Genomic DNA, 54999 nt, shown 5'->3' with positions numbered 1-54999 from the left:
CGGCGGTGTAGAGGGCGAGCAGGCGGGCTTCGCGGATATCGCTTCGCCAGAGCTGCATTGCCCTGGCGTGATCCTTCTTCGCCAGTCCGGCGACCGCCTTGATATCGGGATTGGAGATTCCGAGGGCGCGATCGGTGACGATGCTAAAGCGCGCCATGCCGGCAACATTCTCCTCCGAGCGCAGCGTTTGGAGATGCGCGATCAATTCGGCCGCATCGGAGGAGGGGCCGATCATTTTTCGAGACGGGCGAGCAGCGAGGATGTGTCCCAGCGATTGCCGCCCATTGCCTGCACGTCGCCATAGAACTGGTCGACGACGGCGGTGACCGGCAGCTTGGCGCCGTTGCGGCGGGCTTCGGTGAGCACGATGCCGAGATCCTTGCGCATCCAGTCGACCGCGAAGCCGAAATCATACTTGCCTGCGTTCATGGTCTTGTGGCGGTTTTCCATCTGCCAGGAGCCGGCTGCCCCCTTGGAGATCACCTCGACCACCTTTTCGATATCGAGGCCAGCACGCTTGCCGAAATGCAGCGCTTCGGCAAGTCCCTGGACGAGGCCGGCAATGCAGATCTGGTTGACCATCTTGGTCAACTGGCCCGAGCCTGCCGGTCCCATCAAACCAACCATGCGGGCATAGGCGTCGATGACAGGTCTGGCGCGTTCGAAGACGGCCTCGTCGCCGCCGCACATGACGGTCAGGACACCGTTTTCAGCGCCGGCCTGGCCGCCGGAGACAGGAGCGTCGATGAAATCGACACCTTTTTCCTTTGCCGCGGCATAAAGTTCGCGGGCGACTTCAGCGCTGGCGGTGGTGTTGTCGATCAGCACCGAACCTGGCTTCATGCCGTGCAGGGCGCCGTTCTCGCCCAATGTCACCGACCGGAGATCTTCGTCATTGCCGACGCAGACGAAGACGAAATCGGCACCTGCGGCGGCCTCGGCCGGGGTGGAGGCGGATTTGCCGGAGAATTTCTCGGCCCAGGCGGCGGCTTTTTCGGCGGTACGGTTGTAGACGGTAACATCGTGGCCGCCCTTCGTCTTCAGATGGCCCGCCATGGGGAAACCCATGACGCCGAGACCGATGAACGCGACTTTAGCCATATGTCCTATCCTTTTCCTCAAGTGCAAGTTCGAGGATTAACCGAAACGGCGGGAGCAGAAAAGCCCGTGAAGACGGACTTCCTTCGGATTGACGCATATGAGGCTGGCCACCATTCGGAGCAGCCCTAGATCGGGGAGAGGGCACAATGTTTCCGGAGGGTGACATGAGCGAAAATCCGACGATCAAGCCGCGGCGCAAAGGCCGCAGCGGAATGCAGGCTATGCTCATTCCATCGCTGCAGATGGTCGCAGAGCAGATTCGATCAGCACCGGAAGGTGTCCTTACCGATGTCGGCGTTCTCCGCCGTCGACTCGCTGACCAATATCGGGCGGATGCCTGTTGCCCGGTAACCGTGCAGCGGCATTTGCGCGCGATCGCCGAACTGTCCTTCGGCGCATTGGAGAAGGGTGAGCCGGTTTCGACGGTCACGCCCTATTGGCGCATCGTCGATCCCGCAAGCCTGCTTGCGAACCGTCTTGCCGGCGGCCCCACCTTGATCCGGGAGCGTCTGGCCGCCGAAGGTTGGGAAGGAAGCGGAATAGTAGAAATAGTAGCCGGCATAGCGGACGCGCGAAAAAAATCCGCTTAAGGGCGATTTCCGGGCCGCAAAATTTCAGCAAAGGCCGAATCTCGCAAATAAAATTGTCGATATAAATTATAGATTTCATCATCATGGCATTCATCACTGACAGGTCGACCAGCCGAAAACAGGCTTGGCACCATGAAAAAGGGGAAAGTCATGATTTCACGTCGACAAACGCTCGGGCTTTTCGCAGCGACCGCGGCTACGGCAATCCTGCCGGCTGTCAGGCCGGCACGCGCTGCTGCCAGCGAGTTCCGTATCGGTTGGCAGAAGAACGGCGTGCTGGCGCTCGCCAAACGTCGCAGCGCACTTGAGAAGCGGCTTGCCGGTCGCGGCATTACCGTCAGTTGGTCGGAATTCACCTCCGGCCCGCCGCTTCTCGAAGCATTGGGCGCCGGCGCTCTCGATTTCGGCGCGACCGGCGATGTGCCGCCGCTCTTTGCCCAGGCGGCCGGCGGGCAGCTCTATTATGTCGGTCTCTACAAGGGTAGCCCGGCAGCCTCGGCCATCCTCGTGCGCAAGGATTCGCCCATCAAGACGCTTGAAGACCTCAAGGGTAAAAAGGTCGCTTTCAAGCGCGGCTCCAGCGCGCATAATGTAACCGTCAAGGTTCTGCGCAAGGCAGGCCTGAAGCCCGAAGATGTCGAGCAGCTCGATCTTTCGCCGCCGGATGCTGCCGCCGCGTTCAAGAATGGCAGCATCGACGCCTGGTCGATCTGGGATCCTTATCTGGCGATTGCCGAAGCTGATCCGGAGACACGTATCCTGACGACCGCCGAAGGCATCGTCGACTCCTACAGTTTCTTCCTCGCCAACCGTGATTTCACCGATGCCAACGGGCAAGTGGTCGTCGAAGTGATCGAAGAGCTTGCCAAGGTCGGAAAGTCGGCACAGAGCAATCTCGACGAAACGGTGAAGGAACTTTCCGAAATCACCGGCGTGCCGGCTGAGGTGACGCGCGTGACATTGACGCGCAAGGGCGCCGATCTCGGCAGCGTCTCGACGATCACCGATGCCGCCGCCGCCTATCAGCAGGCGCTCGCAGACGAGTTCTATGGACTCGGTATCCTGCCGAAGAAGCTTACGACCGGCGACATCGTCTGGCGTCCCAAGGCGAGCTGATTTTTCGACCAGGGCTAAGATTTCCGCGAGGCGGCATGGAGAGGGTCTTCATGCCGCCAAACCGGAAAAATATTCTCCAAAACGGATTGTAATAGCAAATTGATATTGTCGATCTAATTAGTGGTCTATGTCAGTATCCTGACGATCGACGCGGACACTGAAAGGCGTCGGCCAGCCACCATCCGATCGACAGGGATATTTCAGATGCTCACGCATAGATGGACAGCCGGCCTTACTACAGCCTCCGCCGCCACCGCGATCCTCCCAAGCATTCGCGCGGCGGCGGCGCCGAGTGGGCAGACAGTCTGCTTGTTGCCGCTTGCCAGCGGCCATCTCCACCGCGCGAGTTGATTTTCGAATTTCGCAGCTAAAGGACCGTCTTCCATGACCACCACCTCCCATACAAATACATCCAAACCTATCAATTTCCTCTGGTTCATCCCGACATCGGGCGACGGCACCTATCTCGGCTCCTCCGAGCTCAACCGTGCGCCAGAGATTGGTTATCTCACGCAAATCGCCCAAGCTGTCGACCGGCTCGGCTATTCCGGCGTACTGCTGCCGACCGGGGTTGCCTGCGAGGAATCCTTCGTGACCGCCGCCGCCCTTGCCGCAAAGACCGAGAAGCTGCAGTTCCTGGTGGCGATCCGCCCCGGCACGGCATCGCCTGCCTATTACGCGCGTCTTGCGACGACGCTCGACCGCATCTCCAACGGCCGGCTGCTGCTCAACATCGTCGTCGGCGGCAGCCCGGCGGAGCTTGCCGGCGATGGCATCCATATCGAGCATGACGAGCGCTACGCCCATGCCGAGGAGTTCTTCACCGTCTTTGAGGAACTGCTGGAAAAGGGAACGGCAAGCTTCGACGGCAAATATATCAAGGCGACCAATGCGCGCCTTGGCTTCCCCTCGGTGCAGAACCCGCGTCCGCCGCTCTATTTCGGCGGCTCGTCGGATGCCGGTATCGATTTCTCCGTCGGCCGCGTCGACAAGTACCTGACCTGGGGCGAGCCGCCGGCACAGGTTGCCGAGAAGATCACCAAGGTGCGCAAGGCCGCCGGCGAACGCGGCCGCGAGGTGAGCTTCGGCATTCGTCTGCACTTCATTGTGCGCGAAACCGATGATGAGGCGTGGGAGGCGGCCGAGCGGCTGATCCGTCATCTCGACGACGATACGATCCGCGAGGCGCAGGAGCGCTTTGTCCACGAGTCCGACTCGGTCGGCCAGAAGCGCATGGCCGCCCTTCATGGCGGACGCCGCGACAAGCTCGAAGTCTCTCCGAACCTCTGGGCCGGCGTCGGCCTGGTGCGCGCCGGTGCGGGCACGGCGCTGGTTGGCTCGCAGAAGACGGTGGCCGCGCGCCTTCGCGAATATCAGGAGATCGGCATCGATACGGTGATCGGCTCCGGCTATCCGCATCTCGAAGAGGCCTATCGCGTCGCCGAGCTGCTTTTCCCCGAGCTTGGCATCACTCGCGAGCAGCAGCGCCTGGGCTTCAACAACGAGTTCGGCCGCAAGCAGATCTTCGCAGGGGGCAGCCATGGCGGCAATCTGAAAGTCGTCTCCGGCTCCTGAGTTCGAACGAAGACGCAGAGCGTGACACCGCCGCAAGCCGCTTACGGCTTGCGGCATCCTGCTTTCGATAAGCGCGAGGACAATGCATGTCGACTTTCGATACTCCGTTCGTACGGTCGGTCGCTTCCGAAAAGGTTGGAAAGGCGGGTTTGCGCCTGCCGCTGCCCGGCCTGGACAAGCTGACGCCCTATCTGGTGCCGGTGGCGATTGTGGCGTTCTGGCAGCTTGCCTCCTCGGCCGGCTGGATTTCATCGCGCATCATGCCGTCGCCGGCCGATGTCGGCCTGGCCTTCTGGTCGACGACGGTTTCCGGCCAGTTGCCGAATGACGTGCTGGTGAGCGCCGGCCGCGCCTTTGCCGGCCTTCTCGTCGGCGGCTCGATCGGTTTCCTGCTCGGCATCGCCAACGGTGTATCGCGCATTTCGGAACAACTGACCGATACGACGCTGCAGATGCTGCGCACCATTCCGCATCTGGCGATGATCCCGCTCGTCATCCTGTGGTTCGGGATCGGCGAGGAATCGAAGCTGTTTCTCACCTCGCTCGGCGTGCTCTTCCCCGTTTATCTCAACACCTATCACGGGGTGCGCAATGTCGATCGCGATCTGATCGAGATGGGCAAGGTCTATGGCATGGGCAACTGGACGCTGTTCCGCAAGGTGATCTTTCCAGGCGCGCTGCCGTCGATCTTCGTCGGCCTCAGATATGCACTCGGCATCATGTGGCTGACGCTGATCGTATCGGAATCGATCGCCGCATCCTCGGGCATCGGCCATATGGCCAACAATGCCCGCGAATTCATGATGACCGACGTCGTCGTACTCGCCCTCGTCATCTATGCCGTGCTCGGCAAACTTGCCGATGTCATCGCCCGAGTGCTGGAGAGGCGGCTGCTCGCCTGGAACCCGGTCTATCAGAAATAGGAGAGACGCCATGACATCGATCGCGCATGAGCGTTTTCACGCCGTCGCCGAAGAGCCGGCCTATACACCCGCGCCGGAGCGCAATGCGCCTGCGGGGGCAGCGGCGATCAGCCTGACGGGGCTTGAAAAGAGTTTCGGGGCCAACCGCGTACTGCGCGGCATCAATCTGCATATTCCGGCCGGCCAGTTCGTTGCCGTGATCGGAAAGAGCGGCTGCGGCAAGAGCACGCTGCTGCGCATCCTGATGGGCCTTGACGCGCCCAGTGCCGGCGAGCTGCATTTCGAGGATGCCGACGGCGCACAGGCCAGCCCCAATGCGCGCATCGTCTTTCAGGAGCCAAGGCTGCTCCCCTGGCTCAGTGTCGCCGACAATGTCGTCGTCGGGCTCGGCGACGGCATCGATAGACGGGCGGCGCTGAAGGCGGCCGACGCCGTGCTTGCCGAAGTCCAGCTTGGCGAGAAGGCCGGAGAATGGCCGGCGCGCCTTTCCGGCGGTCAGCGGCAGCGCGTGGCACTGGCGCGGGCGCTGGTGAGCCGGCCGGGCGTGCTGGCGCTTGATGAACCGCTCGGCGCTCTCGATGCGCTGACGCGGATCAGCATGCAGGAACTCATCAACCGCGTCTGGCGCGAACTCGGTTTCACCGCCGTGCTCGTCACCCATGATGTCAGCGAGGCGGTGCATCTCGCCGACCGGGTCATCGTGCTCGACGAGGGGCGGATCGCGCTCGATCTTCCCATTCCTTATCCACATCCGCGCCGGCACGGCCATCCCGGCCTCGCCGAGCTGGAAGGCCGGCTGCTTGCCGCGATCCTCGGCACCGACGGCGGGCATTGATCCCAGCGCCGTTTGCGAAGCTGCATGATCAATGGCGAAAATGCATAGGCGCCTGGGTATGAGACATTCACCCGTCTCTGCCGAGGCGCGCTGCCACGTGCGCCAAAATCAGCAACAACAGTTTCCCTAAGTCGTCTCACGTCCAGCTTGACTCACCTATACCTCTATGGCTATACATGAATCCATAGCCAGTGGGGTATGGATTGTAGATGTCAAACGCTCAAGACTTCCTCTTCAGAACGCTCGCCGATCCGACACGGCGGGCTCTTTTCGAACGGCTGTGCCGCGAAGGAGAGAAGACGGTCGGGGCTTTGACGGCACGCGCTGGGGTCTCGCAACCGGTCGTCTCGAAACATCTCGGAATCCTGAAGCAGGCCGGCTTGGTGCGTGACCGTCACGAAGGTCGCCAGACGCATTATAGCGCGCAGCTCGGTGCGCTGGCGCCGCTGGTCGACTGGACAAGTGAGATGGCTGGTTTTTGGCAAAATCGGTTCGACCAGCTGGAAGATCTACTGAAAAGGATGGACCAATGACCGAAACATCGACTGAAACCCGTTCCGTCGTCGTCGAGCGAGAGATCCCTTTTCCGCCGGAAAAGATCTGGCGCGCGCTCACCCAGCCGCATCTGATCGCGGACTGGCTGATGAAGAATGACTTCGTGCCGGTCGTGGATCACCGTTTTAAGCTCAGCGCGGATTGGGGATCCGTCGATTGCCAGGTCCTGGAAGTCGAGCCGAACAAAACCCTGTCTTACACGTGGGCTGCCTATGATCTGGCAAGCGTCGTCACCTGGACTCTCACGCCTACGGGCGCGGGCACGCACCTGCGTATGGAGCAATCGGGCTTCCGGCCGGATCAGCGGCAGGCTTACGGGGGCGCCAGGAGCGGCTGGCAACAATTCTTCGCAAAGCTGGAGCAGGTGCTGGCGCGGATCGAGTGAGACAGACGCCAACGGATACGCCATCCGCTTCGGCACGTTTTCGCAGGAGGTTCCCGTGAATTGGAATAACTGGTGTCGGCAGATCCACCGTTGGCTGTCCATTGCCTTTACGCTGGCCGTCATAATTAATATCATCGCCATGGTGCAGGAGAGATCCTCCGTCGGGGTGGGGCTTTTGGCGCTTCTTCCGCTCGCCTTGCTATTACCCACCGGTCTGTACTTGTTCGCCCTGCCTCATGCCACCAGATGGCGCAGCGCGAGGCGCAGCAGCGGATGGGGGTGAACAGAATGGCCGGCAAGACATCCAAGACCGCAGCGAAGGTCACGAGGAAGACAGCCGCCAAGTCTGAGAGCGCGGGGCCGCCCCTTCTTTCGGGGGGCAACCCTCAGATTGCCAAGGGTTACGGTGACGCTCCCGTGCAAGCCTACATCGCCGCCATGCCGGGCTGGAAAAGCGATGTCGGGCATCGCCTCGATGCGCTCATCACGCGCACGGTGCCTGGGGTGTACAAGGCCGTGAAATGGAACTCGCCCCTCTATGGCATCGAAGGGCAGGGCTGGTTCCTCGGTGTCCATTGCTTCGCGAACTACATCAAACTCGCTTTCTTCCGCGGCATGTCGCTCAGTCCCATCCCGCCCGGCGAGTCCAAACAAAAGGAAGTGCGTTACTTTCACATCCATGAGGCAGACCAACTCGACGAGGCTCAGCTCGCCGCCTGGGTGGAGCAAGCCAGCAAATTGCCCGGTGAACGAATGTGAGCGGACGCCAGGTCATCAGCACTTAAGGGATGGAGGAGCGATATCGATGAAGAAAGCCACGGCAACCATGAAGAAAAGCGGCTCGAGCGAAGAGAAGGACGGAGACTCTCCTTCTCGTTTGATCGATGCGAGAATCGAGGAGTTGAGCGATTGGCGAGGCCAGACGCTCGCTCGGGTCCGAACTCTGATCAGGCAGGCCGAGCCCGAGGTGGTCGAGGAATGGAAGTGGAGAGGGGTTCCCGTGTGGGAGCGCGCCGGTATCATCTGCACCGGCGAGACCTACAAAAGCGTGGTGAAGCTGACCTTCGCCAAAGGCGCCTCGCTAGAGGACCCTTCAGGCCTTTTCAACTCCAGCCTTGACGGCAATACCAGGCGCGCCATCGATTTCCACGAAGGCGATGAGATTGACGAGCAGGCGTTGAAGACGCTCGTTCGCGCCGCCGCAGCACTCAACACGTCAACGCGAGCTGCGGCTCGCCCCGCCAGCTCCCGACAAAAACCAAGCAGCGCTTGATGCTTGGCAACATCGCCTGAAACGCGTCGCATCGAACTTGATTTGGCGACATGTGTCAGTGAATCGGGCTTTCCTCGCGCTCGAGGAAGAGCTCCAGATTGTCGAGGCCGATTTCGGTACCCTGGAGGCGGGCGCCGTTGTCGGCGTAGCCGTCGAGGAAGACCACCTGTTCGGTGAAAACCATTTTGGTGCCGCCGGGTTCGGCTTCGAAGGCGACGGTTGTGAGCGAGGCGGAGATGCGGGTTTCGCCGAGCTTCATCTCATAGACATAGATGATGCGGGCATTGGGCACGATATCGATGTAGTGGGCATCATAGGCGTGCAGAAGGCCGTCGGTATCGGCGACGTAGTTCCTTTCCGTGCCGCCGGGGCGGAAATCGAGACCATAGTCCAGCGCCTGCCACTCGCCGTGGCAGGCGAACCATTGGCGTTTGGCCTCCGGCGCCGACCAGGCGCGGAAGACGCGAGCGACTGGCGCCTTCAGGTGACGCTCGATGACGAGAGTGGTGTGTTCGGCGGATGGCGTCGTCATTCGGGAAGGCTCTCCGTTTCATTGGCAAGAAATTGATCCAGCCTGTCGAAGGTGCTCGTCCAGCGGATCTTTCGCTGTTCTACCCAGCGCTCGACGGCGGCAAGCGCATCCTGTTGCAGCCGGTAGGTTCGTACCCGGCCGGATTTTTCGGAGAGCACGAGGCCGCTCTCCTCCAACACTTGCAGATGTTTCATCACCGTCGGCAAGGCAACGGCGAGCGGCGCGGCCAGTTCGGTGACGGAGGCCGGGCCGCGGCCGAGGCGATCGATCATGCCGCGGCGGCTGCGATCGGAAAGCGCATGAAACATGCGGTCGAGATCCGCTTGGCTTTCGATCATCCCGCCGCATCCCGGAAGCGGGCGGGCAGCCTCTTTTTGTAGGGATAGAACTTGAAGTAGGGGCGGGCCTCGTCCAGCGCCCTTGCAAAGGACGGGCGCGCCAGCAGCCGATCGTAATAGGCGCGAAGGTTCGGCTGTTCCGGAGTGAAGGGGATCAGCGTCTCGGCATAGAAGAGCGCGGGGGCGGCGGCGCAATCGGCCATGGTGAAGCTGTCACCGGATATCCAGGGTTTGTCGGCGAGCTGCTTTTCGATCATCGAGTAAGCGGTGGCAAGCGTCGCCTTGGCGGCCGTGACCTCGATTTCGTCCGCGGTGCCCTCAGGACGCCGGTGATTGCTAACCAGCGTCTGCATCGGCGCCTGGACATAATGATCGAAGAAGCGATCCCAAAGGCGGACTTGCAGCGCCCGGTCGATCTCCAGCGGCAGCAGCCGAAGAGGCCCCGGATAATATTGCTCAAGATATTCGATGATGATCGATGTCTCGGGAATGGTGCTGTCGCGCGCCTCGTCCCGCAGCAGTGGCATCTTGCCGATCGGCCAGAAGCGGAAGAGATCGGCGCGCGAGCTTTCGTCGGAAAGATCGACGATGCGATTTTCGAAAGGGGTACCGTTTTCATAAAGCGCGATCAGCACTTTGTGGCAGAAGGAGGCGAGCGGATGCCCATAAAGCACGAGCGACATGCGGCGACCTTTCCTATCGTTGCGGTAAACTTTACCGATCGACTAACTATCAGGTCATGGCGCATCATGCAACAGATACTTCGCCAACTGCGAAACTATTCCGTCAGGCGAATATCAGGTGTATTAGCTTCAGCCGATATATCGGGCGATCACCAGATGGCCTGGTGTCGGCTGGCCGTCTTCCATGCGCACATTGATATCCGATATCTCGACGAGTTCGAAACCGGTGGCCGTCAGGCGTTCTCTCACATAGGCGTCGGCATGGGCGAAGCGCTGGTGCGGGCCGACCATATAGGCACGGCCGGCGAGTATTTCCTCGGGCAGGGTTTCCGAGGAGAAGATGAACAGGCCGCCCGGTGTCAGGTTCTCGGCGGCGCCGAAGAATAGCGGTTCGAGCGCGCCGAGATAGGGCAGCACGTCGGTGGCGGAGATGATGTCGAAGGCTTCCTCGTCGTTGTCGTCGAGAAAATCCTCGACCTCGGCGACGAAGAGCGTTTCGTAGAGGTCCTTCTCATGGGCGATCTCGACCATCTTCTCCGATATGTCGATGCCGGTCATATCGGCGCAGAGGTCGCGCAGCGCGCCGCCGGTGAGGCCTGTGCCACAGCCGAGATCGAGCAGCCGCTTGAACGGTCCGAGCTTCAGCGCCTGCAGGCGCTGGCGCACCAGCATCGGCACGTGATAGCCGAGCTGCTCGACGAGCACGTCCTCGAAAACCTCGGCATGCTGGTCGAACAAGGTCTCGACATAGGCGTCGGGCGCCTTGACCGGCGTTTCGCCGCGGCCCATCGCGGCAATGCGCACGGCCGCACCGCCGTGATCGTCGGGATCGATTGCCAGGACTTCCTCATAGGCTGCAACGGCCGCGTCGACATCACCGGCCTTTTCCAGCGCCAGCGCGCGGTTATAGGCCTCGCCAAGGGCTTCTTCGTCGATCTTCTTTGCCATCGCAGTCCATCGTCCTTTTGTTTCAGGCATGCGTCTAAGGCGGCTTTCGATGTTTTGCAATGGTGCGCTTGCGGGCGCAGAATGGCCGAAAAGAAGACGAAGGGAGGAACGAGCCATGAAAATGGAGGAAGACAGGACGTCATTGGTACGGGAAGGAGAGGACGCACGGCCTTTGCTGCCAAGTACTCCAAGCGAGGTTACCAACACGCTCATTCATTATTACCGCGGTGAACTCGGACGGATGACAAGTTGGCGCGACCGCATCGACCGGACCTCCAACTGGGCGATCACCGTGGTCGCAGCACTGCTTTCGGTCTCGCTGTCGACGCCGACTTCGCATCACGGAGTGCTGCTGTTCGGGATGATGCTGGTGACGCTGCTGCTGATGATCGAGGCGCGGCGCTACCGCTTCTTCGATATCTACCGCGCCCGCATTCGCCAGATCGAGCGCTGCTATTTCGCCGAGATTCTGGCGCCGGAGGCCGGGGCCGGCGGCGAATGGGCGATGGTGGTCGCCCGCAGCCTGCGCAAACCACGCTTCCTGCTCAGCTATCAGGAGGCGATGCACCGCCGTCTCAAGCGCAATTACGGCTGGATGTATTTCATCCTGCTCCTTGCTTGGTGCCTGAAGATCTCGACGCCGAAATTGCAGACGGAGGGCATGCCGGCGCTGCAGGCGCAGTCATGGGCCTATGTCATCGACAATGCCGTGCTCGGGCCGGTTCCCGGCCTTGCGGTCATTGCCATTGTCGTCGCCTTCTATCTCGGCATGCTCGGTTTCGCGCTTCGCCCGGATCGCGACGAAGGCGAATTCGGCCATGGCGAGGCGCATGTCTGACGCGGTCAGTACATGCCGCCCGAACCGCTCACACTTTTCGGCATCCTGCTGCAGAGCCGATCAGTGCAGGATGAACTCGCCCTTCAGCGCCCGCCACTCGGTTGCCGAGATCAGCTTGCGGTGGATGTAGCGCACCGAATGCAGCGGCCCGTCGAGCTTCTCTTCCCAGAATTTCAGGAAGCCGCGCATTTCGGGAAAATCGGGGGCGAGGTCGTAGTCCTGCCAGACATAGGTCTGCAGGATCGCCGGGTGGTCCGGCAGGTGGTAGAGGATCTGGGCGGTCGTCAGACCGTAGCCCTGCAATTGTTTTTCCATGTCCTTGTGCATCGCATTCCACTTCTTCTTGTTCCCACTCGCGCGCTTATTAGCGCTACGTGATATGGAAACATGCGAGTGGTTAATGAAATCTTTACAGATACTTTATAAAAGGACAATTTATTTTTTATATCAATGACTTGGCAGCATCGTGCCGAGAGTGCTGCCAAGTCGGCTTTGTCTCATGCATGCCGTTATCCCAAAGCTGCGACACGCGTTTCGTCGTCACGCATCAGCGCTTGAGATGCCGGGTCAGGCGGCGTTCGATCCAGGCCCAGAGATGGCGTAAGGCCTCGACGATGACGAGATAAAAGATCGCCGCCCAGAGATAGGTCTGGTAGTCGAAGGTGCGGGAGAAGGCGTAGCGGGTCTCGCCCATCAGGTCGAGCACAGTGATGATGGCGACGACCGCCGAGCCCTTGATCAGAAGGATGATCTCGTTGCCATAAGGACGAAGCGCGACGATGAGAGCCTGTGGCAGGATGATTTTGCGGAAAGCGATAAACTTGTGGATGCCGAGTGCGGCGGCCGCCTCGTGCTGGCCATGCGACACGCTTTCGATCGCGCCGCGCAGGATTTCCGCCTGGTAGGCCGCGGTATTGATGGTCATGGCAAAGAGGCCGCAATACCAGGCATCGCGGAAGAACCACCAGATGCCGACGGCCTCAAGCTGCGGCCGGAATATGCCGAGGCCGTAATAGACCAGGAACAGTTGGGCAAGCAGCGGCGTGCCGCGGAAGAAATAGATGTAGCCGTAGGCCAGCGCATTCAGTACCCGGTTCTTCGACATGCGCGCCACGGCAAGCGGCAGCGACAGGATGGCGCCGCAGATGACGGAAATGAAAACGAGGCTCAGCGTTATCCAGAGACCATGGAGGTAGCGCGGCCCGTAACGGGTGAATTTTTCCGGATCCCAGCCATTGACGACGGAAAAGACAAGAAGCGCTGCGAGCAGAGCCCAGACGGCGACGAAGATATAGCCGGCCATGCGCGCCGGCGTCATCGGCTTCATCACCTCGCGGGGCGCGGGCTGCGGTGGGATCAGCGTTTCGGCATAGCTCATCGACTGATCTCCGAACGCTTGGCCCAACGCTCGACATAGACGAGCAGGAAGGAGGAGAGGATGGCGAGCACCAGATAGAGGCAACAGGCCAGGCCATAGAAGAAGAAGGGTTCCTTGGTCACGCGCACGGCGACACTCGTCTGGCGAAGGATATCGGCAAGGCTGATGATCGAGACGTAGGAGGTGTCTTTCAGCAGCACCATCCAGAGGTTCGTCAGGCCCGGCAGCGCGATGCGCACGAGTTGCGGCAGGATGACCAGGCGCAGCGTGCGGCCGCGATGCAGGCCAAGCGCGTCTCCCGCCTCATATTGTCCCTTGGGGATGGCGCGGAAGGCCGAGAGCAGCACTTCCGAACAGTAGGCCGAGAAGACGACCGAAAGCGCGATGACACCGGCGAGGAAGGCATTGATCTCGACCGGCGGCCCGTCATAGCCGACGAAGGTCAGCAGAGACTGGATCAGCATCTGCATGCCGTAATAGATGATGAAGAGCGTCAGAAGCTCCGGCAGACCGCGGAAGATCGTCGTGTAGATGCCGGCCGCCAGCCGCAGCGACTTCTCCTCCGACTGCTGACCGAGCGCCACCAGGAAACCGATGGCAAGGCCAATCGGCAGGGTGACGATCGCCACCGAAACGGTGATCTGCAGGCCAAGCGCGATCTCGTCGCCCCAACCGGTATCGCCACAGCTAAGAATCGTCGACGGCGCCAGCCAAGTGAAGATGCCAACGGGTCCGCACAGCGGATCGAAGATGTGCACAATCCAGCTCCAGAAGGAGCCCAGCGCGGAAAATAATCCGCCCATGCGAGAATTCCCCTCACGGCTTTTGCCGTTTTAATCTTGCCATCTTTGTCAAACAAAAATGGCGGAAGAGCAAGCCTTCCGCCATTACCTTCATCGGCCAGATAACGAATTTCTTATTCGCCGTAAACGTCGAAGTCGAAGTACTTGTCCTGGATCTTCTTGTATTCGCCGCTGGCACGGATCGCAGCGATCGCCGTGTTCAGCTTTTCCTTCAGCGGGTCGCCCTTGCGGATGGCAATGCCTGCGCCGTTGCCGTTGATTTCCTTGTCGACCGGCAGGGTCGTCAGAATCTTGCAGCAGGCGCCAGCGTCGGACTTGACCCATTCGGAGAGAACGACGACGTCGTCGATGACGGCGTCGACGCGGCCGCTGGCAACGTCAAGCTTGTATTCGTCAGCGGTCGGATAGAGCTTCAGCTCAGTGTCGGCGAGATGTTTCTCGGCATAGTTGGCATGCGTCGTGGAGGTCTGCGCGCCGATCACCTTGCCCTTGAGGCCTGCGACGTCTGATATCGTCGAATCCTTCGGCACGGCAATGGCCGGCGGGGTGTTGTAGTACTTGTTGGAGAAGTCGACGAGCTTCAAGCGCTCCGGCGTGATCGACATGGAGGAAACGATCATGTCGAATTTCTTGGCGTTGAGCGCCGGGATGATGCCGTCCCAGTCGGTGCTGACGAAGGAGCATTCGGCCTTCATTTCAGCGCAGAGCGCCTTGGTGATGTCGATGTCGAAGCCCTGGATTGTGCCACTGGCATCAACGAATTCGAAGGGCGGATAGGTCGAATCGGTGCCGATCACATATTTCTCGCCATCGGCCATGGCCGAGCCGGCAAAAAGGGACATCGCCGCGATCGAGGCTGCCGCGAAAATACGGGTAGGATTAAGCATGAGGATCCTCTCTGTTGGTAGCCGCCGCTCCTTTTTCTCTTGGGCTGACGGCCGCAGTTCAACGGTGCTGAGACCGCCTTGCGGCGATAATCAGACTTTTTTTGATAGAATTGCAACACAAATCCCACCGCAATTGGGCGGTGCAAATAGCGGGCGAGATGAACGTCGGTAGACTGCAACATTCACGCGAGGTTAATCCCCACCTCCCTAGAACCGGAACAAATCGGCGGCTCGGCGATTGCCATTCCGCCGTTTCGCCTCAATGCGAAGCTAGGGGCGGAACCAGGGCCTTGCGGCCTTCAAGAAGCTCAAACAGGATCGAGGAAACCCGATGGGCATGAAATCAAGATTGTTCGCGAGTGCGGCTTTTCCGCTGCTTTCTCTTTCGCTGGCGCTGCAGCCGGCATCGGCGATGGCGGCCGTACGCGACGTTGCGACGCAGGCTGCGGCCGTGCGGCAGGTCGAGCCGGGCAGCTTCGAGGTGGCGCAGGATGCGCCTTCCGAGGAGGAACTGCTGAAGAAGAAGCGCAAGCAGAAGGAGGAAGCCCCGGCCGAACAGGCGCCGGCCGCCGAGAAGCCGGCGCAGCAGGAAGCGCCAGCCGAAAAGCCGAAGGCCGAGCGGAAGGAAGCGCCTGAACCCAAGGCAGAGCCGGAAGCGCCGAAGGCGGAGGCACCGAAGGAGGTGCCCGCCGAGCAGCCTGAAAGCAAGCCCGAGCGGAAAGCCAAACAGCAGGCCCAGCCGGAGGCCGCGCCGCAGCAGGAAGAGCAGCCGGTAACGCAGGAAAAGCCGAAGAAGCCGAAGAAGCAGGAGACGCAGCAGGCCGAGCCGGAGGCTCAGCCGCAGCCCGAACAGCAGCCGGCAGCAAAGGAAGCTCAGCCGGAAACGGAACAGGCAAAACCTGAAGCCAAGCCGGAAGGCGGCAAGCGGGAGAAGGGGCAGGATAAGGCCCAAGGCAAAAATAAAGGCAAGGGCAAGGCTGAGACTGCCGCTCCCGAGACGGTGACACCGACCGAAGAACAGGCCAAGCCCGAAGCCAAGCCAGAGGCGAAACCCGCAGCCGAGGCGCCTGCCAAGCAGAAGCCGACAAAGGGCGAGACTGCAGCACCTGCAGAAAATGCCCCTGCGGCTAAGACGACCGAAGACAAGGCGGCAGCACCGGAAGCCGCGCCGGCCGAGAAGCCGAAGGACGGCACGGCGGCAAAGCCTGCCGGTGAACAGCCCGCCGGTGCACAGCCAGCCGCGCCCGCCACTGACACTGCTCAGCCGCAACCGGATGCCAGCGGCGGCCAGCAGGTGGAGCAGGCCATTCCAGCACCGGAAAAGGCTTCTCCCGAGGAGCTGGAGCGCCGCAAGAAGATCGCCGCAGATCCGGCCAAGAGCAACGAAACCGTCGTGCTGCCGGTCGAGAACGGCGCAGCCGTGCTCGACAGCGACAAGGATGCCGACCGCAGCAAGGGCCGCGAAGGCCGCCGCGACCGCGACAGGCAGCGCGCCGACAGCCAGGAAGTGAAGGTGCCGACCTCAGATGCCGATGCGCAGGCTGCCACCGGCGGCCAGGCGACGGCGCCGGTAAAGCTCGAGGCGGTGACCCGCGAGAAGGGCAGGAAGCTCGATGAGCGGCCGCAATTCGTCCGTCCCGATGGCGCGCGCTTCGACGACCGTGGCGACGACAGCCGTGTGATCATCCAGTACGACAACAGGACGATCGTGCGCGGCGACGACGACAGACGTTTCCTACGCGACGGCGAACGGCCGAGCTACGAGGAGCTTTCGGGTGACCGCTACCGCGAGACGATCACGCGGCCGGAAGGCTATCGCATCGTGACGATCCGCAACCGCTATGGCGACATCATCCAGCGGTCGCGTGTCGATGCCCGCGGGCGCGAGGACGTGCTCTATTATTCGCAGGACCTCTATGACGATCCGGACCGCGACTATTTCGAGGATCCGGGCGCCGACCTGCCGCCGATGCGGCTGCGCGTACCGCTCAGCGACTACATCATCGACACCCGCAGCGACCCGAACCGGGACTATTACGAGTTCCTGAGCGAGCCTCCGGTCGAGCCGGTGGAACGCGTCTATTCGCTGGATGAGGTGAAGTATTCGGCTCGTATCCGCGACAAGGTGCGCCGCATCGACCTCGACACGATCACCTTCGCGACTGGTAGCGCGGACATTCCGATGACCCAGGCGCGCACGTTGCGCAAGGTCGCCGATGCGATCAGCCAGGTGCTCGAGAAGGATCCGAGCGAGACCTTCCTGATCGAGGGTCATACGGATGCTGTCGGCTCAGACCAGAGTAACCTCATCCTCTCCGACCAGCGGGCGGAATCCGTCGCCAACGTGCTCACCGACGTCTACGGCATCGCGCCGGAGAACCTTGCGACGCAGGGTTATGGTGAGCACTACCTCAAGGTCAACACGTCGGCCCCTGAGCAGGAAAACCGCCGCGTCACCATCCGCCGCGTCACGGCACTGGTCCGCCCGGTCGCTGCCAACAAGTGATGCTATGGGTGCCCCTCTCCATTCTTGGGGAGGGGCATTCCGGATTCCTTATTCTCCGTAGGGGATCCAGATATTCTTCACATCCACAGCGCGGCGAAGATACAGCGCGCCTTCGGCAGCGGCTCTGTCCATCCAGTCCGTCGCCTTGCCGTTGTCCACGAAGGTTCGCTTGAGATTGCCCGAAGACAGCTTCTCCACCGTCGTCGAAAGTTCCGCGGAGCCGAAGGCCCACAACGCATCAACGTCATTGTGCGCGGCAAGGATCTTTGCCAGTTCGATCGCCGACCCGGTGACGATATTGACGACACCGGCAGGCACATCCGACGTTTCCAGAACGGAATAGAAATCCGTGGCCGAAAGCGGGAAGGGCTCGCTCGGCACCGCGACGACACGATTACCGGTGGCAATCAACGGCGCAACCAGACTGATAAAGCCGAGCAGCGGCGCTTCCGGCGGGCATATGACGCCAACGACGCCGATGGCTTCCGGCACGGCCAGAGCTACGCCGCGAAGCGGCGGCTGGTGAATGCTGCCTTCATATTTGTCCGCCCAGGCTGCGTAGGTGAAGAGACGCGAAACGGCGGCGTCGACCTCGGCGTTTGCATTGGCTGCGGAAGCTCCGGTCATCGCTGTTATCCGCGAGGCGAATTCGTCGGCGCGACCACTGAGGTTCTCGGCGATGTAGTAGAGAATCTGGGCGCGGTTATGCGTGGTCGTATTCGACCAGGCGGAGGCGGCCTGTGCGGCAACCACTGCATTGCGGATGTCCTTGCGGTTGCCTTCGCCGACCTCACCGATCGCCTTGCCCTTGTGGGAGGTGATGACACGGGAATAATTGCCGTCCGGGCGCGCCTGCTTGCCACCGATGAAGAGCTTTGCCGTCCGGTCGATACTTGGCAGGGCAAAATCGCCAGCAACCGGCTTCACCTGCGAAAGGGCGGGCATTGCTGCTCGCGCCTTGCGGCCGACCCAAGCCTTCGGCTTCAGATATTCGTAGCAACCTTCCCGTCCGCCTTCGCGGCCGAATCCGGATTCGCGCTTGCCGCCAAAACCGACGGCGGCATCGAAAAGATTGGTGGCATTCACCCAGACCACGCCGGCTGCGAGCTTTGCCGCAACGTTCAACGCCAAGCCGATCGTCTCGCTCCAGACGCTGGCGGCAAGGCCGTAGCGGGTGTGATTGGCAAGCTGGATAGCCTCTTCCGGTGTGCGGAAAGTCATGGAGACCGCAACCGGCCCGAAGATTTCCTCGGTCGCGACGATCGAGGTCGGCTGCACGCCGCTGAGAAGCGTCGGCGGGTAGAAGCTGCCGCCCTTCGGCAGGTCGATCTTAGCCTGATGCAGTGTCGCGCCTTCTGAAACTCCCTTTTTCACCAGCGCTTCAATACGCGTCAACTGCACGGGCGCGATGATCGCACCCATATCGATGCACTTGTCCAAAGGCTGACCGACCCGCAATGTCTGCATGCGGCGCTTCAGCCGCTCATGGAAAAGATCGGCAATGCCTTCCTGGACCAGAAGCCGCGAGCCGGCGCAGCAGACCTGTCCCTGGTTGAACCAGATCGCATCGACGACGCCTTCCACGGCGCCGTCGATATCGGCGTCGTCAAAAACGACGAAAGGTGACTTGCCGCCGAGTTCCAGCGTCAACGATTTACCGCTACCTGCGGTACGCTCGCGAATAACGCGCCCGACTTCTGTCGATCCGGTAAAGGCAATTTTGTCGATATCCTCATGCCCGACGAGCAGCGCGCCTGTTTCGCCTTCTCCCGTCACGATATTGAGCACACCCTGCGGAAGGCCCGCTGCGGATGCCAGTTCGGCAAAGAGAAGCGCCGTCAGCGACGTGTATTCGGCAGGCTTCAGGATGACGGCGTTGCCGAGCGCCAAAGCCGGCGCCACTTTCCAGGCCAGCATCAGGAATGGGAAATTCCACGGGATGATCTGGCCGACGACGCCCACCGGCACATGATCGGCAAATTCCGTGTCCTGGATTTGCGCCCATCCGGCGTGATGATAGAAATGACGGGCTGCCAGCGGCACGTCGAGATCGCGGGTCTCGCGGATCGGCTTGCCGTTGTCGATAGCCTCGACCACAGCAATCAGACGCGCATGGCGCTGGATCATCCGGGCAAGCGCATAGAGATGGCGCGCCCGCGCGTGGCCCGGCAGGCGCGCCCATGACGCCTGTGCCTTGCGGGCCGCAGCAACCGCATTGTCCACATCCGCCGCGCCGCCGTTCGCGAGCTTCGCCAGGACCTTGCCGGTGGCCGGCTCGAACGTGTCGAAGTTCTTGCCCGACGCGGAGGCCACGAACGCGCCATTGATGAAGTGACCGAAACCGGAAGCGTGGCGCGCTAGCCAGTCGCGAGCTTCGATATCGGATTCAGGGGCAGGGCCGTAGGACATTTCGTCGAAATACTTTGCAACAGTCATCTGGATCATCCAATCGGGTGTCTGTTGAGGGCCGAATAGGCACCGGTGACGTGATGCTCCAGCTGCCGCTCGATATCCGCAAGCAAGCTCGATGCACCGATGCGGAAGAGATCAGACTCCAGCCACTCGCGCCCCAGTTCGTCCTTCATCAGGAACTGGTAGTTCAACACGTCTTTCGCCGCGGAAATGCCACCGGCCGGCTTGTAGCCGATCTTGATGCCGGTGCGCTCCTGATAGGCGCGGATCGCCCGCAGCATGGTCAATGTCACGGCCAGCGTCGCATTGACGCCTTCCTTGCCGGTTGAGGTCTTGATGAAATCGGCTCCCGCCATCATGCAGACCAGCGAGGCCTTGGCGACATTGCGGAGCGTCTTCAGGTCGCCGGTCGCTAGAATGGCCTTGACGTGCGCATTACCGCAGGCGGCGCGATATTCTTGCATTTCCTCGTAGAGTGCTGTCCAGTTGCCGGTCAGCACATGCTCGCGGGTGATGACGATGTCGATTTCTTTCGCGCCATCGGCAACCGACGCCTCGATTTCCTTGACCTTGAGGTGGTGCGGGCTGAGACCGGCGGGGAACCCGGTCGAAACCGCGGCGACCGGAATGCCGGAATCTCCAAGCGCCTCGACGGCCGTTGCAACAAAACGATGGTAGACGCAGATGGCGCCGGTGGTGATCGAACGGCCGCTCATGCCAAGCGAATCCAGAATGTCGGCGCGTATCGGATTCATCGCCTTTGCGCACAACCGTTTGACGCGCTCGGGGGTATCGTCGCCGTTCAATGTCGTCAGATCGATGCAGGTCACCGCCTTCAGGAGCCAAGCTGCCTGTGCGTCCTTTTTGACGGTGCGGCGTCCGGGAAGCGAGGCTATGCGGCGCTCGGTGGCAGACAGGTTGACCCGGGTGTCAAGGACCCACGACAGATCGAGTTCCATACCCGTATTGCGCGGCCGGTTATGGGTGCCGTCCGGCGATCGCGAAGGGGCTCCATGATGCGTCGCGTTTGCCGCATTGTGAACAGCAACGGTTTCCAAATAGAATCCTCCCGGTCAGAGCGTGAAGGTCTTGTTGCATCCGTGCAGATGCACGCAGCGGAAGCTTCACAACTGGCTCAAATGTGATTTTCTTTTCATAGTTTGTTAGGTTTGCATCACTGTCCTACCGCGTCAAGTTTAGATTTCGACAGACGCCGAAAAAATGCGGATTTCTCAGTCGAAGTCGTTCATACCGTTTTCGGTGATGACCACATCGAATGACTTCATGTCGCTGAAAAAGGCTGGTTTCAACTTGCCGATTTTGCTGCTGTCGGCGAGAAGAATATTCTTTCGTGCCCGAGACATCGCCTTTTTCTTGATTTCCGCTTCGTGAAAATGCGCGCAGGTCGCGCCACGCCGGGCATCGACACCGGCTGCAGAAAGAAATGCCACGTTGATCACAAGCTGGTCGAGCATTTCCAGCCCCGAGGCACCGGAAAAGCTCGCCGATGCGGGGTGGTAAAGACCACCGAGCATAACAAGGCGAACGTTTGGTTTTCGCGTTAGACGATCGGCGACATTCATGGCGTAGCAGATCGCGGTTATGTGAATCCGGTCTGGGAGAAGATCGACCAGATAGGGTAAGGTGGTGCCACAATCGAAAAAGACCGTGTCATCATGGTGAATGTAATCAATGGCTTGTGTGCAAATTTGTCGTTTTGCAGCGGCATGACTGTCGGCGGCCCTGGAAATTTCATAAGGATCGTTTTCCGCTTCGACAGCCGGAACGATATGGCCGCCGAGAAACGCGAATTGGCCTGCATTGGCGCTGACATCACGCCGAACCGTCATCTCCGAGACGCCCAGTATCTCGGCAGCATTCTTGATGTGCAGAATGCGATGTCGTGAAAGGGCCTCGGATAAGACTGCGATGCGCCGGCCCCTGCGACTATCCATATCGCATGTCTCCCTTATCGTTCACACTGCAATAGTGTTCTGATGAAAATTTAACAAGGGACTGCCATTCCCATCTGGTTTCTCCCTTGATCTACGATCCGGCATTTGCGCCGAGATACAGCTTCTGCACCGGACGGTTGCGCGCGACATGGAATATCGTCGCAATTTTATAGGGAAAGCCGTCAATTTGAAATGGGAATTCGTGACTTATTTTTCATTTTCTGATGGAATGGTCACAAAGTTGTATAGATGGTGCCGACTTCTGTTGCGGGGAGCGGGGTGACGACGAGAGCGACATTCTCGGCCGGCAGGGTCAACGGGGCGACTTCGTCACGCCTCTGGTCGGGTACCCTTCCGACCAGAGGCTTCATCCGCGCGACTGCTTAGGAACATTCCTGGCTGCGCGGGCTAATCGGCGGCTTTCCTTGCTGCCGTTTCGATCGCATCGGCAACCTTTTCCGGTTGGGAGGCGAAGACGGCGTGGCTGGCCTTGATCTCGGTCACGTCGCTTCCGGCACGTTTTGCCATGTCACGCTCGAGCTCGGGGTTGATGGAGCGATCCTCGGTAGCGACGATCGACCAGCTTTTCTTGGTCCGCCATGCCGGTTGGGTGATCTTGGCGGAGAATGCCTGCTTCGAGGCAAAGACCTGTGACTTTGCCATGAAAGCGGCTTCCGATTGCGGAAGGTCGGCTGCGAAATCCGTGGCGAAGGCGCCCGGATCGAGATAGAGATATTTGCCGTCCTTCGTTTCCCTTATATCCATGCTGCCGGCAGGCTTCGAGCTGGCGAGGCTGAGCAGACTTTCTCCCTTGTCGGGCTGGAACGCCGCGACATAGACGAGGCCCGCGACATTGGGATCATTGCCGGCTTCGGTGATGACCATGCCGCCATAGCTGTGGCCGACGAGCAGGGTCGGTCCTTGCTGCAGGTCGAGAACGCGCTTGGTCGCCGCCACATCGTCGTCGAGCGAGGTGATGGGCTGCTGGACGATGGTGACGTTGAAGCCGCGCTTTTGGAGAATGTCCGTCGCCTTGCGCCATCCAGAGCCGTCGGCCAGGGCGCCGTGGACGATCACGATGTTCTTGACCTCGGCAGCCTCTGCCGCGAATGCGATGGTGGTGGTGGCGAATGCGAGGGCTGCCGTGAAAGCAAGATGTCTGTTCATGACTATTACTCCTTTGGGTCGTGTTGATGATCGGGATATTGATGCGTTTCAGGTTCAGCCGAAGGTGAAGGCGTAGGCCTGCACACCAGGATCGAGGAAGCTGATCTCGAAGTTGCGGGCGGCGACCGTGCCGGATTGGCGGACGAGCTGGTAAAGCCTGGTCGCGGTCACCGTACCGTGGCCGTCTGCATCGATGTCTGCGCCGTGGTCAGGTCCTGGCGCCTTGCCGTCGATCTTCACCTGGAAGCGGATCGGCTTGCCGCCGGCGCCAGGCCCGAGAACGAGATGCAGATCGCGGGCGCTGAAGCGATAAGTGATGCCACCGCCCGGCTGATCAAGCGTCGCCTGATCCCGGCCGACGGTCCAGGTTCCGGACAGGCCCCAGCCGTTGAGGCCGGGTTCGGCGATCGAGTAGTTATGCGGCGTGTCTGGCTGCAGCCCTTCCGGAGAGGCGAAGTTCGCCGCCTGTTCGTAGCCGAGATAGGTTTCGCCGGAGCGGATGTTGCCGAGGTCGGGGCCTGCCTCCACGCCCTTGGCATCCGGCACGACCGGCGCACTTTCCGTCGTTTGACTGCCGGCTTCGCGCAGCAGGTCCTGAATGGCCTTTTCGGTCCTGTTGTAATTGCCTTCGCCAAAATGGTGGTAGCGGATCTGGCCTTTGGCATCGATCAGATAGGCGGCAGGCCAGTAGCTGTTTTCGAAGGCGCGCCAGATGCTGTAATCATTGTCGATCGCGACGGGATAGCCGATCTGGAAGTCGCCGATCGCCTTCTTGACGTTGTCGACCTTCTTCTCGAAGGCAAATTCCGGGGCGTGCACGCCGATCACCACGAGGCCCTGGTTCGCATATTTTTCCGCCCAGGCCCTGACATAAGGGATGGTGCGAATGCAGTTGATGCAGGAATAGGTCCAGAAGTCGACGAGCACGACCTTGCCGCGCAGTTGCTCTGATGTCAGCGGCTTGGAGTTCAGCCATTCGACCGCGCCGTCGAGTGAAGGCGCGTAAGCTTCGACGGGCAGATCGCTGCGGAAGGGCTTCTTCGTATCGGCGGCTGCGATCACCATGTCTTTGCTCGCCACTTCGGAGGATGCGCCGCCCAAGGGCTTCGCATGCAGCCTGTCAAGCACGGCCTGTTCCAGGGACGCGGTGCTGGCATAGGAAATCCGCGCCAGCAGGCTGGTATCCAGTCCAAGCGCGATGACGGCGACACCCGCCAACACGGCAGCGCCGAGCACCTGGCGTATCCGGTCGCCGAGGCCGAGCCAGCGTTTCATGGCGGCGAAGAGCTTGCCGCCGACAAGCAGGGCGACGGCAAGCGAAGTTGCAGCACCAGCGGCATAGGCAATCAGCAGGAAGGTCGTTTGCAGATTGGCGCCCTGCAATGCAGCTCCGGTCAGCACAAGGCCGAGGATCGGACCGGCGCAGGGCGCCCAGAGCAGTCCGGTGGCGACGCCGAGAAGAAGCGCGCTCTTCACTGTCGTGGTGCCGCGCCCGCCGCCGGTGGCGTTCATAAGATTGTTGCCAAGGTCGACGATCGGCCGGGCAAGCGTGCTTGCGATGCGCGGCGAAAGCAGGCTTGCGCCGAAGAGAGCAAGCAGGACGATGGCGGCAAGCCGGCCATATTCATTGGCGCGAATGGCCCAGCTACCACCGACTGCGGCAAGCGTGGCGACCAGCGCGAAGGTGGCAGCCATGCCCGCCAGCATCGGCAGCGTGCTCTTGACGAAGGGCTGTCCGGCGCGGGCGAAGACGAAGGGGAGGATGGGCAGGATACACGGGCTGAGGATCGTCAGCGCGCCTCCAAGATAGGCAATGATCAGAAGTGTCATCATCGTTTCCTTTGAAACCGATTGATCGGGCTCTGGACGGCGATGGGCCTGAACCAGCAACGGCGGGATATGGCCGGTGTGAAGTATCCGCGATGTGTCCGGCTTTGCGGGAAAATGTACCGAAGTGTCGGGGTCGCGCACCGGCGATACAAAGCGATACAAACTGCTGCAGTGGCGAGGAAACGGCTGCGGCCAATGCGACCACTTGCCGAGGCAGCGCGATTGTATCGGAATGTATCCAGGCGGCCGGAAGCTACATCCGTATTCAAAAAACGGTTGCTTACGACATATCGGGGATACAAGTAGAGCGCCTTTTCGCGACCGTGATCCATTCGACAGGAGAGACCGATGTCAGAGCAAATCAACCACCACCGCCGCCGTTTCTTCGGCATGACGGCAGTCGCCCTTGCGGCCGTCGAGTTCGGCGTGGCCGGCACGGCCGCCGCCCAGTCGTCTGCGACTGCCGCATCGGTGCCAGCTATAAAGCCCGGAACCAACACGTCCTTCGAAGCGCTGAAGCAGGTCAAGGCAGGCGTGCTCGACATCGGTTATGCCGAGGCGGGAAAGGCGGATGCCCCTGTCGTATTGCTGCTGCACGGCTGGCCCTATGACATCTATAGTTTCGTCGATGTCGCGCCGCTGCTTGCCTCGGCAGGCTACAGGGTGGTCGTGCCTTATCTGCGCGGTTACGGGACGACCCGCTTCCTGGACGACCAGACGCCGCGCAATGGCCAGCCGTCAGCGCTCGCCGCCGATATGATCGCGCTGCTTGATGCGCTCGATATCGAGAAGGCTGTCATTGCCGGCTACGACTGGGGCGGGCGGACCGCCAACATCATGGCGGCGCTCTGGCCCGAGCGCTGTAAGGCGATGGTATCGGTAAGCGGCTACCTGATCGGCAGCCAGGAGGCCAACAAGAAGCCGCTTCCGCCGAAAGCCGAACTTGCCTGGTGGTACCAGTTCTATTTCGCTACCGAACGCGGTCGTCAGGGATACGAGAGCAACACGCATGATTTCGCAAAGCTTATCTGGCAGACGGCATCGCCGAAGTGGAACTTCGATGATGCGACATTCGACAGATCGGCCGCTGCCTTCGACAATCCCGATCACGTCGCGATCGTCATACACAATTATCGCTGGCGCCTGGGGCTTGTCGAAGGTGAGGCCAAGTACGATGCCTACGAGACGACGCTCGCCGCAACGCCTGTCATTTCGGTGCCGACCATCACCATGGAGGGCGACGCAAACGGTGCGCCGCATCCGCAGCCTTCCGCCTATGCCGGAAAATTTTCCGGCAAATACGAGCATCGGACGATCGACGGCGGCATTGGCCACAACCTGCCTCAGGAAGCGCCGCAGGCCTTCGCGCAAGCTGTCATAGATGTCGATCGCTTCTAATGTCGGCGCCGCCGGTCGCGGAGCCTCGTTGCTCCGACCGGCGKAATATGCGTAGCTCGCGTCAACCGCCTCGACATCGAGGCGGAGGGCGGGGGCCGCTTCTATCGGTAAGGAATAGGGAAATATGGATCATGTCGATCACATCCTGATCGTCGATGACGATCGCGAAATCCGCGAGCTGGTATCGGGCTACCTGCAGAAGAACGGCCTGCGCACGAGCGTTGCCGCTGACGGGCGCCAGATGCGCAGTTTTCTCGAAGCCAATGCAGTCGACCTGATCGTGCTCGATGTGATGATGCCCGGCGATGACGGGCTGGTGCTATGCCGTGAACTGCGCGCCGGCCGGCACAAGGCGATCCCGATCCTGATGCTGACGGCCCGCACCGACGAGATGGACAGAGTCCTCGGATTGGAGATGGGCGCCGATGACTATCTTCCCAAGCCCTTTGCCGCGCGGGAACTGCTCGCCCGCATCAAGGCGGTGCTGCGGCGCACGCGGATGTTGCCGCCCAACCTGCAGATCAGCGAGGCCGGCCAATTGCTGACTTTCGGCGACTGGCGGCTCGATACGGTGGCCCGGCACCTTCTCGACAAGGAAGGGACCGCGATTGCGCTCAGCGGCGCCGAATACCGTCTGCTTCGCGTGTTCATCGACCATCCGCAGCGGGTGCTCAATCGCGACCAGCTTTTGAGCCTGACGCAGGGCCGCGACGCCGATCTCTTCGATCGGTCTATCGATCTCCTGGTCAGCCGCCTGCGTCAGAGGCTGGGCGACGATGCGCGCGAACCGACCTACATCAAGACGGTGCGCAGCGAAGGCTATGTGTTTTCGGTTCCGGTCGAAATCTTGGAGCTGCGCCAATGAAGGCGGCAATCCGCTTGCGTTCGGGCCTGACGTGGCCGAGCACGTTGCGGTCGCGGATCTTTCTCATCCTGCTGATCGGATTGGCCTTGGCCTACGGGCTGTCGTTCAGTGTGCTCTATATGGAGCGCTACATGTCGGCCAAAGCCGTGATGCTCGGCACGCTGGAGAGCGACGTTGCAACGTCGATTGCCGTTCTCGATCGGCTTCCGCCCCGCGAACGCGGCGATCTGCTCGATCGGCTGAGCCGCGGCAATTATCGTTTCGTGCTCGGGCCCGGCCTTCCCGGCGTGCCTGACACGTCAAGCAAAGGGGCGGAAATCTCAGGAAAGATCGAGGAGGCCATCGGGCACCGCTTTCCGATCCGGATCGAACGAATTCCTGGCGATGTGAACCGGCTGCAGGCGCATCTGACGCTCAGCGACGGAAGCCCGTTGACGATCGACGTCACGCCGAAGGGCGTCATGCCGATTGCCGCATGGCTGCCCTACGTCTTCGTCGTCCAGATGGCGCTGCTCATCCTCTGCACCTGGTTTGCGGTTCGCCAGGCGATCCGGCCGCTCGGCGAGCTTGCCGCCGCCGCCGATGCGCTTGACCCGAACAAGGACGGTCCGGCGATGAGTGAGGCGGGGCCGAGCGAGGTCGCGCATGCGGCAAGAGCATTCAACGCGATGCGGGAGCGGATCGCCCATTACCTCGAAGAGCGCGTCCAGATACTGGCGGCCATCTCGCATGACCTGCAGACGCCGATCACCCGCATGCGGCTGCGCGCCGACATGGCGGAGGATTCGCCGGAGAAAGACAAGCTGGTGCACGATCTCGGCGAGATCCAGCGCCTCGTTCAGGACGGCATTGCCTATGCACGCAGCGCGCATGGCAATGGCGAGAAGAGTGCCCGCATCGATCTCGCCTCGTTCATCGACAGCATAGCCTACGACTACCAGGATACTGGAAAGGCCGTCACCGTGGTCGGCCTGGTTCAGGGTGCTGCCTTCACCAAGCCGCATGCTCTTCGCCGCATCCTGTCGAATTTCATCGACAATGCGCTGAAGTTTGCCGGCGCTGCCGAGATCAGCGTCGCGCGCAGCGCCGAGAACGATATCGTCATATCAGTCATGGACCGCGGGCCGGGAATTCCGGACGATATGCTGGAAGCCGCCATGCAGCCTTTCTTCCGGCTGGAACAATCCCGCAACCGGGAGACCGGCGGCACCGGTCTCGGTCTTGCGATCGCCCAGCAGCTGACGGCCAAGATCGGCGGATCACTCCGGCTCTACAATCGCGCCGGCGGTGGTCTGGCGGCAGAAGTCACCATCCGTTGACGTCGGCAGTCACCGCAAAATTTCGAGATGTTTGTATGTAAGGATGTCCTCGATATCGGATGCTACGTTTTGTGACATTTCGGGCGATTTCGGAAACATGGCGGATATATCCGTCGGTCAAACCACACTCCGTCAACCCGGCCGCGTAGCGCGGCCAGTCGCCTGGAGCGACGCAACACAAGGAGTGTTCCATGACAAAGATCGACAAGGTTCTCTATACCGGCAAGACCCACACGACGGGCGGGCGCGACGGCGCGTCGCACAGCGACGACGGCCAGCTTGATATCAAGCTTTCGCCTCCGGGCAGCAACCGCGCCGGCACCAATCCCGAACAGCTTTTCGCCGCCGGTTGGTCTGCCTGCTTCATCGGCGCGATCGGTTTCGCCGCGGCTAATCAAAAGGTCAAGCTTCCCGCCGATCTTGCCGTTGACACCGAGGTCGATTTGGGAACCGCCGATGGCGGCTATTTCCTGCAGGCCCGTCTCAAGGTCAGCCTGCCCGGGATCGAAGCGGATGTGGCACGAACCCTCATTGAAGAGGCTCACCAGACCTGCCCCTATTCGAAGGCCACGCGCGGCAATATCCATGTCGAATTGACCGTTGCCTGATGGATGGATTTTTCGCCGGCCTTGGCTGCGGCGGGCAGGGAACCGGCGCCGAAAACAAGCAGGTCGAGGCCGATCGGGCCCCGTCGATGGAGGTTTTTATGAGATTGATGATCATCTGCATTCTGGGAGCGGTGGTCTTCGCCGCGCCCTGCATCTACGACGTAAGCTCGCAGGAGCCTTCGCCGCTTGCGGGCCTCGTAACGGCGGCATCCGCAGCTTCGCCTTCGGGGGGAGCAGAGGCCGCTCCAGCCGATCCCGGGGTCGACAACTCCTCTTCTGACCTCACCAAAGGAGAAAGACCGTGAAGCTCTATCAGAATGAAATTTCCTCGGCGACATCTCGCGTCCGCATCGCGCTCGCCCTCAAGGGACTGACGGCAGAAGCGCTGCCGGTTAGCATCCTCGGTGAGGATGCCGAGAGCCGGCAGGCCGGATATCGCAGCGTCAATCCGCAGGGGCTCGTGCCGGCCTTGCTGACGGATAGCGGTGTCCTCCTTACCCAGTCGCTGGCGATCGTCGAATATCTCGACGAGATCCAGCCCGAGCCTCCATTGCTGCCTGACACCGCGGAAGGCCGGGCGCAGGCGCGGTCGATCGCGCTTGCGATCGCAGCCGAGATCCATGCGCTGCTGCCGCCGCGGATCGGCCTGCATCTCGGCAAGGTCTTCCAGGCGGATGCCGATGCCATTACTGCCTGGAATCGTCATTGGGTCGGCGAGGGAATGGCCGCGGTCGAGACGATGATCGCCGGCCGCAGGCCGGGAGCCTTCGCCGTTGGGGATCAGCCTGGTATTGCCGAGATCTTCCTCTTCCCGCAGGCGATCAGCGCCCGGCGCCTCGGCTTCGATCTCGCCAGCTGGCCCAATATCGCGGAGATCGTCGCCAGACTGGAGGCGATACCGGCTTTCCAGGAGAATGCGCCGGCGCCGAGACGATGATCCAATCTATGAAGAATCGGCCGCAAGTGACTGCAGCCGATTCTCTTCTGGTGTTCTAGCCTTGGCGATGAGACGTAGCCTTCATGGCCCGTCGGCCGCGTTTAACGGTTGACCCTTGCCTGCAGATGCGCGGGATAACGATCGCCTTCCACCTTGATCGTGGCGAGCGCGCTTTCGATGCTGGCAAGGTCCTCAGCCGTCAGTTCGACTTCAGCGGCCTGGATGTTCTCCTCGAGGCGATGCAGCTTGGTAGTGCCGGGGATCGGCGCGATCCAGGGCTTCTGCGCCAGCAGCCATGCGAGAGCCACTTGGGCGGAGGTTGCCTTTTTGCGGGCGGCGATTTCTCCGAGACGATCGACGAGCACCTGGTTGGCCTTTCGCGCCTCCTGAGAAAAGCGTGGCACGACGTTGCGGAAATCCTTGCTGTCGAAGGTGGTCGTTTCACTGATCGCGCCAGTCAGGAAGCCCTTACCAAGCGGGCTGAAGGGCACGAAACCGATGCCGAGCTCTTCCAGCGTCGGCAGGATTTCCTGCTCGGGTTCGCGCCACCACAGCGAATATTCGCTTTGTAGTGCTGCCACCGGCTGGACGGCATGGGCGCGGCGGATCGTCCGGGCGCCTGCTTCCGAGAGGCCGAAATGTCTGACCTTGCCTTCCGCGATCAGCGCCTTGACCGTGCCGGCGACATCCTCGATCGGAACATCGGGATCGACGCGATGCTGGTAGAAGAGATCGATGACATCGGTCTTCAAACGCTTCAGCGCCTGGTCGGCCACCGCGCGGATCTGTTCCGGCCGGCTGTTCATGCCGCTCTGGCCGCCATTGGCATCGAAGTTGAAACCGAATTTCGTGGCGATCACCACCTCCTCGCGAAAGGGCGCCAAGGCCTCTCCCAGAAGCTCTTCGTTCTTATAGGGGCCATAGGCCTCGGCCGTGTCGAAGAAGGTCACGCCGCGTTCAAATGCCCGCCGGATCAGTGCGGTCGCTTCCTGAATATCTGTCGCTGGGCCATAACCGTAACTCAGCCCCATGCAGCCGAGACCGATGGCTGAGACATGAAGTCCGCTCTTTCCAAGTTCACGTTTCTGCATAGAAGTTTCCTCTTCTAACCTTGGTATTGCGTGTCGGTGACATGCTCCATCCAGTCGACGACCTTGCCGTCGAGCTGTTCCTGGATGGCGATATGGGTCATCGCCGTCGTCGGCGATGCGCCGTGCCAATGGCGTTCACCCGCTGCGAAGCAGACGACGTCGCCGGCGCGAATCTCCTCGACCGGGCCGCCTTCGCGCTGCACGCGACCGCAGCCCGATGTGACAATCAGCGTCTGGCCGAGCGGATGGGTGTGCCAGGCGGTGCGGGCTCCGGGCTCGAAGGTGACGCTGGCGCCAGCCGCGCGTGCGGGGCGGGTCACGGCAAACAGTGGGTCGACACGCACGCTGCCGGTAAACCAGTCGGCTGGTCCCTTGGCCGAAGGCTGCGAACCGCTTCGCTTGATATCCATCTTTGTCTTCCTTTCGATGTCGGGGTGGACAGGTCCACTCGAGCAGCAAGGTATTTAGCGCGTGTGTTTGGTCGCGATTAGATGGTATAAACGGCAAGAACCCATGAGAAAGTTTCATGAATGCCGCGCCCCGCCGTCAACGACCTCATCGCCTTCCTCGCCGTTGCACGCGCACAGAGCTTCACCAAGGCGGCGGGCAAGCTGGGTGTGTCGCAATCGGCGCTCAGCCACACCATCCGCGGGCTCGAGGAGCGGCTTGGACTGCGATTGCTGACCCGAACGACCCGCAGCGTCGCGCCGACAGAGGCCGGCGAACGCCTGCTCGGCTCCATCGGACCGCGGCTCGACGAGATCGAGAGTGAGTTGGCTGCCTTGAGCGCCTTCCGGGAGAAGCCGGCAGGCACCATCCGCATCAATGCCGGCGAGCATGCGGCCGATGCCGTCCTCTGGCCCGCCTTGCAAAAGCTCCTGCCTGATTATCCCGATATCAATGTCGAAATCATCGTCGACTACGGTCTGACCGACATCGTCGCGGAGCGCTACGATGCGGGGGTGCGGCTTGGAGAACAGGTGGCGAAGGACATGATCGCGGTGCGCATCGGCCCCGACATGCGGATGGCCGTGGTCGGCGCTCCCGCCTATTTCGACACCAGGCCGAAGCCGCTGACGCCGCAGAACCTTACGGATCACAATTGCATCAATCTGCGTCTGCCGACCTATGGCAGCGTTTATGCGTGGGAGTTCGAGAAGGACGGGCGCGAGCTCAGGGTTCGGGTCGAAGGACAGTTGATCTTCAACAATATAGCCCTGCGGCTGAACGCGGTGCTGGCTGGTCTTGGGCTGGCCTATATGCCGGAGGACTTGGTCGAGGCGCATCTTGCCGACGGGCGGCTGGTGCGCGTCCTCGAGGATTGGTGTCTGCCGTTTTCCGGCTACCATCTCTACTATCCGAGCCGCCGGCATACGTCGCCGGCATTCGCCCTCGTCGTCGATGCACTTCGCTATCGAGGATAGACGCCCACTATGTCGGGCCGCCCGGACAGGCATATATCCGAACCAGGAGTGATCGGCTCTTGCCGGAAGCGAACTCATGCCTGCCAGTGATTTGACATTCCATCACTCGCCGCTAATTCACACTTGAAATTGAAGGAAACAGTGAATGAATACTGCGGCACCTGCCACGAAAGCTCGGACCGGCGTGTCCGGTTTGGATACAGTTCTGGCGGGGGGCCTCTCGCCGGGGCACGTTTTTCTCCTGGAGGGGAATCCGGGAGCTGGCAAAACGACGATTGCGCTGCAGTTCCTGATCGAAGGTGCGCGGCTCGGCGAGCAGGGGCTCTACATTACCCTTTCGGAAACCGAGAGCGAACTTCGGGCCGGTGCCGCATCGCACGGCATGGTGATCGATGGGAATATCGAGGTCTTCGAGGTCGTGCCTCCGGAAAGCCTGCTGGATGCCGACCAGCAGCAGAGCCTGCTTTATTCGTCGGATCTTGAACTCGGGGAGACGACAAAGGAAATCTTTGCCGCTTTCGAGCGGATCAAGCCACGTCGCGTGGTTCTCGACAGTCTGTCGGAGATAAGGCTGCTCGCGCAAAGCTCGTTGCGCTACCGCCGGCAGATCCTCGCGCTCAAACATTATTTTGCCCGACAAGGCGCGACAGTCCTTCTGCTCGATGATCTGACGTCCGAGGTGCTCGACAAGACAGTGCACAGCGTCGTGCACGGCGTCATCCATCTCGAAGAGATGGCGCCGAGCTACGGCTCCGAACGCCGACGTCTCAGGGTCATAAAATATCGCGGACAGGCCTTCCGCGGCGGCTATCACGATTTCATCATCCAGACTGGCGGGGTTAAAGTCTTTCCGCGGCTCGTCGCCGCCGAACACAGGTCGAGTTACGCCCGTGATCAGATTTCCTGCAATATTGCAGAACTGGATCTGCTTCTCGGAGGTGGCCTGGAGCGAGGTTCCAGTACACTCATACTTGGTCCCGCCGGCACCGGCAAAAGCACGTTCTCCTTTCAATTCCTGATGGCTGCGGTCGCGCGCGGCGAGAAAGTGGCGGCCTTCATTTTTGACGAGGAGCTGGGCCTGCTCTTCACGCGGCTGAAGGCGCTCGGAATGGATCTCGAAGCCATGCGAAACGCGGGTCATATCCACATCGAACAGCTCGATGCCGCCGAACTGTCGCCGGGCGAATTCGCCCACCGCGTGCGCAATTGCGTCGACAAGTCGGATGCGAAAACCGTCATCATCGATAGTATCAACGGTTACCAGGCTTCGATGCCGGACGAGAATTCGCTGATCCTTCATATGCATGAGCTGCTGCAATATTTGAACAGGCAAGGCGCCAACACCTTTCTCACCGTGGCCCAGCACGGGCTGGTCGGTGACATGAAGGCACCTGTCGACGTTACCTATCTCGCCGATACCGTCATTCTGCTGCGTTACTTCGAGGCGGCCGGAAAGGTGCGGCGGGCAGTCTCGGTGATCAAGAAGAGGACCGGCTTTCACGAGGATACCATCCGGGAGTATCGCATCGACGCTTCCGGCTTGAGGTTCGGCGATCCTCTCGTCGGGTTCCAGGGCGTGCTTCGCGGCGTTCCCGAATTTGTCACGACCTCAACGCCGCTCCTTGCGACCGATGGCGGGGATAGCGGCAATTCCTAATTCCGGCAAACCGAAAGCATTGATCTACACCCCCGTCGGTCGCGATGCCTGGGTGGCGAGATCATTGGTCGATGAGGCCGGATTGGCATCGATTGCCACCACCGACCTGCCTATGTTCGCGTCATCGCTCAGCGATGACGTCGCGCTTGGCGTCCTGACGGAGGAGGCCGTTCGCTCGAGCGATCTCAAGCCGATCGCCGCCTGGGTTTCGGCCCAGCCGAGCTGGTCTGACCTACCGTTCATCGTGCTCACCACACGTGGTGGCGGACCTGAACGAAATCCGGCCGCTGCCAGGCTTTCCGAGGTTCTTGGCAACGTCACCTTCCTGGAAAGGCCGTTCCATGCGACCTCGTTCATCAGCGTGGCCCGGACCGCATTAAAGGGGCGCCTGCGCCAATATGAAGCGCGAACCCGGCTTGAGGCTCTGGGCGAGGGAGAGCGGCGGTTGCAGACCGCTCTCGCCGCCGGTCGTCTCGGGGCATGGGAGCTGGAGCTGTCCTCGATGGCATTGTCGGCCTCGGCGACCTGCAAAGCAATCTTCGGCCGAAGCCCCGATGACGATGTCACACGCGACGATCTGATCGCAAGTATCCACCCCGACGACCGGGATCTTGTGCTGGCACGGTTGCGCCAGACGATCGATACTGGGCGCGACTATTCGATCGAGCACAGGACGATCTGGCCGGATGGATCGCTGCATTGGACCGAGGTCCACGCGCAGCTTTATTCCGACAGATATGGTTCCGCCATGAAACTCGTCGGCGTCTGCTCCGATACCACTGTCCGCAAGACCATTGAGGAAAACCTGAGACGGCTCAATGAAAACCTCGAAGAGCGCGTGAGGGAACGGACCAAAGAGGTCAATGCGGCTCACCAGACCCTGCTCGAGGAAGTGTCCCAGCGTGAAAGAGCCGAGGAGCAGCTTCGCCAATCACAGAAGATGGAGGCGATCGGCCAACTGACCGGCGGCGTCGCACACGATTTCAACAATCTGCTGATGGTCGTTCTCGGAAATCTGGAGCTGCTCGGCAAGCATGTTGCCGGAGATGCCAAGGCGACGCGTCTGGTCGACGGGGCGGTTCAGGGTGCGCGGCGCGGGGCGGCGCTGACGCAGCGGCTGCTGGCTTTTGCCAGACAGCAGGATCTGCAGGTCAAGCCGATCGATCTGGCCGAGCTGGTCTCCGGCATGAAAGATCTACTGCGGCGCTCTGTGGGATCCTCGATCAGTATCGAAACCATCCTGCCGGCAACCCTGCCGCCGGCGCTGGTCGATGCGAACCAGCTCGAACTGGCGCTGCTCAACCTTGCGGTCAATGCCCGCGATGCGATGCCGGATGGCGGGACGCTGTCCATATCGCTGCGTGATGCGCAGGTGGCCGGCGATGACGGCACTCTCGACAAGGGCGCCTATCTTGTGTTGGCGGTGGCCGATAGCGGCACCGGCATGGACGCGGAGACGCTGAAGAAGGCGGTCGATCCGTTTTTCTCGACCAAGGAACTCGGAAAGGGCACGGGCCTCGGCTTATCGATGATCCACGGGCTTGCCGTTCAGCTCAATGGCGCACTTCGTCTGACAAGCGAACTTGGGGTCGGGACGACCGCTGAGTTGTGGCTTCCCGCAACCGAACAGCGCCCCGAGCGGGTGATCGAAGCGGAACTGCCCGTTCCGCAAGCTGCATCCAGACTGAAGATCCTGCTGGTCGATGACGATGCCTTGATCGCCATGAGTTCGGTCGACATGCTTGAAGATCTCGGCCACGAGGTCGTCGAAGCAAACTCCGGCGCGCAGGCGCTGGAACTGATCAGCAGCGGTCAGCATTTCGACCTTGTCATAACCGACTATTCGATGCCTGGTATGACCGGTGCACAGCTGGCCCAGGCCGCACGGGACATTTATCCGGCATTGCCGATCGTGCTGGCGACAGGTTACGCCGATCTTCCCGCCGGCACCGATATCGATCTTCCGAGATTGGCAAAGCCCTATGATCAGGCTCAGCTCGCCAAGGAAATCGCCAAGGCGATGGCAAGCGAAACAATTCAGCTTCTCAGGTCCGGCAGTGGTGCACGGGGCTCAGCGCCCATAGTGCCGCGTGTCCTTTCAGGCGCGCAAAGGACGCTGTAACACTTTTAAGCGCTGCATCATTGTGTCCTTAAATCGATTCCGATTTAAGAATTAAGCCGTGGCCTGTCCAAGGCCGACGATGCCAGCAATGAAATCGGCGATGGCGCCTGTGTCGTCCAGATCGAAGACCGGCAGGGCCGTATCCGTGACGGCATGATCGGCGGCGATAGCGCAGATATGGGGATCGCTCGGCGCCAACGGTTCACGATTTGCCGCCTCCAGGCGGCGGGCCTCGATCTTCGGGATCGGCTCGCGCTTGTAACCTTCGATCAGCACGAGGTCGCAGGGGGCGAGGCGGGCGAGGATCTCCTCGAACTCAGGTTCGGGGGCACCGCGCAGCTCGTGCATGATGGCGTAGCGGGTGCCGGAGACGATGGTGACCTCGTGGGCGCCGGCCTGGCGGTGGCGGTAGCTGTCGGCCCCGACCTTGTCGATGTCGAAATCATGATGGGCGTGCTTGATCGTCGAGATCCTGTAGCCGCGGCGGGTGAACTCCGTCACCAGTCGGACGGCGAGCCCCGTCTTGCCTGAGTTCTTCCAGCCGGCGATGCCGAAGATTTTCGGTGCGGTCATCCGCGAAGGGCCTCCAGCCAGCGTTCCGCCTCGACGAGATCGTCGGGCGTATTGATGTTGAAGAAAGGGTCGAGCAGGCTGGCGCGGGTCGGATGCAGCGGAAACGCCACTTCCGTAACGTCATGCCGTAACAGGAAGTCGCGTACGCGGCGCTTCTCGTCGGTGGTGATCCAGGCTTCGAGATCGGCGGCCAGCGTCACCGGCCACAGCCCGAAGACGGGATGGCTGCGGCCCTCGGAGGCGGCAATGGCGATCTGCGACGGGTGCTCGATCGCAGCCGCCAGCCGGGCGACGAGATCGGCCGGGAAGAACGGGCAATCCACCGAGACGGTGACGACATGGGTGATCGAGGGCAGGCCGGCGGCATAGACCATGGCTGCATGGATGCCGGCCATCGGCCCGGCCTTACCGCGAAAACGGTCGGGAACGACAGGCACGCCCTCGGCGGCGGCATCGGCATTGACGGCAACGAGCGGGGCCTGTTGCGCGAGGCGGGTCAGCACATGGTGGAGCAGGCTCTCGGCCCCGAGCATCACGCCTGCCTTGTCGCGGCCCATGCGCTGCGAGCGGCCGCCAGCCAATACGACGCCTGCTATATCAGATCTGCCAAGCGAGAATTCAGCCATCATCCTTCCTCAGACCGGCGCGCGCGGCGCGGATTCCTGCGCGATCGGCGATACGCGGCGCTTGGCCTCACGATAGAACGTATAGAGGCCGGAGGCGATGACGATCGCGGCGCCGACGAGCGTCCAGCTGTCAGGCACTTCGGCGAAGAAGAGGAAGCCGAGCAGGGAGGAGAAGATCAGGCTGGTATAGCGGAACGGCGCGACGAAGGAGATTTCGCCGGTACGCATGGCGAGAATGACCGACTGGTAACCGACGAGCACCAGTACCGAGGCGAGCACGAGATGCCCGAGCGAGGTGGCGCTGACCGGCTGCCAGCCGCCGAGCAGCGGGATGAGCAGTGCGCCGAAGAAGGAGGCCGACATGGCAGTGATGACGGTTATCATCAGCGAGGGAATTTCCGGGCTGATGCTCCGGGTGGCGAGATCGCGGCCGGCCGTCGTCAGCACCGCGGCGACGCAGAGCAGGGCGGCGGCGGTGAATCCTTCCGGGCCGGGGCGGATGATGATCATCACGCCGACGAGGCCGACGAGAATCGCCGACCAGCGCCGCCAGCCGACCGGCTCACCGAAGAACAGCGCTGCACCGAAGGTGACGACCAGCGGCAGCGACTGCAGGATCGCCGAGGCATTGGCGATCGGCATCAAGCCGAGCGCGGTGATATAGGTGACGGCGGAGAGCGTCTCACAGATGATCCTGAAGATAATCATCGGCTGCAGCATGACCCGCCAGGAGCGCAGCGCGCCCATTTTCCAGGCGATCAGATAGACCAGCAGGCTGGTGAAGAGGCCGCGCAGGAACATGATCTCGCCGGCGTTCATATGGGCGATCACCGATTTGGATAGGGCGTCGCTTGCGGAAAAGCCGGCCATCGCCATGCTCATATAGATGGCGCCCTGAGTATTGCGTGACCGCGGCATGAAGAGATTCCCGTTACCTGTGCGCCCCTTTTAGTCGCGAAGATGCATGAAGGGAATCGGATGAATGTCACACCAGGCATAAATCGATGATGCGGTGCACAATGGCACTGATGTCAATGCAGGCGTGTGGGCGGAAGTCCGACAAATGCCTGTTTTATAACGTGAATTCCGATATTTCCGACGCCGCGATCAAGGCGTCGATGAGGACGTCCGTCGCGTTGCCGGTTCGGCCATAGGCGTTTTTCTCGTCCTGCGCGGGAAACGGGTGGCTGCATCGCCTGATGTTTGAGCATCTCAGGTCTCGTAACAACCCAGGAGAGACCGATATGACACTTCTCAACGACAAGATCGCAATCATTACCGGCGCAAGTTCCGGCATCGGCCGCGCAGCGGCGAAACTCTTTGCACGGCAAGGCGCCAAGCTCGTAGTCACCGGCCGGCGGCAGGATGCGCTCGATGCCGTCATCGCGGAAATCGAGGCGGAGGGTGGTCAGGCCGTCGCCATATTAGGCGATGTCAAGGACGAGGCGCTGCAGGCAAGGCTCGTCGAGACGGCAGTTTCGCGTTTCGGCCGGCTCGACATCGCCTTCAATAATGCCGGCATCCTCGGTGAGATGGGGCCGGTCGCCGGGCTGTCGCTGGAGGGCTGGCGCGAGACGATCGAGACCAATCTCACCGCCGCCTTCCTCGGCGCCAAGCACCAGTCGGCGGCGATGGGAAAAGGCGGCGGATCGCTGATCTTCACCTCGACTTTCGTCGGCCACACCGTCGGCATGCCTGGCATGGCCGCCTATGCGGCGAGCAAGGCGGGGCTGATCGGCTTCGTGCAGGTGCTCGCCGCCGAATTCGGAACGCAGAAGATCCGTGTCAACGCACTGCTTCCCGGAGGCACCGACACGCCCGCCAGCATCACCAACGCGCCCGATGCCACGCCGGAGGTGCTCGCTTTCGTGGAGGGATTGCATGCGCTGAAACGCATGGCGCAACCCGAAGAGATCGCCAATGCGGCGCTTTTCCTCGCCTCCGACATGTCGAGCTTCGTGACCGGCACGGCGATGCTGGCGGATGGTGGGGTTTCGATCAGCCGGACATAGGACCAGCAAGGGAAGGTGCCGTCAGTGTCATCACTGCGGCACGTTCTTTGTTGCGGCGGGCTATGCCGCCGCAACTAAGGCATCGATCAGGCGACTTCGCGTATGTCTCTTTCCGCCAGGCGGTCGAGGTAGGCGACCAGGTCCTCGATGGTGACGAGGGGGAGGTTGTGGCGTTCGGCGAAGAGCGTGAGTTCGGGCAGACGGGACATGGTTCCGTCGTCGTTGGCGACTTCGCAGATGACGCCGGCGGGGACCCTTCCGGCGAGGCGGGCGAGATCGACGGCGGCTTCGGTATGGCCGGGGCGGCCGAGCACGCCGCGGGGGTTGGCGCGGAGCGGAAAGATGTGGCCGGGGCGGGCGAATTCATCTGGCTTTGCGCGATCGTCGACGAGGGCGCGGACGGTGGCGGCGCGGTCGGCAGCCGAGATGCCCGTCGTCGTGCCCTTGAGATAATCGACGGAGACCGTAAAGGCGGTTTTGTGCGATTCCGTGTTGTTGGGCACCATCAGCGGAATATCGAGCGCATCGAGGCGCTCGCCTTCCATGGCAATGCAGACGAGGCCGCGGGCGTGGGTCATCATGAAGGCGATTGCCTCAGGAGTGACGGCGTCGGCCGCGACCACGATATCGCCTTCGTTTTCCCGGTTCTGGTCGTCGACGACGACGACCATCTGGCCGCTGGCAATGGCTGATATGGCATCTTCAATTCTTGCGATAGTCATGCTGTCTGGCCTTTCAAGGGTTATGTCAGCGGGCTGACATGGTCTGCTCGGCTCAAACCGTGAGCGAGCCTTCTGCCCTTGGGCGAACAAACGTCAGCCGACTCCGGGATGGAGTGCGACTGCCCGTGTTGTCCTCTTCCATCCGGACTATACCGTCGGCTCCGGCATCCCACCGGATCTGCTGACCTTCCAGCAATTCAAAGTGCTACAGCGTCGTTTGCGCGTCTGAAAGACGCGCGGCGCTGTGGTGCCGGAAGCGCTCGCGGGCTCCAGGATTGCTCCTGATACCGCCGGTGGGGAATTGCACCCCGCCCTGAGAACATTTCAAAGATAGGATCAAAGACAGGCGGATGGCAAGGTCAGTCGACCGGGCAAAAATGCAAAGCTGCCCTGACGCCGATGGACACACTGTTCACACGGAGGCGACGACCGGCTCGCCTTCCGTGCTTCGTTGGTGGTTTGATCCTTCCATGCATGTCGTTGTCCCAAAACCGCTGCGCACTTTTGGGCGACCTGCATCAGGACATGATCAGGCCGCCGTCGACATTGATCGTCTGGCCGGTGATATAGGCGGCGTCATCGCTGGCGAGGAAGGTGACCAGGCCGGCGACGTCTTCGCCGGAGCCGGCCCGTTTCATCGGGATGCCCTCGACCCATTCCTTCATCAGCTCGCCGGGGGCGTAGTTGCCGAGCAGCTTGCCCCAGGCCTGGTCGTTATAGGCCCACATGTCGGTCTCGATGATGCCGGGGCAGAAGGCGTTGACGGTGATCTTCTCGGTCGCGACTTCCTTGGCCAGGCTCTGGGTGATGCCGACGACGCCCATTTTCGAGGCGGCGTAATGCGGGGTGTAGATGAAGCCATCGCGGGCCTGGCCGGAAGCGGTGTTGATAATGCGGCCGCCGCGCTTGTGCTTGCGCATTCTTGATATCGCCTCCTGAGCGCAGAGGAAAACGCCTTTGGTGTTGACGGCCATCACCTTGTCCCACTCGTTTTCGGTCAGGTCCTCGACCCGGGCGATGGTAATGACGCCGGCATTCTGGATCGAGACGTCGACCGAGCCGAATTCCTTCTCGGCGGCATCGTAGAGGGCCTTGACGCTTGCCTTGTCGGTAACGTCGCCGATGAAGGAGATCGCCTTGCCGCCTTCGGCCCGGATCTGTTCGGCAACGCCGTGGACCAGCTCCTCGTTGGCCGAAACGACGAGATTGGCGCCTTCGCGCGCAAAGCGTCTGGCGATGGCAGCGCCGATGCCGCGGCTGCCTCCCGTGATCACGACCGTCTTATCTTCGAAGCGTTTCATGCTCTTTCCTTCCCGGTAAACAGCAAATCTGGGCGTGACCTGCCCTGCGATGATTATTGGAGCTCGGCGAATTCAGGCAGTCTTGGGCGCCGTCCGTTCGACAGCCCGTTCGATCGGCGTGAAGGGCGGGCAGACGACGATATCGCACGCCGTCTTGCCCGTTATTCCCTTCAGCGCCTCGATCTCAGCTAGGGAGGAAGCGAGACCGTTCATTATCCAGTTGCCGGCAATGAGCTTTCGCCTCGCCATCACCAGCAGCAGAAACCGCCGTCGACGAGAAGATCGACGCCGGTCACGAAGCTTGCCGCATTCGACAGCAAGAACACTGCCGGGCCTACCATCTCGTCCACCGCTGCCATTCGCTGCATTGGCGTTTGCTCTTCGAAGAGCTTGGTCTGATGGACCATCTCGGGACGGGTGTTCATGGGCGTTGCCGTGTATCCGGGGGAGATGGTGTTGACGCGAATGCCGCGGTCGACCCATTCCATCGCCATAGACTTCGACATATGGATCACGCCCGCCTTCGAGGCGTTATAGTGCGCTTGGCTCAGCCCCCGGTTTACGATCACACCCGACATGGAAGCGATGTTGACGATGGAGCCGCGTCCATTCTTCAGCATGGCGCGAGCCTCTGCCTGGCAGGAAAGAAAGACGCCTTTCAGGTTGATATCCATCAACGTCTGATATTGGTCCTCCTCCATCTCTTCCGCTGCGTTCGCGTTAGCGATGCCCGCCGCGTTGACTGCAAGTGTCAATGCGCCGAGATCTGCCTCGGTCCGTGCTATTGCCTCTCCAAGGGAAGACTTGCTCGTGACATCAGCCGCGATCTGGATCGAACGGCGGCCAGCGGCGCGAATATGTTCAGCCGTCCTGGCCAGCCCGTCGTCGGTTCGACGGTCGAGCAACGCCACGTCGGCGCCGCACTGTGCAAGGCCGATGGCAATGCGCTGCCCAATGCCGCTTCCTGCTCCGGTAATGATGGCAACCTGGCCGCTAAGATCGAAAAGCTTCGGGGCGTTCAGAGTGATGTCGGACACCGCTCTTCCTTTCTCTGTCTGTTTAGATGGTGGCTAGCTCCATGACCGAAACGTCATTTGCCTGGTCACGATTGAGAATGCCTGCCTGTTTGCCTTGCGCAAGCACGAGAATGCGATTGGAGACTCCGAGAACTTCCTCGAGGTCCGAGCTTACGACGATGACCGCCACGCCCCGTTTGGCAAGATTGACGATGATGTCGTAGATGCCCGCTCGGGCGCCGACGTCGATGCCTCTCGTCGGTTCGTCGAGTACGACGACCTTAGGATCGCGCATCAGCCATTTCGCGATGACGACCTTCTGCTGGTTGCCGCCGGACAGGTCCGAGGCATATTGCTCCGCACGGCCCTTCACGCCGAACTTGGCAACTGCCTTCTCCGCAAACGAGCGCTTGATGCGCGGCGTAATCCAACGCCCGCCCAGCTTGTCAAGATTGGCGTATATAATGTTCTCGCCGATGCGGTGCCCGACAACCAGGCCTTGCTCCTTGCGGTCTTCCGGGACCATCACAATACCCTTGGCGATCGCGTCCGCCGGATCGCGCAGCCTGAGTTCTTCGCCTTCCAGCTTGATCGAACCTGCACTGATTGGGTCCGCGCCCGAAATGGCGCGGACAAGTTCCGTGCGGCCGGCGCCGACCAATCCGGCGATCCCGAGAATTTCCCCGGCGCGCACATCGAAGGTAACGTCACGGAATGAGTTGTCCGGCGAGCTCAGCCCCGACACCTGGAGTACTGGATGGTCTGTCGGAACCGGCAGGGCAGGGAACAAGCGGTCAAGCGGGCGTCCGACCATGCTCTCGACGATCGTTCGCACCGGGGTCGCGCTGTCGGAGAATTCCTGCACACGCTCGCCATCGCGAAGAACGACGATCCGGTCGGTTATTCGCTTGATCTCTTCCATGCGGTGGGAAATGTAGACGATGCCGACACCCTCTGACCGAAGCTTTCTAACCTGTTCGAAAAGAGCTTCCGTCTCCGCGCCGCCAAGGGCGGCTGTCGGCTCATCGAGGATCAGTAGCTTGGCGTTGAGAGCCAGCGCCTTGGCGATCTCGATGAGTTGTTGATTTGCTGTGGAAAGGCCGGCGACCGTCCGCGTTGCGGGTATGTGAAGGTTCAAGCGAGCGAGCTGGTCGTGGGCCCGGCGAACCATTTGGGGACGATCGACGACGCCGTTCTTCATCGGCCAGCGTCCGATGAAGACATTTTCCGCGATCGACAGTTGCGGCAGAAGCTGCAGCTCCTGGTGGATCAGGACAACGCCCTTGTCGATCGCTTCCCTTGGGGTGGCTGGGGCATAAGGCTGCCCCAGCCATGTCATTGATCCTTCGGACGGTGTGCGGGACCCGGCGATGATGCCCGATAGCGTTGACTTGCCCGCTCCGTTTTCACCGAGAAGTGCAACCACTTCGCCCGGATAGACGTCCAAGCTGACATTCTTCAGAACCTGGAGCGGCCCATACCACTTGGATATGCCCCTCAGGGAAAGAACTGGATCAGTCATGGCACACCTCCTCAAGACCTCAACTTCATTACGGATGGTTGGCGATGAAGCCTGCGACGTTTTCCTTGGTTGTCAGCGTGGCATCCATGAGCTGGACCGGCGGCACCTTTTCTCCGGCGACAAGCTTGGCGGCGTTTTCAACCGCATCGCGGCCCATCTTCTGCGTCTGCTGGGTCGCAGTTACGTTGAAGACGCCTTTGCTGAGCGCTTCGAGAGCTGCGGTGTCACCATCGAAGCCGCCAACCACGATCTTCTGGGAAGGATTGGCGACCTTGATCGCCTGTGCGGCGCCAAGGGCGAGGCCGTCGGCCTGGGCGAACACGATCGAAACGTCCGGATTTGCCTGCAGCATATTCTGCATGATCTGGAATCCTTCGTCCTGGCTCCAGATGTTCGAGAACTGCTCGGCGACAACCTTGACATCAGGATATGCCTTGAGAGATTCAGCGCAGCCCTTCGAACGATCGACTTCCGGCGTCGTGCCCTTCTGGCCGTGGATGATGACCATCTTCCCCTTGCCGCCGGCTTCCTTCAGGATGTAGTCGCACACGGCCTTGGCAGACGCGACGGAATCCGTTGCAAGGAATGTATCGCCGGGTGCTCCCTCGGCGTTGCGGTCAACGTTCACGACCGGAATACCAGCGTTCTTCGCGAGCTTGACCGGAACGGTCGCAGCGGCCGCACCTGCCGGAATGTAGATCAGCGCGTCGATTTTCTGGGTCAGGAGGTCCTGAATCTGATTGACCTGTGTCGGCCCGTCGCCCTTTGCGTCGACCGTGATGACTTCGATGCCGCGCTTCTTGGCTTCGGCTTCGACCGATTGCTTGATCTGGTTGAAGAAGTTTGCCTGAAGGTTGGCAACGGCCAAGCCGAGCTTCTTCAGTTCCGCCGCGTGTACGGGGCCGAGCATGAGACCCAGCAGTGCAGCAGACGCGAGCATGGTGCGCGCTATTTTCATTGTATTTCCTCCGTTGTTTGATGGAACCCTCGGGTATGTCCTCCCCCTCGGGGTATTGATCCGCCCCAAACCCTTGGAGCGGAATTCCAGGCCCGCCAACGCGGCGGACCCCGTTCGTCAGGCGCGACGCCGACGAATAGTCTCCGCGCCGACTGCGAGCACGATGACGATGCCGATGATCACTTGCTGCAGGAAGGGCGAGACGTTGAGAAGATTGAGCCCGTTGCGAAGGACGCCGATGATAAGAACACCGATAAGTGTTCCTCCGATACCGCCCGCGCCCCCCGAGAGTGAAGTCCCGCCGATGACGACCGCAGCGATGGTGTCCAACTCATAGCCCAGACCACTGGACGGCTGGACGGAGTCCAGCCTGGCGGCGAGTACGATGCCTGCGAGCCCCGCGAGGACTGAACTTGCGACGTAGACGCCAATCGTCACGAGCGGGACGTTGATACCCGCCAGCCGAGCGACTTCCGGATTTCCTCCCACCGCGTAGAGCATGCGGCCTTCGGACCGGAAGTGCAGGAAAAGCCACGCGGCAAGAACAACCGCAAGCATGAGAAACACCGTGGCTGTCAACACACCGAAATGGCGATCGATTGCCAGCATCATGAACCAGTCGGGGAATCCGACGATCTGCTGGCCGTCCGTGATCATATTTGCGACGCCGCGAGCCGCGGACATCATTGCAAGAGTGGCAATAAACGCTGGAACCCTGAACTGCGTCACCAGTAGTCCGACGATCAGCCCCGAAACGCCCGATGCGACCAGAGCAAAAGCGATCCCGACCGGCAGCGGTAGGCCGGCGACATTCGCAGTCCAGCCCATGACCATCATCGCAAGAGCGAGTGCCGAGCCGACGGAGAGATCGATGCCGCCGATCAGAATGACAAAGGTCATTCCGACGGCCATGATGCCGAGAACCGTGATCTGATCGAGGATGTTGAGGCCGTTCCGAACCGACAGAAACGTGTCGGTGCTGACGCTCAGAAAGACGCAAAGTGCGAGCAGCCCCACGAGTGGGCCGGTGGCGCCCTTGAGCTTGCTCAACCAGGCGCCGGACGAAAGCCTGTGTTCATTGATATCAAGCGCCACCATTGTTCCTCCCTATGCGTAGGCTGATCGCTAATTCGTTCGAAGAATAAATATTCACTTATGCTGGAAAATTCATTAACAAGTTGCCTTTCGGCTGTCAATAGGATTTTCTGGGCTTGCAACTGCCGGTGTACCGCTTAAGGGGCTTGACTAATCGGCGTCTTGTGCAAAAATATTGATAACTGAATATTTATGCACGAGAGGAATCCATGAATACGACAGAACTCGAGCGGGTCGCTCGCGAGATCCGATTGCGCGATCTCCAGGCGGTCTTTGAAGCGGGCGCCGGCCATATTGGCGGGGAGATGTCGGTTATCGACATTTTGACTGCCCTCTATTTTCGTGTGCTGAATGTTTGGCCCGATCAGCCGAAGCACCCCGACCGCGACAGGTTCGTTCTTTCGAAGGGACATACGGCATGCGCTCTGTATGTGACGCTCGCAAAACGCGGCTTCATCCCGGAGGAAGAGATTTCCACCTTTTTGCAGCCGCATTCGAGGCTGAACGGGCATCCAAATTGCAACAAGGTTCCTGGCGTCGAAACGAATACCGGGCCGCTGGGCCACGGTCTTCCAGTCGCAATAGGAATGGCAAAAGCCGCCAAGCTCTCAGGCGCGAAATATCACACCTATGTCGTCACCGGCGATGGTGAGATGCAGGAGGGCTCCAACTGGGAAGCGATCATGGCGGCCGCGCAGTTCAAGCTCGATAACTTGACGCTGGTCATCGACCACAACAGGTTCCAGCAGGGCGCGGCCCTGGCGGAAACCAACGATCTCGCCCCGCTTCGTCCGAAGCTTGAAGCTTTCGATTGGGAAGTCACCGAGATCAATGGGAACAATATGAGCGAAGTCGTTTCAGCCCTCGAACACCGGGGATCGAGGCCGCATTGCATCGTCGCCCACACCAACAAGGGGCATGGAATCTCGTTCATGCAAGACCGAGTCGACTGGCACCACAAGGTACCGAGCAAGGAACAATACGAAATCGCATTGGCAGAATTGTCGGAGGCACTGTAATGAACGCGCCAATAAACGCACCCAAGCTCTACGATTGCCGCGACGCATTCGCCACTACGCTTGAGCGGCTGGCAGCCGAAAACGAAACAATCGTTGCCGTCTGCAACGACTCCGTGGGTTCCTCCAAACTCGGCGGCTTCAAGGCGAAGTTTGCAGAGCGCCTCGTCAATGTCGGTATCGCTGAGCAGAACATGGTGGGGGTTGGAGCAGGCCTCGCCAATGGCGGCCGCCTTCCGTTCGTGTGCGCCGCCGCTCCGTTTCTAACGGGACGGTCGCTGGAGCAGATCAAGGCCGATATTTCGTATTCGAATGCCAACGTCAAGCTGGTCGGCATTTCTTCTGGAATGGCGTATGGCGAACTCGGCCCGACCCATCACTCGATCGAGGACTTCGCCTGGACGCGGGTTCTGCCTAATCTTCCGGTCATTGCGCCTTGTGACCGCATCGAAACAGCTGCTGCGGTTGAGTGGGCCGCGGCCTACAAAGGCCCCTGTTTCCTGCGTCTGTCTCGCGTAGGTGTGCCTGATCTCCTTCCGGAGGGTCACAAGTTCGAACTTGGCAAGGCAAATCTCCTTCGCCAGGGTTACGACGTCACCCTTATCGCAAACGGCACTTTGACTCATCGAATCCTAAAGGCTGCCGAGATCCTCGCAGAACGCGGTATCAACGCCAGAGTGCTCAACCTTGCAACGGTTCGTCCGATCGACGAGGACGCCATCATCGCGGCGGCGAAGGAAACCGGAGCGATCGTCACAGCCGAAGAGCATTCGATCTTTGGCGGGCTCGGTTCCGCGGTCGCCGAAGTGGTGGTCGACAATGCTCCAGTCCCGATGAAACGTCTCGGAGTTCCCGGCGTCTACGCTCCGACCGGTTCGGCAGAGTTCCTGCTCGACGAATTCGGGATGGCGCCGTCCGCAATCGCCGACGCGGCGCAGTCGCTGATCAGGCGCAAGTAACTGGGATCACATGATCAGCCCGGATGCCTTTTGTCGTCCCGGCTGCCGTCTGATCTGGGGAGGATAGAATGCGGGCAATTCTGGCAATTGACCAGGGCACCACCAATTCAAAGGCAGTTCTCGTTTCCGAAAAGGGAGAAATTGTTGGCAGAGGTTCGGCTCCAGTCGGCATCGCCTATCCGAAACCAGGCTGGGTCGAACAAGACCCACGGCGGCTCTACGCATCCGTCTGCGAGGCGATCGACGCCTGCCTGAAGGCCGCCCCCGACGTCATTGTCGAGGCCGTGGCGATTTCCAATCAGCGCGAATCAGTCACGGCCTGGGACGCCGAAACGGGAGAAGCACTTGGACCGGTGGTAAGCTGGCAGTGCCGTCGAACGGCACAGGATTGCGAACGTCTCATTGTCGAAGGCCACCTTGACCGTGTGCAGGCGCTCACAGGCCTGCCACTGGATCCGATGTTCCCGGGTTCGAAATTCCGATGGCTGCTCGACCGTATGCCGGCCGGGCGATCGGTGCGGCTGGGAACGGTCGACAGTTGGCTCGTCCACTGCCTGACGGGTGGGCGCCGGCATGTCTGCGATGCTTCCAATGCCGCCAGGAGCCAGTTGTTCGATCTCCAGGAGCAGAGATGGAGCAAGGAACTTGGCGAGATTTTCGGCGTGGATATCGCGCTCCTCCCCGAAGTACTCGACAGCTCTGCCGACTTCGGCAGGACGCAAGGGTTGCCAGGCGTGCCGGATGGAACTCCGATAATGGCCGCGATCGGAGACAGCCATGCTGCGCTGTTCGGCCATGGCGCATTCAAGCCGGGTGATGGCAAGGTAACCTTTGGAACCGGCTCTTCTATCATGACGACGCTTCCGCGATTTATTCCCCCACGCAACGGCGTCACAACGACCGTCGCATGGCGTCTCGGGGGAAAGCCGACTTTCGCTTTCGAAGGCAATATTCTCGTTTGCGCCGCCAGTCTCCCCTGGATGGCAGGCATTCTCGGCCTTTCAGACGTGGCGGCCCTTGTCGAACTTGCGGCGAGCGCCGAACCGGGCGGACCGGGCTTCGTGCCAGCATTCGTGGGACTGGGCGCACCCTATTGGAACTCGGACGCCCGTGCCCTGTTCTCCCAGATCAACTTCAATACGACACGTGCGCAAATGGCGCGGTCGGTAACCGACTCGATCGCCTTCCAGGTGCACGACGTGATCGCCGCCATGCGTGCACAAAGCGGCGGCGAGCTCGGGGCGCTCTATGTAGACGGCGGACCGAGCCAGAACCGGTTCCTGATGCAGTGTGTCTCGAACCTCATCGAACATCCCGTGATCCAATGCGAAGCACCCGAGGCGTCGGCTTTGGGAGCCGCATATCTCGCGGGTCTCTCACTTGGCTTGTGGAGCGATCTTCATGTTATCGCAGAGCTGCCCCGGAGCTCGCATATCATTGACCCGGAACCCGTGGATCGAGCGGTGCTTCTGAATACATGGAGTGATGCACTTGCCCGCTCGACGTCCCGCGAAACAACGGCTAATGATGAATAAAAATTCACCCTAGGATTAGCGATGACTCGCCTCAATGAACTCCGCCTCATCTCAAGGGTCGCCCAGATGTACCATTTGGAGGGACGGCGACAGGCGGAGATCGCAGAGCACCTTCGCCTGTCGCAGGCGACGGTGTCGCGCATGCTCAAGCGTGCAGAGGCTGAAGATATTGTCCGAACCAGCGTGACGCCCCCCGTTGGCACCTACAGCGAGCTCGAGGGCGCGCTTCGCGAGAAATATGATCTGCCGGAGGCGATCGTCGTGGAGTGCACGGAAGATCGGGATGGAGCCATCATGGCCCGTATCGGAGAGGCAGCGGCTCATCTCTTGGAGGTGACGCTTGCGCCAGGGGAGATCATCGGCGTTTCGAGTTGGAGCCAGACCATCTCCAAGATGGTCGAGAACATTCATCCGCTGAAGAGCGCTCAGGCGAAATACGTCGTCCAAACCCTTGGAGGCATGGGCGATCCTTCAGTCCAGACGCATGCGACGCAGCTTACCACGCGGCTTGCTCGCCTGACCGGCGCTGAGCCAAAACTGCTCGCTGTGCAGGGCGTTACGACGTCCAGAGAGGCAAAATTTCTTATGCAGGCCGATCCATACGTTCGGGAGACGATGGACTTGTTCGGCAGCATAACGCTTGCGATTGTCGGAATCGGAGCAGTCGAACCGTCCGAACTTCTCGCACGGTCCGGCAACATCTTTTCGTCTCGCGAACTCTCTGATCTCGCGGAAGCGGGAGCCGTCGGCGATATCTCACTTCGCTTCTTCGATAAAAACGGCAAGCCGGTCAAGACACCCCTGGACGACCGGGTCATAGGGCTTCCACTCGAGGATCTCGAACGGGTGGACCGGGTCATTGCTCTTGCCGGCGGGTCCAAAAAGACTGACGCTATCGCAGGGGCGCTCCGCGTGGGGGTCATCGACATGCTTGTTACGGACAAGTTTACCGCGCAGCGATTGATCAACTGATGAGGCAGACTTATTTTGGCAGCCTCAATGCGCTGTCCCATCCACGATCACATGATCGTGGTCCATTGAGCATTTCTCCACCCGGGCCTCGACCCTGTAGATCTCCCGCAGCATTTCGGCGGTGACGACGTCGCGGGGGGTGCCGCAGGCGTGCATGCGGCCGTTGGCGATGACCAGGACCTTGTCGGCGAAGCGAAGGGCCTGGTTGAGGTCGTGAATGGCGATCAGGACGATCATGCCCTTGGCGCGGGCCTGGCGGCGCATGAAGTCGAGGACTTCGACCTGGCGGTGAAGGTCGAGCGCGCTTGTTGGTTCGTCCATCAGCATGATCTCAGGCTCGCGGACCAGGGCCTGGGCGATCGAGACCAGCTGGCGCTGGCCGCCGGAAAGCGCGCCGAGATCGCGGAAGGCGATGGCGGTGATATCAAGCGCCTTCATGATCTCGTCGATGAAGCGCAGGTCGCTGTCGCTGACAGCCCAGGACTGGCCCTGCTTGCGGGCAAGCAGGATGGATTCGTAGACCGTCAGCACCGCGTTTGCCGAGGTATCCTGCGGCATGTAGCTGATGGCGTTTTTTGTCTTAGAGCCTTCGACGACGACACGGCCAGGCCCTTTGAGCAGGCCGGTGATGCGCTTGAAAAGCGTCGACTTGCCGGCGGCGTTCGGGCCGATCACCGCCACGACCTCACCCGACTTCATCATCGGCGTGGTCACGTCTTCGACGAAAAGCTTACGGCCGTGATAGGCGCCGACTGACTGCAACTGTAGTGCTACCACGACCGGCTCCTGTTCGAGAGGATGAGCGAGAAGAAGAAGGGTACGCCAACCAGCGCGGTGATGATGCCGATCGGGAAGACGACGCCTGGTATGATCGACTTCGAGACGATCGAGGTCAGCGAGAGCAGCAGCGCGCCCGACAAGATCGATCCCGGCAGGAAGAAGCGCTGATCCTCGCCGAGGATCATGCGCGCGATATGCGGCCCGACGAGGCCGACGAAGCCGATCGTCCCGACGAAGCTCACAGGCACAGCGGCAAGCAGCGAGACCACAAGCATGGTTTCGAGCCGGATGCGGCGGACATTGACGCCGAAGCTTGCAGCCTTGTCCTCGCCGAGGCGGATGGCGGTCAGCGCCCAGGCGTTGCGGGCAAAGAGCGGAAGTGCTGCCAACAGGACGGCAAGCGTCACCCAGATCTTCGGCCAGGTGGCCTTGGTGAGGCTGCCCATCGTCCAGAAGACGACGGCCGACAGCGCCTGTTCGGAGGCCAGATATTGCAGGAAGGCGAGAGCCGCATTGAAGGTGAAGACCAGCGCGATGCCGAGCAGCACCACCGTCTGCACCGAGACGCCACGGGCTTGCGAGATGAAATGGATGAAGAGTGTGGCGATCAGCGCCATGATGAAGGCATTGACCGGCACCAGCAGCCCGGCCGCTACAGGCAGAAGCGGAACGCTGGTGACGATGGCAAGTGCGGCACCGAAACTTGCTGCTGCCGAAATGCCGAGCGTGAAGGGGCTGGCGAGCGGATTGGCGAGGATCGTCTGCATCTGCGCACCGGCGACGGAGAGCGATGCACCGACGACGATCGCCATCACGGCAACCGGCATGCGGATGCCCCAGACGACGGCGCGCACCTGATCCGAAACCGAGGAGGGGTCGAGAAGGGCAGCGACGACTTCACTGAGACTATAGCGGGCCGGGCCCCAGGCGAGATCGACGGCAAAGGACAGGCAGAGCGCTGCCGTCATGGCGGCAAGGATTAGAAGCTTGCGCCGGGCGAGGGCGCGGTAGCGCTCCCTCCCGGCTTCGGCTTCGATCGATATGGCGGCGATCTCGGCCATTTCGGATTACTGACCCGCCTTGGCGTCGACCCAGTAACCCGGCTGATAGGCTACCGGCAGGAATTTTTCGTGGAATTCCTTGAAGGTGGCATCGGGATCGAGATCGGCAAAGAGGTTCGGATGGAACCACTTGGCCAGCTGCTGGACGGCGACGAACTGGTAGGGGCTGGTATAGAACTGGTGCCAGATCGCGTGGACATTGCCGCCGGCAACCGCCCTGGAGCCGGTGAAGGCAGGGTTTTCCATCAGCGTGTTCAGCGCCTTGCGGCTGTCGTCGAAGGTGGCTGCCGCATTCGGGCCGACATTCACAAAGTCCTTGGCATTCTTGGTCTGGCTCCAGTTGGAGCCGGTGACGACGATGACGTCAGGATTGGAGGCGACGACCTGCTCGGCATTGATCGAACCGGTATAGCCCGGCAGGAAATCGGAGCCGAGATTGTGACCGCCGGCCCAATCGACCATCAAGCCGAAATTATCGGGACCGAAGGTGCCGCAGCATTCGACCAGACCCGCGGCGCGATACATGAAGACATTCGGCTTCGGCGGATTGGCGGCCTTCAGTCTGTCCGTCACGCGCGCCATCTGCTCTTTCCAGAAGCTGGCGACGGCTTCGGCGCGATCCTCATGGCCGAAGATCTGGCCGAGGATCTTCAGGCTCGGCTCGGTGTTGGCGAGAATATGCTCGCGAAAATCGATATAAACGATCTTTACGCCGATGCCGTTCAACATGTCTTCGAGCTTCACTTCGTCGGCCGCCGTCTTGTTGCCGATCGGCAGCAGCAGCACATCGGGATGAAGCTTGACGATCGTCTCGGTCTGCAGCGTGCCGTCTGTGAGGTTACCGAGGAAGGGCAGGTCCTTGCCCTTCGGAAACTTCTCGACATAGGCGTTGAAGCCGTCCTTGTCGGTGGTCCAGAGATCGTTGCGCCAGCCGACGATCTTGGCGAAGGGATCTTCCTTCTCGATGGGTGCTACGGCGTAGAGCATGCGGCCTTCCCCAAGGATCACACGTTCCACCGGCTTGTCGAAGGTCACTTCGCGGCCGGCGACATCCTTGACGGTGAAGGATTGCGCCCAGGCCGAAAGCGGCATCAGGCTCGCAACCGCAGCCGCGGAGACTGCGAGTATTTTCACGAAACTCATCTGGAAATTCCCCCGAGGTCTGAATAATGTCCGCAGGCATAAGAAATATGACTTTATGAATCAAGTTATATGTTTTAGAGCGTTTCCAAACTGATCCGATGCCGGGGTGCCTCAGATGAATTCCATGAACACGAACTACACCATCCGCGATGAAATCCGCGACTTCTGGTCGGAACGGGCGGCGACCTTCGACCAGAGCGTCGGCCATGAAATCTTTTCGGAAGCGGAGCGGAAAGGCTGGCAGCGGCTGATCAGAAAGCATTTGGGTGAGGGCCAAGGGCGCACGGCACTCGATCTTGCCTGCGGCACCGCCGTCATCTCGCATCTGATGCATGGTGCCGGCTTTGCAGTCACCGGCCTCGACTGGTCGGATGCGATGCTGGCGCAGGCGCGTGCCAAGGCGAAGAAACGCGGCACCGATATCCGCTTCGTGTCCGGCGACGCCGAAAACACGATGGAACCACGGGGAAGCTACGACGTCATCACCAACCGGCATCTCGTCTGGACGCTGGTGGACCCGGCTGCTGCCTTCAAGGAATGGTTCGCGGTACTGAAGCCGGGCGGCAAGGTGCTGATCCTCGACGGCAATATGGGTAGGGAAACCTGGGTCAAGGGCCTGCAGAAGCTCTGGACAAAGGTGACCGGCAAGCCGGCGGCGAGCCACATGACGCCGGAGATGATGGCGCGGCACCAGAAGATCCGCTCACGCGTGCATTTCTCCAGCCAGATGCCGGCCGAAGCGGTCGTCGAACTTCTGCGCCAAGCCGGATTTACAGACATCGTCGTCGACCGCAAGCTTAGGGATATCCATTGGGCGCAGGCGCGCAAGATGCCGTTCCTGCGCGGACTCGAGCGCATGGTGCAGGAGCGGTTTGCGATTTGTGCGCGTAAGCCTGGGTGATGGGGTTGGTGGCGGCGCTGCGGCTTGCTCCCTCTTCTCCCCTCGGGGAGAAGGTGGCCCGCAGTGTCGGATGAGGGGGCCGCACGGCACACCATTCATTGCCCTTCGCTTGCGCTCAGTGCATGCGCTCCTGTCGTCGCTTACCCCCTCATCGCCTCGCTATCGCTCCGGCACTTCTCCCCACTGGGGAGAAGAGATATGCGGCGGCGCCGCGCGTCCTCTTTTGGGTCTTGGTGCGGCGGCTATGGTTAGGGGAGTTTGCCGTACCGTATCCCGGCCCTTCGCGGGGCTCAGGGCGTTCGGCGCTGCGATCGATTCACTGGATCGATCGCTCCCGCTTTGCGGTACCGCGCCTCACCCACCGGTGACACTCATATGCCGCGCCACGGCAGGACGGTTATGCGTGCGGTCGATGATGAAGTCGTGGCCTTTGGGTTTGCGAGTGATGGCCTCGTCGATGGCGGCGTGGAGGAGGGCATCGTCTTCAGTGGCGCGGAGTGCCGCGCGGAGATCGGCGGCGTCGTTCTGGCCGAGGCACATGTAGAGCGTGCCAGTGCAGGTGAGGCGCACGCGGTTGCAGCTCTCACAGAAATTATGGGTCATCGGAGTGATGAAGCCGAGGCGGCCGCCGGTTTCCTCGACCCTGACGTAACGCGCCGGGCCGCCAGTCTGGTAATCGATGTCGACAAGGGTGAACTGGTCTTCGAGATCGGCGCGCAGTTTCGAAAGCGGCAGATACTGGTCGGTGCGGTCTTC

58 protein-coding genes and 1 riboswitch (1 of these 59 only partly in view) are annotated in these 54999 nt (G+C 61.1%); of the genes, 27 read left to right on the top strand and 31 right to left on the bottom strand.

Annotated features, from left to right (window positions below; translation table 11 throughout):
- A protein-coding gene (locus AC1D2N_RS30885; RefSeq protein WP_130729055.1) for a DNA alkylation repair protein crosses the window boundary here: on the bottom strand, positions 1-235 show its start. Its footprint begins 449 nt before the window's first position; only the first 235 of its 684 coding nucleotides appear in the window; it begins with the start codon at positions 233-235; the stop codon falls past the left edge of the window.
- On the bottom strand, positions 232-1101 hold the full coding sequence (locus AC1D2N_RS30880; protein ID WP_028733061.1) for an NAD(P)-dependent oxidoreductase: 870 nt from the start codon (positions 1099-1101) through the stop codon (positions 232-234). Before AC1D2N_RS30880 ends, AC1D2N_RS30885 begins: the two co-directional genes overlap by 4 nt.
- Before the next feature lie 164 nt (positions 1102-1265).
- Between AC1D2N_RS30880 and AC1D2N_RS30875 the strand changes: the two genes are divergently transcribed.
- The 10 genes from AC1D2N_RS30875 to AC1D2N_RS30830 all read left to right on the top strand — a co-directional run bounded on the left by AC1D2N_RS30875 (position 1266) and on the right by AC1D2N_RS30830 (position 8353).
- Positions 1266-1691, top strand: coding sequence for a hypothetical protein (locus AC1D2N_RS30875; protein WP_115157662.1), 426 nt, complete (start codon positions 1266-1268; stop codon positions 1689-1691).
- A gap of 150 nt (positions 1692-1841) precedes the next feature.
- Complete coding sequence (locus tag AC1D2N_RS30870) at positions 1842-2807, top strand: aliphatic sulfonate ABC transporter substrate-binding protein (RefSeq protein WP_130729054.1); 966 nt, start codon at positions 1842-1844, stop codon at positions 2805-2807.
- A 384-nt stretch (positions 2808-3191) separates the two neighbouring features.
- Positions 3192-4382 carry an FMNH2-dependent alkanesulfonate monooxygenase gene (gene ssuD / locus AC1D2N_RS30865; protein ID WP_130729053.1) on the top strand — a complete coding sequence of 397 codons (1191 nt, stop codon included), beginning with the start codon at positions 3192-3194 and terminating at the stop codon, positions 4380-4382.
- An 86-nt stretch (positions 4383-4468) separates the two neighbouring features.
- Positions 4469-5305 carry an aliphatic sulfonate ABC transporter permease SsuC gene (gene ssuC, locus AC1D2N_RS30860; protein WP_018242339.1) on the top strand — a complete coding sequence of 279 codons (837 nt, stop codon included), beginning with the start codon at positions 4469-4471 and terminating at the stop codon, positions 5303-5305.
- Positions 5306-5315: 10 nt separating this feature from the next.
- The gene (locus tag AC1D2N_RS30855; protein WP_018446407.1) at positions 5316-6140 is read left to right on the top strand and encodes an ABC transporter ATP-binding protein; all 825 of its coding nucleotides are present in this window, start codon (positions 5316-5318) and stop codon (positions 6138-6140) included.
- Between the two features lie 209 nt (positions 6141-6349).
- A complete protein-coding gene (locus AC1D2N_RS30850) occupies positions 6350-6673 on the top strand; it encodes an ArsR/SmtB family transcription factor (RefSeq protein WP_130729052.1) in 324 nt (107 codons plus the stop codon).
- On the top strand, positions 6670-7080 hold the full coding sequence (locus AC1D2N_RS30845; RefSeq protein ID WP_018242336.1) for an SRPBCC family protein: 411 nt from the start codon (positions 6670-6672) through the stop codon (positions 7078-7080). The genes AC1D2N_RS30850 and AC1D2N_RS30845 overlap by 4 nt, the downstream gene beginning before the upstream one ends.
- A 55-nt stretch (positions 7081-7135) precedes the next feature.
- Positions 7136-7363 carry a hypothetical protein gene (locus AC1D2N_RS30840; protein ID WP_130716533.1) on the top strand — a complete coding sequence of 76 codons (228 nt, stop codon included), beginning with the start codon at positions 7136-7138 and terminating at the stop codon, positions 7361-7363.
- 5 nt (positions 7364-7368) lie between these two features.
- Positions 7369-7839, top strand: coding sequence for a DUF1801 domain-containing protein (locus AC1D2N_RS30835; RefSeq protein WP_130729050.1), 471 nt, complete (start codon positions 7369-7371; stop codon positions 7837-7839).
- Positions 7840-7885: 46 nt separating this feature from the next.
- Complete coding sequence (locus AC1D2N_RS30830) at positions 7886-8353, top strand: DUF1801 domain-containing protein (protein ID WP_113542132.1); 468 nt, start codon at positions 7886-7888, stop codon at positions 8351-8353.
- A 55-nt stretch (positions 8354-8408) separates the two neighbouring features.
- On the opposite strand, the gene AC1D2N_RS30825 is transcribed toward AC1D2N_RS30830, so the two are convergent.
- From AC1D2N_RS30825 to AC1D2N_RS30810, 4 genes are all read right to left on the bottom strand, one after another.
- Positions 8409-8885, bottom strand: a complete 477-nt coding sequence (locus AC1D2N_RS30825; RefSeq protein ID WP_115157438.1) for an SRPBCC family protein — start codon at positions 8883-8885, stop codon at positions 8409-8411.
- The gene (locus AC1D2N_RS30820) at positions 8882-9223 is read right to left on the bottom strand and encodes an ArsR/SmtB family transcription factor (protein WP_047621392.1); all 342 of its coding nucleotides are present in this window, start codon (positions 9221-9223) and stop codon (positions 8882-8884) included. The genes AC1D2N_RS30825 and AC1D2N_RS30820 overlap by 4 nt, the downstream gene beginning before the upstream one ends.
- Positions 9220-9906: a glutathione S-transferase family protein gene (locus AC1D2N_RS30815; RefSeq protein WP_130729049.1), complete on the bottom strand. Its 687-nt coding sequence runs from the start codon at positions 9904-9906 to the stop codon at positions 9220-9222. The genes AC1D2N_RS30820 and AC1D2N_RS30815 overlap by 4 nt, the downstream gene beginning before the upstream one ends.
- Positions 9907-10035: 129 nt before the next feature.
- Positions 10036-10854 (bottom strand): class I SAM-dependent DNA methyltransferase, encoded by an 819-nt coding sequence (locus AC1D2N_RS30810; protein WP_018446400.1) that lies wholly within the window; start codon positions 10852-10854, stop codon positions 10036-10038.
- A 115-nt stretch (positions 10855-10969) separates the two neighbouring features.
- On the opposite strand from AC1D2N_RS30810, the gene AC1D2N_RS30805 reads away from it, so the two are divergent.
- Complete coding sequence (locus AC1D2N_RS30805) at positions 10970-11692, top strand: DUF2270 domain-containing protein (RefSeq protein WP_026230663.1); 723 nt, start codon at positions 10970-10972, stop codon at positions 11690-11692.
- A gap of 60 nt (positions 11693-11752) precedes the next feature.
- Here AC1D2N_RS30805 and AC1D2N_RS30800 read toward each other — a convergent pair whose 3' ends face one another.
- The 4 genes from AC1D2N_RS30800 to AC1D2N_RS30785 all read right to left on the bottom strand — a co-directional run bounded on the left by AC1D2N_RS30800 (position 11753) and on the right by AC1D2N_RS30785 (position 14760).
- Positions 11753-12019, bottom strand: coding sequence for an usg protein (locus tag AC1D2N_RS30800; RefSeq protein ID WP_018242327.1), 267 nt, complete (start codon positions 12017-12019; stop codon positions 11753-11755).
- A 220-nt stretch (positions 12020-12239) separates the two neighbouring features.
- Positions 12240-13070: an ABC transporter permease gene (locus tag AC1D2N_RS30795; RefSeq protein WP_018446398.1), complete on the bottom strand. Its 831-nt coding sequence runs from the start codon at positions 13068-13070 to the stop codon at positions 12240-12242.
- On the bottom strand, positions 13067-13873 hold the full coding sequence (locus AC1D2N_RS30790) for an ABC transporter permease (RefSeq protein ID WP_018242325.1): 807 nt from the start codon (positions 13871-13873) through the stop codon (positions 13067-13069). Before AC1D2N_RS30790 ends, AC1D2N_RS30795 begins: the two co-directional genes overlap by 4 nt.
- Before the next feature lie 113 nt (positions 13874-13986).
- Positions 13987-14760, bottom strand: a complete 774-nt coding sequence (locus AC1D2N_RS30785) for a transporter substrate-binding domain-containing protein (protein ID WP_047621389.1) — start codon at positions 14758-14760, stop codon at positions 13987-13989.
- Positions 14761-15091: 331 nt separating this feature from the next.
- Here AC1D2N_RS30785 and AC1D2N_RS30780 point away from each other — a divergent pair, with 331 nt between their 5' ends.
- The gene (locus tag AC1D2N_RS30780) at positions 15092-17266 is read left to right on the top strand and encodes an OmpA family protein (RefSeq protein ID WP_130729048.1); all 2175 of its coding nucleotides are present in this window, start codon (positions 15092-15094) and stop codon (positions 17264-17266) included.
- A gap of 48 nt (positions 17267-17314) precedes the next feature.
- Here AC1D2N_RS30780 and AC1D2N_RS30775 read toward each other — a convergent pair whose 3' ends face one another.
- The 5 genes from AC1D2N_RS30775 to AC1D2N_RS30755 all read right to left on the bottom strand — a co-directional run bounded on the left by AC1D2N_RS30775 (position 17315) and on the right by AC1D2N_RS30755 (position 24630).
- Positions 17315-19702, bottom strand: a complete 2388-nt coding sequence (locus AC1D2N_RS30775; protein WP_130729047.1) for an aldehyde dehydrogenase family protein — start codon at positions 19700-19702, stop codon at positions 17315-17317.
- A 5-nt stretch (positions 19703-19707) separates the two neighbouring features.
- Entirely contained in the window at positions 19708-20736 is a 1029-nt protein-coding gene (gene deoC, locus AC1D2N_RS30770; protein WP_047621386.1) for a deoxyribose-phosphate aldolase, read from the bottom strand.
- Positions 20737-20910: 174 nt separating this feature from the next.
- Positions 20911-21633 (bottom strand): DeoR family transcriptional regulator, encoded by a 723-nt coding sequence (locus tag AC1D2N_RS30765; RefSeq protein ID WP_018446394.1) that lies wholly within the window; start codon positions 21631-21633, stop codon positions 20911-20913.
- A gap of 408 nt (positions 21634-22041) precedes the next feature.
- A complete protein-coding gene (locus AC1D2N_RS30760) occupies positions 22042-22800 on the bottom strand; it encodes an alpha/beta hydrolase (RefSeq protein WP_130729045.1) in 759 nt (252 codons plus the stop codon).
- 54 nt (positions 22801-22854) lie between these two features.
- Positions 22855-24630, bottom strand: a complete 1776-nt coding sequence (locus AC1D2N_RS30755) for a cytochrome c biogenesis protein DipZ (protein WP_130729044.1) — start codon at positions 24628-24630, stop codon at positions 22855-22857.
- A gap of 348 nt (positions 24631-24978) precedes the next feature.
- On the opposite strand from AC1D2N_RS30755, the gene AC1D2N_RS30750 reads away from it, so the two are divergent.
- From AC1D2N_RS30750 to maiA, 6 genes are all read left to right on the top strand, one after another.
- Complete coding sequence (locus AC1D2N_RS30750; RefSeq protein WP_028733051.1) at positions 24979-26028, top strand: alpha/beta fold hydrolase; 1050 nt, start codon at positions 24979-24981, stop codon at positions 26026-26028.
- Between the two features lie 124 nt (positions 26029-26152).
- Positions 26153-26893, top strand: a complete 741-nt coding sequence (locus tag AC1D2N_RS30745; protein ID WP_028733050.1) for a response regulator — start codon at positions 26153-26155, stop codon at positions 26891-26893.
- Entirely contained in the window at positions 26890-28212 is a 1323-nt protein-coding gene (locus AC1D2N_RS30740; RefSeq protein ID WP_028733049.1) for a sensor histidine kinase, read from the top strand. The genes AC1D2N_RS30745 and AC1D2N_RS30740 overlap by 4 nt, the downstream gene beginning before the upstream one ends.
- 191 nt (positions 28213-28403) lie before the next feature.
- Positions 28404-28820, top strand: coding sequence for an organic hydroperoxide resistance protein (locus AC1D2N_RS30735; protein ID WP_028733048.1), 417 nt, complete (start codon positions 28404-28406; stop codon positions 28818-28820).
- 98 nt (positions 28821-28918) lie between these two features.
- Entirely contained in the window at positions 28919-29125 is a 207-nt protein-coding gene (locus tag AC1D2N_RS30730; protein WP_128408842.1) for a hypothetical protein, read from the top strand.
- Positions 29122-29757 (top strand): maleylacetoacetate isomerase, encoded by a 636-nt coding sequence (gene maiA, locus AC1D2N_RS30725; protein WP_028733047.1) that lies wholly within the window; start codon positions 29122-29124, stop codon positions 29755-29757. Before AC1D2N_RS30730 ends, maiA begins: the two co-directional genes overlap by 4 nt.
- Positions 29758-29858: 101 nt before the next feature.
- On the opposite strand, the gene AC1D2N_RS30720 is transcribed toward maiA, so the two are convergent.
- Both AC1D2N_RS30720 and AC1D2N_RS30715 read right to left on the bottom strand, forming a co-directional pair.
- A complete protein-coding gene (locus tag AC1D2N_RS30720) occupies positions 29859-30848 on the bottom strand; it encodes an aldo/keto reductase (RefSeq protein ID WP_028733046.1) in 990 nt (329 codons plus the stop codon).
- Between the two features lie 14 nt (positions 30849-30862).
- Positions 30863-31258 carry a (R)-mandelonitrile lyase gene (locus tag AC1D2N_RS30715; RefSeq protein ID WP_028733045.1) on the bottom strand — a complete coding sequence of 132 codons (396 nt, stop codon included), beginning with the start codon at positions 31256-31258 and terminating at the stop codon, positions 30863-30865.
- 120 nt (positions 31259-31378) lie between these two features.
- On the opposite strand from AC1D2N_RS30715, the gene AC1D2N_RS30710 reads away from it, so the two are divergent.
- The 3 genes from AC1D2N_RS30710 to AC1D2N_RS30700 all read left to right on the top strand — a co-directional run bounded on the left by AC1D2N_RS30710 (position 31379) and on the right by AC1D2N_RS30700 (position 36051).
- Positions 31379-32272 carry a LysR family transcriptional regulator gene (locus tag AC1D2N_RS30710; RefSeq protein ID WP_027684430.1) on the top strand — a complete coding sequence of 298 codons (894 nt, stop codon included), beginning with the start codon at positions 31379-31381 and terminating at the stop codon, positions 32270-32272.
- Positions 32273-32417: 145 nt separating this feature from the next.
- Positions 32418-33929 (top strand): ATPase domain-containing protein, encoded by a 1512-nt coding sequence (locus AC1D2N_RS30705; RefSeq protein WP_018242308.1) that lies wholly within the window; start codon positions 32418-32420, stop codon positions 33927-33929.
- A complete protein-coding gene (locus AC1D2N_RS30700; protein ID WP_080671783.1) occupies positions 33904-36051 on the top strand; it encodes an ATP-binding protein in 2148 nt (715 codons plus the stop codon). The genes AC1D2N_RS30705 and AC1D2N_RS30700 overlap by 26 nt, the downstream gene beginning before the upstream one ends.
- A 51-nt stretch (positions 36052-36102) precedes the next feature.
- On the opposite strand, the gene mobB is transcribed toward AC1D2N_RS30700, so the two are convergent.
- The 3 genes from mobB to AC1D2N_RS30685 are packed head-to-tail and all read right to left on the bottom strand — an operon-like array spanning position 36103 to position 38168.
- On the bottom strand, positions 36103-36624 hold the full coding sequence (gene mobB / locus AC1D2N_RS30695; protein WP_018242306.1) for a molybdopterin-guanine dinucleotide biosynthesis protein B: 522 nt from the start codon (positions 36622-36624) through the stop codon (positions 36103-36105).
- Complete coding sequence (gene mobA, locus AC1D2N_RS30690; protein ID WP_028733043.1) at positions 36621-37250, bottom strand: molybdenum cofactor guanylyltransferase MobA; 630 nt, start codon at positions 37248-37250, stop codon at positions 36621-36623. Before mobA ends, mobB begins: the two co-directional genes overlap by 4 nt.
- Before the next feature lie 9 nt (positions 37251-37259).
- Positions 37260-38168 carry a DMT family transporter gene (locus tag AC1D2N_RS30685; protein ID WP_028733042.1) on the bottom strand — a complete coding sequence of 303 codons (909 nt, stop codon included), beginning with the start codon at positions 38166-38168 and terminating at the stop codon, positions 37260-37262.
- A 326-nt stretch (positions 38169-38494) separates the two neighbouring features.
- Here AC1D2N_RS30685 and AC1D2N_RS30680 point away from each other — a divergent pair, with 326 nt between their 5' ends.
- Positions 38495-39262: an SDR family oxidoreductase gene (locus AC1D2N_RS30680; protein WP_028733041.1), complete on the top strand. Its 768-nt coding sequence runs from the start codon at positions 38495-38497 to the stop codon at positions 39260-39262.
- A gap of 86 nt (positions 39263-39348) precedes the next feature.
- Here the strand turns inward: AC1D2N_RS30680 and ribB are convergent, their stop codons facing one another.
- The 7 genes from ribB to AC1D2N_RS30645 all read right to left on the bottom strand — a co-directional run bounded on the left by ribB (position 39349) and on the right by AC1D2N_RS30645 (position 45879).
- A complete protein-coding gene (gene ribB, locus AC1D2N_RS30675) occupies positions 39349-39984 on the bottom strand; it encodes a 3,4-dihydroxy-2-butanone-4-phosphate synthase (RefSeq protein ID WP_130729042.1) in 636 nt (211 codons plus the stop codon).
- Between the two features lie 126 nt (positions 39985-40110).
- Positions 40111-40309: riboswitch (FMN riboswitch) on the bottom strand.
- A gap of 193 nt (positions 40310-40502) precedes the next feature.
- Entirely contained in the window at positions 40503-41285 is a 783-nt protein-coding gene (locus AC1D2N_RS30670; protein ID WP_018446376.1) for a glucose 1-dehydrogenase, read from the bottom strand.
- 72 nt (positions 41286-41357) lie between these two features.
- Positions 41358-41498 (bottom strand): hypothetical protein, encoded by a 141-nt coding sequence (locus AC1D2N_RS30665; protein ID WP_162710255.1) that lies wholly within the window; start codon positions 41496-41498, stop codon positions 41358-41360.
- Positions 41499-41533: 35 nt separating this feature from the next.
- Positions 41534-42322: an SDR family oxidoreductase gene (locus AC1D2N_RS30660; RefSeq protein WP_130729041.1), complete on the bottom strand. Its 789-nt coding sequence runs from the start codon at positions 42320-42322 to the stop codon at positions 41534-41536.
- 22 nt (positions 42323-42344) lie between these two features.
- Positions 42345-43823 carry a sugar ABC transporter ATP-binding protein gene (locus AC1D2N_RS30655; protein WP_018446374.1) on the bottom strand — a complete coding sequence of 493 codons (1479 nt, stop codon included), beginning with the start codon at positions 43821-43823 and terminating at the stop codon, positions 42345-42347.
- Positions 43824-43851: 28 nt separating this feature from the next.
- On the bottom strand, positions 43852-44781 hold the full coding sequence (locus AC1D2N_RS30650; protein ID WP_018242297.1) for a sugar ABC transporter substrate-binding protein: 930 nt from the start codon (positions 44779-44781) through the stop codon (positions 43852-43854).
- A gap of 117 nt (positions 44782-44898) precedes the next feature.
- Positions 44899-45879, bottom strand: coding sequence for an ABC transporter permease (locus AC1D2N_RS30645; RefSeq protein ID WP_018446373.1), 981 nt, complete (start codon positions 45877-45879; stop codon positions 44899-44901).
- Positions 45880-46085: 206 nt separating this feature from the next.
- Between AC1D2N_RS30645 and AC1D2N_RS30640 the strand changes: the two genes are divergently transcribed.
- The 4 genes from AC1D2N_RS30640 (at position 46086) to AC1D2N_RS30625 (ending at position 50358) form a co-directional block, all read left to right on the top strand.
- Complete coding sequence (locus AC1D2N_RS30640; protein WP_011652254.1) at positions 46086-46895, top strand: transketolase; 810 nt, start codon at positions 46086-46088, stop codon at positions 46893-46895.
- On the top strand, positions 46895-47851 hold the full coding sequence (locus AC1D2N_RS30635) for a transketolase family protein (protein WP_130652533.1): 957 nt from the start codon (positions 46895-46897) through the stop codon (positions 47849-47851). The genes AC1D2N_RS30640 and AC1D2N_RS30635 overlap by 1 nt, the downstream gene beginning before the upstream one ends.
- Before the next feature lie 68 nt (positions 47852-47919).
- The gene (locus AC1D2N_RS30630) at positions 47920-49386 is read left to right on the top strand and encodes an FGGY family carbohydrate kinase (RefSeq protein ID WP_130652532.1); all 1467 of its coding nucleotides are present in this window, start codon (positions 47920-47922) and stop codon (positions 49384-49386) included.
- A 21-nt stretch (positions 49387-49407) separates the two neighbouring features.
- The gene (locus AC1D2N_RS30625) at positions 49408-50358 is read left to right on the top strand and encodes a sugar-binding transcriptional regulator (RefSeq protein ID WP_018446370.1); all 951 of its coding nucleotides are present in this window, start codon (positions 49408-49410) and stop codon (positions 50356-50358) included.
- 24 nt (positions 50359-50382) lie between these two features.
- Here the strand turns inward: AC1D2N_RS30625 and AC1D2N_RS30620 are convergent, their stop codons facing one another.
- The 3 genes from AC1D2N_RS30620 to AC1D2N_RS30610 are packed head-to-tail and all read right to left on the bottom strand — an operon-like array spanning position 50383 to position 53342.
- Positions 50383-51135, bottom strand: a complete 753-nt coding sequence (locus AC1D2N_RS30620; protein WP_130652531.1) for an ABC transporter ATP-binding protein — start codon at positions 51133-51135, stop codon at positions 50383-50385.
- Positions 51129-52199, bottom strand: coding sequence for a FecCD family ABC transporter permease (locus tag AC1D2N_RS30615; RefSeq protein ID WP_047621356.1), 1071 nt, complete (start codon positions 52197-52199; stop codon positions 51129-51131). Before AC1D2N_RS30615 ends, AC1D2N_RS30620 begins: the two co-directional genes overlap by 7 nt.
- Positions 52200-52205: 6 nt before the next feature.
- Complete coding sequence (locus AC1D2N_RS30610) at positions 52206-53342, bottom strand: ABC transporter substrate-binding protein (RefSeq protein ID WP_047621353.1); 1137 nt, start codon at positions 53340-53342, stop codon at positions 52206-52208.
- A 115-nt stretch (positions 53343-53457) separates the two neighbouring features.
- Here AC1D2N_RS30610 and AC1D2N_RS30605 point away from each other — a divergent pair, with 115 nt between their 5' ends.
- Positions 53458-54243, top strand: coding sequence for a class I SAM-dependent methyltransferase (locus tag AC1D2N_RS30605; RefSeq protein ID WP_047621351.1), 786 nt, complete (start codon positions 53458-53460; stop codon positions 54241-54243).
- Between the two features lie 354 nt (positions 54244-54597).
- Here AC1D2N_RS30605 and AC1D2N_RS30600 read toward each other — a convergent pair.
- Positions 54598-54999 (bottom strand): GTP 3',8-cyclase MoaA family protein (locus AC1D2N_RS30600; RefSeq protein ID WP_477982133.1); only part of this gene is annotated, 402 nt, incomplete at its 5' end.

The sequence above is a fragment of the Rhizobium sp. P1_B8 genome, from assembly GCF_056406515.1.
This window is presented reverse-complemented; position numbering and strand designations above follow the sequence as displayed.

Bases quoted from the DNA above. Each gene is read 5' to 3' on its own strand.
- AC1D2N_RS30880 (WP_028733061.1), bottom strand. From the start codon at position 1,101: ATGGCTAAAGTCGCGTTCATCGGTCTCGGCGTCATGGGTTTCCCCATG.
- AC1D2N_RS30875 (WP_115157662.1), top strand. From the start codon at position 1,266: ATGAGCGAAAATCCGACGATCAAGCCGCGGCGCAAAGGCCGCAGCGGA.
- AC1D2N_RS30870 (WP_130729054.1), top strand. From the start codon at position 1,842: ATGATTTCACGTCGACAAACGCTCGGGCTTTTCGCAGCGACCGCGGCT.
- ssuD (WP_130729053.1), top strand. From the start codon at position 3,192: ATGACCACCACCTCCCATACAAATACATCCAAACCTATCAATTTCCTC.
- ssuC (WP_018242339.1), top strand. From the start codon at position 4,469: ATGTCGACTTTCGATACTCCGTTCGTACGGTCGGTCGCTTCCGAAAAG.
- AC1D2N_RS30855 (WP_018446407.1), top strand. From the start codon at position 5,316: ATGACATCGATCGCGCATGAGCGTTTTCACGCCGTCGCCGAAGAGCCG.
- AC1D2N_RS30850 (WP_130729052.1), top strand. From the start codon at position 6,350: ATGTCAAACGCTCAAGACTTCCTCTTCAGAACGCTCGCCGATCCGACA.
- AC1D2N_RS30845 (WP_018242336.1), top strand. From the start codon at position 6,670: ATGACCGAAACATCGACTGAAACCCGTTCCGTCGTCGTCGAGCGAGAG.
- AC1D2N_RS30835 (WP_130729050.1), top strand. From the start codon at position 7,369: ATGGCCGGCAAGACATCCAAGACCGCAGCGAAGGTCACGAGGAAGACA.
- AC1D2N_RS30830 (WP_113542132.1), top strand. From the start codon at position 7,886: ATGAAGAAAGCCACGGCAACCATGAAGAAAAGCGGCTCGAGCGAAGAG.
- AC1D2N_RS30825 (WP_115157438.1), bottom strand. From the start codon at position 8,885: ATGACGACGCCATCCGCCGAACACACCACTCTCGTCATCGAGCGTCAC.
- AC1D2N_RS30820 (WP_047621392.1), bottom strand. From the start codon at position 9,223: ATGATCGAAAGCCAAGCGGATCTCGACCGCATGTTTCATGCGCTTTCC.
- AC1D2N_RS30815 (WP_130729049.1), bottom strand. From the start codon at position 9,906: ATGTCGCTCGTGCTTTATGGGCATCCGCTCGCCTCCTTCTGCCACAAA.
- AC1D2N_RS30810 (WP_018446400.1), bottom strand. From the start codon at position 10,854: ATGGCAAAGAAGATCGACGAAGAAGCCCTTGGCGAGGCCTATAACCGC.
- AC1D2N_RS30805 (WP_026230663.1), top strand. From the start codon at position 10,970: ATGAAAATGGAGGAAGACAGGACGTCATTGGTACGGGAAGGAGAGGAC.
- AC1D2N_RS30800 (WP_018242327.1), bottom strand. From the start codon at position 12,019: ATGCACAAGGACATGGAAAAACAATTGCAGGGCTACGGTCTGACGACC.
- AC1D2N_RS30795 (WP_018446398.1), bottom strand. From the start codon at position 13,070: ATGAGCTATGCCGAAACGCTGATCCCACCGCAGCCCGCGCCCCGCGAG.
- AC1D2N_RS30790 (WP_018242325.1), bottom strand. From the start codon at position 13,873: ATGGGCGGATTATTTTCCGCGCTGGGCTCCTTCTGGAGCTGGATTGTG.
- AC1D2N_RS30785 (WP_047621389.1), bottom strand. From the start codon at position 14,760: ATGCTTAATCCTACCCGTATTTTCGCGGCAGCCTCGATCGCGGCGATG.
- AC1D2N_RS30780 (WP_130729048.1), top strand. From the start codon at position 15,092: ATGGGCATGAAATCAAGATTGTTCGCGAGTGCGGCTTTTCCGCTGCTT.
- AC1D2N_RS30775 (WP_130729047.1), bottom strand. From the start codon at position 19,702: ATGACTGTTGCAAAGTATTTCGACGAAATGTCCTACGGCCCTGCCCCT.
- AC1D2N_RS30765 (WP_018446394.1), bottom strand. From the start codon at position 21,633: ATGGATAGTCGCAGGGGCCGGCGCATCGCAGTCTTATCCGAGGCCCTT.
- AC1D2N_RS30760 (WP_130729045.1), bottom strand. From the start codon at position 22,800: ATGAACAGACATCTTGCTTTCACGGCAGCCCTCGCATTCGCCACCACC.
- AC1D2N_RS30755 (WP_130729044.1), bottom strand. From the start codon at position 24,630: ATGACACTTCTGATCATTGCCTATCTTGGAGGCGCGCTGACGATCCTC.
- AC1D2N_RS30750 (WP_028733051.1), top strand. From the start codon at position 24,979: ATGTCAGAGCAAATCAACCACCACCGCCGCCGTTTCTTCGGCATGACG.
- AC1D2N_RS30745 (WP_028733050.1), top strand. From the start codon at position 26,153: ATGGATCATGTCGATCACATCCTGATCGTCGATGACGATCGCGAAATC.
- AC1D2N_RS30740 (WP_028733049.1), top strand. From the start codon at position 26,890: ATGAAGGCGGCAATCCGCTTGCGTTCGGGCCTGACGTGGCCGAGCACG.
- AC1D2N_RS30735 (WP_028733048.1), top strand. From the start codon at position 28,404: ATGACAAAGATCGACAAGGTTCTCTATACCGGCAAGACCCACACGACG.
- AC1D2N_RS30730 (WP_128408842.1), top strand. From the start codon at position 28,919: ATGAGATTGATGATCATCTGCATTCTGGGAGCGGTGGTCTTCGCCGCG.
- AC1D2N_RS30720 (WP_028733046.1), bottom strand. From the start codon at position 30,848: ATGCAGAAACGTGAACTTGGAAAGAGCGGACTTCATGTCTCAGCCATC.
- AC1D2N_RS30715 (WP_028733045.1), bottom strand. From the start codon at position 31,258: ATGGATATCAAGCGAAGCGGTTCGCAGCCTTCGGCCAAGGGACCAGCC.
- AC1D2N_RS30710 (WP_027684430.1), top strand. From the start codon at position 31,379: ATGCCGCGCCCCGCCGTCAACGACCTCATCGCCTTCCTCGCCGTTGCA.
- AC1D2N_RS30705 (WP_018242308.1), top strand. From the start codon at position 32,418: ATGAATACTGCGGCACCTGCCACGAAAGCTCGGACCGGCGTGTCCGGT.
- AC1D2N_RS30700 (WP_080671783.1), top strand. From the start codon at position 33,904: ATGGCGGGGATAGCGGCAATTCCTAATTCCGGCAAACCGAAAGCATTG.
- mobB (WP_018242306.1), bottom strand. From the start codon at position 36,624: ATGACCGCACCGAAAATCTTCGGCATCGCCGGCTGGAAGAACTCAGGC.
- mobA (WP_028733043.1), bottom strand. From the start codon at position 37,250: ATGGCTGAATTCTCGCTTGGCAGATCTGATATAGCAGGCGTCGTATTG.
- AC1D2N_RS30685 (WP_028733042.1), bottom strand. From the start codon at position 38,168: ATGCCGCGGTCACGCAATACTCAGGGCGCCATCTATATGAGCATGGCG.
- AC1D2N_RS30680 (WP_028733041.1), top strand. From the start codon at position 38,495: ATGACACTTCTCAACGACAAGATCGCAATCATTACCGGCGCAAGTTCC.
- ribB (WP_130729042.1), bottom strand. From the start codon at position 39,984: ATGACTATCGCAAGAATTGAAGATGCCATATCAGCCATTGCCAGCGGC.
- AC1D2N_RS30670 (WP_018446376.1), bottom strand. From the start codon at position 41,285: ATGAAACGCTTCGAAGATAAGACGGTCGTGATCACGGGAGGCAGCCGC.
- AC1D2N_RS30665 (WP_162710255.1), bottom strand. From the start codon at position 41,498: ATGAACGGTCTCGCTTCCTCCCTAGCTGAGATCGAGGCGCTGAAGGGA.
- AC1D2N_RS30655 (WP_018446374.1), bottom strand. From the start codon at position 43,823: ATGACTGATCCAGTTCTTTCCCTGAGGGGCATATCCAAGTGGTATGGG.
- AC1D2N_RS30650 (WP_018242297.1), bottom strand. From the start codon at position 44,781: ATGAAAATAGCGCGCACCATGCTCGCGTCTGCTGCACTGCTGGGTCTC.
- AC1D2N_RS30645 (WP_018446373.1), bottom strand. From the start codon at position 45,879: ATGGTGGCGCTTGATATCAATGAACACAGGCTTTCGTCCGGCGCCTGG.
- AC1D2N_RS30640 (WP_011652254.1), top strand. From the start codon at position 46,086: ATGAATACGACAGAACTCGAGCGGGTCGCTCGCGAGATCCGATTGCGC.
- AC1D2N_RS30635 (WP_130652533.1), top strand. From the start codon at position 46,895: ATGAACGCGCCAATAAACGCACCCAAGCTCTACGATTGCCGCGACGCA.
- AC1D2N_RS30630 (WP_130652532.1), top strand. From the start codon at position 47,920: ATGCGGGCAATTCTGGCAATTGACCAGGGCACCACCAATTCAAAGGCA.
- AC1D2N_RS30625 (WP_018446370.1), top strand. From the start codon at position 49,408: ATGACTCGCCTCAATGAACTCCGCCTCATCTCAAGGGTCGCCCAGATG.
- AC1D2N_RS30615 (WP_047621356.1), bottom strand. From the start codon at position 52,199: ATGGCCGAGATCGCCGCCATATCGATCGAAGCCGAAGCCGGGAGGGAG.
- AC1D2N_RS30610 (WP_047621353.1), bottom strand. From the start codon at position 53,342: ATGAGTTTCGTGAAAATACTCGCAGTCTCCGCGGCTGCGGTTGCGAGC.
- AC1D2N_RS30605 (WP_047621351.1), top strand. From the start codon at position 53,458: ATGAATTCCATGAACACGAACTACACCATCCGCGATGAAATCCGCGAC.